Raw genomic sequence first — 54,421 nt, 5'->3', positions numbered from 1 at the left:
CTGTGACTCCGTCTACTTCGCGGACGTACGCGGCTCCATGGCCGACCTCGTCCAAGCCGTCGGCCGGGCGCTGCGCATGCAGCCGGGTGAGGGGAAGGTCGCCTCGCTCGTGGTGCCGGTGCTGCTCGGGCCGGGTGAGACGACGGACAACATGCTCACCTCACGGGCGTACGGCGGGTTGGCGAAGCTCTTGGAGGCGCTCAGGGCGCACGACGCCCGTGTGGTGGAGGCCCTCGCGCAGCAGCAGGCGCCAAGCCGCGTCAGAGGCGTACAGAGCCGCAGCGGGCCCGAGGAAGACGAAGCAGCTGCCAGCGACCGAAGCAACCGTGGTCTGTCAGTACCGGCCAGAGAGCTGCTGAAATTCAGCACCCCCCGCGACCCCGCCCAACTGGCCGCCTTCATCAACCTCCGTGTCCTCAACCCCGAACACCAACACTGGCGACGCGGCGTCGAAGCCGCCACCCTGTACCACCGGATCCACGGGGACCTGAAGGTGCCGTTCACGTACCGCGTGCCCGAGAGCGGGGACCAGGAGGCGGAAGCCGAGGGGTGGCCGGCCTCGCTCGCCGGGTTTCCACTTGGGCAGTGGATCGCCGACGCTCGGAGGTTCTACGCCCGGGGTGACATGGACGCGGACCGCATCGCACAGCTGGAGAAGTTGGGCATGGTGTGGTCGCACTTCGACGTCGCCTGGGAAGAAGGCCTCGCCGCGGCGCGCGGGTGGGCTGAGGACAACGGGCACCTGTTGGCCCCGCTGGACGCCACCTACAAGGGTGCGAAGGTGGGGATCTTTCTGAAGAATGCGCGGGCCGCCGCTCGCCGGGCCGCCGAAATCGAGCAGCGACGTGCCGAAGGGCTGCCCGTGAAGTCGGCGGCCGGGGCGCTTCCGGAGGAACGGCGCGAGCAGCTCGAGGACATCGACCCGTCGTGGTGCCCGGCCTGGCCCGTGGAGTGGCAGCGCGCCTTCCATCTAGTCCGCCTGCACCTGGAGGCCGGCGGCACGCTGCCGATGGGGCCGGGTGAGGTCGTGCACCAGAGCGAGGACCTCGGGCGGTGGGTGCGCTCGGTCCGCCTCGGCTGGGACAAGCTCACAGGCGTCCAGCAGTGGATGTGCGAACACATCCTCGGCATCCAACCCGCGGCCGAGAACGAGAAACCCAAACCGCGGACCAGTCAGGCCAGCAAATGGGCCCTCAACTACACCGCCGCCAAGCAGTACTACCGACGCGAAGGACACCTGCGCGTACCCAGGAAGCACATCGAACGGATCGTCGTCGCCGAGAGGGACGGCCAGGACCAGGAGGAGCGGGAGCTGAAGCTGGGGGCATGGATCAGCAACCAGCGCAGCCGGGCCGCCACCCTGTCACCGGAACGGGTGGAGCAGCTCAGCGCCATCGGCATGCGCTGGGCATAACAGCGATAGCTCAGTTGGAGCGATGTCGGGCGTGCCGGTGCCACCCCAGCTCAGAAAGGAGGCTCATCGCTGTATCCGCCGTTGGCTCCCCCTGAACCCCACCCCCCAGTTGTGGCGGGCGGCGGTGACAGCTGCGGAGCCGACCCCCATCCCCCGGCCGGGGCGGACGGCGGTGACGCCTGCGGAACCGGCGCCAGCTGAGGGTGGCCCGCCTCGTCATCAGGTTCAACACCCTCAACGGCGTCGTTCCACAGATCGCGTAGGTATTCGCGAAGCGTGCGGGTGTCGTCTTCCTCGTCGTAGTCGTTGGAGTCGGAGAATCTTCTCCACATCGGGTCCTGGTCTGCCATACGGCAGAGAACCTCGTGTACCGCTTTGACCTTGGGCCAGGTGCTGGTGGTCTCGCCTTTGAGCAACCTCCGGACCGTCTCACGGCTGACAGTCACGGGGGCGGAACCATGCAATTGAGCAACAGCTGCCGCGATGCTGGCTGGCGAGGGACGCCCTGCCGCGCGGAAGTAGGTGTGCAGCTCGCCCACGAAGTTCCTTCTGGACCCATGCGGGAGCTCATCCAAGCTCGGCATTCGCAACACCTTGGGCACGTCCACAACTCCAGCTCATCAAAGCCCATTTGAACTCAAAGAGCCTAGCTTAACCCCGGCATGACACCCATTGAGAACAGCAAAGAACAAGCCTCGCCCCACAAGGACCCGAGAAGACCTTGGAAGACACGCCTTCTGCCAGGTTCGCCACACAAAAACACAGAAGAACTTAGTTGACCAAAGCCATGTTTCCGCTGGTCAGAGCGCTATTCAGGGTGCTTTTGTTGCTGTCAGCCGCCCCACGAGACGCGTTGGTGTCTCAACAGGCGGACAAACGGCACGGCTGTCGCCGGAAACGGCGACGGCCCCCTGGTGGGCAGGGAGCCGTCTGCAGAAGACCGAACGTCCCCGACGAAGGAGAAGCTCATGTCCAAGCCCGAGCGTACGGGCAACAGCCCGGCCCCGGAACCCCTCCCATCGAGGACCCGGTGGGCCAAGCGCGCCCGGCGGCTCCGCAACGAGGCCGGCCTGCATCTGATCCGAGGGGCCGCAACCACGGTCGGCGGCGCCGTCGTCGCATACGGCGGCCTCTGGATCCAGTCGCGCTGACAGCGGACAGCGGGGCCGGGCAGGGTGATCCTGTCCAGCCTCGCTGTCGTCGGGTCAGCCGAAGTCGAGCGCCTCTTGTGCGAAGTCGGCCGGTACCGGGCGGGGCTGGGACGGTGGTGCCCCGTCCTGGCATGCGGCCTGCCAGCGCTCGGTCAGCTCGTCCTTCCACCCCTTGGGCGGGGGCCACGGGACGCCTCAGGCGGCGAGCTGGTCGGGCTTCCAACCGTCGGCGGGCGTGCGGGCGGCTTGGATTTCTTTGGGCGAGGGCAGGTCGGGCATGTCTAGCAGCCTCCCATGAGTAGCAAGCCGAGGCGGGGTGGGGCAGGCTCTTGGCCAGCTTGCTCTTATCGAGCGCCTTCCGGGCCGGCCAGGTACTGCTGGACACGGCGGCGGGCCGTCTGCACTGGGTTTCCGCCGCCTTCGCCTTGCAAGATCCAAGTCCGGGAGAGGTAGTAGTCGGGATGGCGGATGGTGGTGAGCGTCCTGCCATCTGGCTGAAGGTGGTGCTCGGTGAAGCCATCCAGGGCACCGGCTGCGACGGGTGTGCGGGTCCACGGATTGTGCAGTACGTGGAAGCCCTCGCTGAAAGTCTCGTGGTCTTCTGGCCCGTAGTCACCGATGACATAGCCGAAGGGCACGGCCACGGACGCGTTCGGGTCAGGGTCGTACGCAAGGCCGACGCGGGCCATGGCCACGTCTTCCGGCCCGTAGCCGCGTTCGGTTCCCATGCGGGAGAACTTCGACACGGTGGCGCTGTTGGTGAAGATCACGGCGGCCAGGTTCTCGGCTTCGGGCTGGGCGAACAGGCCGCTCGGGATGGTCTTGTGCTTATGCCGGTGTTCTGTGACGACTTGGGAGTTCAGCACAAGCGAGCCGTGGTTGTCGCGGGTGGCGATGTCCCGGATCCCGTAGAGGTAGGTCGCCAGGGAGTTGACGGTGTGGATCAGGGCGCTGGGGTTGTGGAAGGACTGCACGGCGATCACGAAGGGGACGCCGTCGACGTGCGGCTTCTCCCAATAGGCATGGCCCTGCGCATCGCGGTGTTCGAGCTTGCGGCGCAGGGCTTTGCCGATCTGCATGGTGAACTCCGCCTGTGCTTCCTCCATGTCGTCGGGGATGAGCCGGCGTACTGCAGCGGCGATGTCTTCGTCGTCGGCTGTCTCACCCTGGGGCGGGTTGGTGGTCGTCGCTTCGATGGCCACAGGAGTGTCGCCGGTCGTCAGGAAGTCCGGCGCGGGGCTGGTGCGGTCCAGTTCCTTGCCCTGTTCGCGCAGGGCGGCGAAGAGGGCAAGCTCGAAGACGCGAGCGGAGAAACCTGCGGTCTGGAACTCGCGGACGAAGCTGTGGTCGACGTCGGGAAAGTCGGCAAACGTCTCGTCCATGAGGCGGCGCGCGGCAGTGTATGCGTGGGCCCCGCTGAAGTCGCGGAACTCGCGGCTGACCTTTTCCGGCGTCATCTTCCGGGCGAGGTCAAACAGGCTTCGGGTCATCATCGGCCTCCAACGCGCCGGTCAGGCAGGAGTGGGGGTAGCGGGTGCCGTCGGTATCGGCCGTCTGGGGGGGAGCCGCCGGAATGGTGGCAATGGACCAGCCAAGCGGAGCCGGGCTGGAGCCTCGTGCGTCCTGAGGCACTACGGCAGGTCTTCCAGCCGGGCGAGCAGGCCGGCGGCGGTGGCGACGGCCGCGACGGCGTCGGCGCGGGTCCAGGTGAAGTTCTCGGTGGTACCCGAGTCGTCGTGCGGTGCACCGCTGAACAGCGCGTAGGCGCTCTGGGTGAGCATCGCCCAGCGCTCCTCCTGGTCCCGCTCCCCGGCCTTCTTCTGCACCGCCTGGTCGTGGACCCTCCGGGTGTTGCAGGCCTCGCGTACGGGGTCGAGGGCCGCTCGGGCGAGGGCAACGGCGTGCTCGTACCGTCCGTCGCGGATCGCGGTCTTCGCCTCGCGGATCCGTCGCGCGCCGGTGGCCCGGGCCTCCACAGTGGTGACCGGGATGAGGACGTCGACGAAGGCGCCGTTATCGAGCTGGGTGAGGGCGTTGCTCCACGTCGCGTGCGGGACGCGGATGATTTCCTGGTCGTCGGCGACGCGCCAGTGCTTCGTCTCTGCCAATGCGGTCAGGGCGAGTTCGGCGCGCAGGGCCAGGTCGTTGCCCGCCCGCGTCTTTTCCAGTCCGCGCAGCTGCTGGTCGGTCACGCTCGTCTCGAGCGTGAGGTTCGTGGCGAAGGACTTCAGCCCGACCGGCCGCGGTGTGTGAAGGACGCCGATCCAGCTCGCGGGCCTGGTGTCTCGTGCGTCCAGAGGGCGCCGGAGACAAGGAACGGCGCGTCCACGGTGAAGTTGCCGTGGGCAGTCACCTCAAAGGTCAGGGCGAGACGGTGTACGTCCCAGCCTTGGAAGAAGTTGACGTGCTGCTGCGCCCGGATGTTGACGGTGTAGTCGTTCGATCCGAATCGGAAGTTGGCCATCGTTCCCTTGCCTGAATGAGCTCCTGCCTGATGGTGGCAGGTCAACCGACCCGGCGGCAGTGGACTTCTCGGGGAGCCGGCGAGTCACCGCACGGTGGTGGGCTGACCCGGGCGAGAACGGCACGGGACGGTGCTGTGCGCAGGAGGTGCCGCGTCCCGAGAACAGCGCGGGGCCTGGCAGAAAAGTGTCTGCCAGGCCCCGCCCAGTCTGCCGACGGGGCATGGGGCTGGGTCTACGCACCGTCGCTCGGTCGTTCGCCGCCGACTTCCACGCCCAGGTAGCTCTCGCGCAGGTACTCGTGGACCGCTTCCTCCGGGACCCGGAAAGCTCGGCCGACACGGATGGCAGGAAGGTGGCCGCTGTGGACCAGCCGGTAAACCGTCATCTTGGAGACGCGCATGACGGAAGCGACTTCCGCGACGGTCAGGAACGCAACCTCGGTCAGGGGGCGCTGCCTGGCCGGCCTGCTCGGTGGCGGGGGCGCCGGGGTGTCCTCCCATGGGGCAGGAGTGTCATCGGCGGGCTCGCCCAGCATGTGGAGAAGCTGCTCCTTGCGCCGTGCCAGGCTCTCCCGGTCGACTTCTACGACTCCCGCCGTCTGGTCCATCAGGTGACCGAACAGGGTGTCGGTGTCGATGGAGCGGCTCCGCTCGTTGTCCGTCATGCCTGCTCCTCCTTTTGTTCGCGTGGCGGGAGTGCCTCGGCTTCTCCGGTGCCCACGGGCTTAACAGCCTCACGCAGCAGGGCACGAGCCTTGGATATGTGCTTGCGGACTCCGGATGGCTGCAGGTCCAGTAGGTAGGCGATCCGGGCCGCGGAGTACTGCTCGATGAAGAACAACACGGCGATCTGCCGACGTCGTTCTGGAAGGCTGCGGATCACCTCCAAGCAGCGTTCGAGGTCAGCACGTGCAAAGACCACATCCACGAGATCGGGTCCCCGACCGGCGTACTTTTCTCGCTCCTCCGTGTCGAGTCGCTCCAGTTTGCGGGACCGGCGGATGCCGTCGACCCACTTGTGGTGAACGACGCTGCGCAGCCAGTTGCGGCGCTCGTCATCGGTGCGGTCGACGAGTGAGTTCCACTGGACCGCGGCCGCGAGGAACGCCGTCTGCACGAGGTCCTCGGCTGCGGACTGGTCCTCTCCGGTCCGGACCATGGCGTAGCGCACCAGCCACTCGGCTTCCAGCTCCCACAACGCTGCGATCTGCCGCCTCGTCTCCGGGGGGAGTCGCATCCCTCCTTGACTCACACCGGTCCCCCTTCGTGCTCTGTGGCTTCTCCCACCTGCACCCGCATAGCAGGCCCCCTCGTCCTCGTTCCCGCACCACCACCGTCCCGGCGGGCGCGTTGCGCACCAGGGCGATCAGGGTTGCTCTCCGCTGCCATTCCGCCACCAGAGCTGACATGCCCACATGGACGGCAACGAGACAGATCCCCAACCAGACCCTGGGCTGCGATAGGACCATCCACAGCCCGCCTGTCCAGCGCCCCAGAAGAGTGTTCACGTCATGGAGTCGAACGAGGGGCCCAAAGCGCTGCCTGTCCGCATCAAGATTTTTTCGGAGAGCCCCGCGGCATCAACCGGACGCTGAGGTCACCGGCTCCCTTACTGGCAGGCGTTCCACTCCTTAGGCCCGACCAGAGAGATGCGGAGGCCCGGACAGACGTCCGGGCCTTTGGCATGCCCCGCAACTTTCTCTCCGGTCGTTGCTGTCCGTTCGTCGGCTTCAGGCACCAGGGAGTGAAGGAGCCGATGCCGAGAGGACAAGACGCAAGCACCTGAGACCCGTCACCGTTCCGCTCGCCCCACCAGAACTCACCTCAGGAGTCCTCCTGATGACTACTCGACAGACGGCCGGGGGAACGCACGCCCGATCGCGGCTAGCCTGGAGACGCCACCCTGGGCCAGGGCCGAAGCCCCACAGGGACGCTCTCAGGCAGAGAGCCGCAGCAGGACCGCCGACCGCGAGGCGTGCACCACCCCCACGCGGACGACACCACGACAGGTGTCCGCTGTCCTCAATCCCTCTGCTCAAGGGAGCAGCAGCATGACCCGGGACAACGTGCCCGCGCCCGTCCAGCCGCCCGACCCGTCGCCCGCACAGCAGCAGCCCGCTGGTGCGGGACTGACCGCCGCGATAGTCCAGGGCGCCGCTCGGTCCTTCACGGCTCGCCTGGTGGACAAGTTCCTGACCAACCCGCCCGACTGGCTCAGAGCCCTATGGCACGCGCTACCGAAGCTCTGGGAGTAGCCACCGCAGCCGGGCAGGACCGCCCTGCCCGGCTGCTGCCGCCCCTGGCTCGGTGACCAGTGCTACGCGGGTGTCGACGACTAGCGGCTCAGCGCCTCCTCATGAGCGGGGGTGGGTCGTGCTCGGTTTCGTGGTCGGTGCGGTCCCGGGCCACGGAGCCCATTCGTCGCTGTATGAGGTCAGAGCATCGGCAGGCGGGGGCGTGCCGACGGGAGCGGTGCGTATCTGTGCCGGGTACTCCCATTCCGTCGACCGCAAGATGACCTCCGTTTCGAAGACCTCGGCTCGGAGGGCGAGCTCTCCCCTTTCCTGGAGGAAGCGCAGGAAGGTGAGCAACTCGATCGCGGCAACCATCATCCAGGCCACGAGGGGCACTGCCGCGCGGAAGCGTCCCGAGAGACCGAACGGATCGGCTTCCTGGAGCCGCTCAGCGTCGTGGTGGACCACATCGCCGTAGATCCACGCCATCGCCAGTTCCTGGTCCGACATGTCGGCGGTGTCCCCGGTGGCGAGGTCGCCGACCATGAGGCGGTACCCGAGCACCCCTTCGTGTGTTCTGGTCTTCCACTCGGCCTTCGCCGCCTTCGCCCACGCCACGTCGCTGGGCACGGATCTGCAGAAGTACGTGACCGCTTTCAGGGACTTCAGGTAACCGCAGGCATCGGTCTCCAGCAGCAGGGGCCGGACTCTGGCGGCTGCCGACTCGACTACTTCCTCAGGGGGGAACTCTTGGCGCATGCGGGCTTCGCCGCCCTCCGAGATGCGCAGCTTGAGGGGGGCGCTGGCCAGGGAGACCAGCGCGTCCCAATCAGCCGCGAGTGAGTGGCCTTCGATCCGACGAGCGCGGAGCACGAACTGCTCAAGATTGGCACGGTACCGGGCTATGACTTCTTCGCTCGGCTGCCCCATCCCCATATCTCCCCCTGCCTGTCCTGTGTCTCGGCTGGGGTTACGTCCCAGCAGTGGGCCAAGCATCACCTGTCAGCGCCAGGACAACCAATGTCATTTCGTAGCCTCTAGTAGCACCCGATAGCGGGGTCACGCCGTCAACAGGGATTTATGGGCCATCGCCGCGCTTTCGCGGCTCCCGCTGCACCAGAATGCGCCTCCGCAGGGCCTCACCGCCCTGCCCAGCCGCTCATCACAGCACGGGCCGAGCAGCACCCGCCGCTACGGGTCCGGCTCGCTGTCAGCGGACGCCACCGGCCCCACCGGTGCGGCCAATACGACAGCGTTGACGTACTGCCCGGCGCGCACCATGGCGGGACGGGTGGATTCCTCGCCGCGGGAAAGCCAGCCGCGGCGGCCCGGAAGAACGTCCCACGAACACAGACGCCAGCCGTCGATCTTGCTCCAGAACGCCGACAGAGCACGGACAACACTGACCGCACGCACTGATGGAGAGGGGGCTGAAGCCGTTAGATCCAATGGGCCAACCGAGCCGATTCAGGGGTGCACGGAGGCGGTGTGACGAGAACCACAGGAGGCCCGGCCCAGTTTTATTGACGGAATACCCCTTCCCCAGGCCTAGAGGTGAAGCTGTTCGCTACGACCGAGGAGCCCACCCGTGACCGCCGCATCACCCGCCAGGGACACCCTTCCTTTCCCCCTTGCGATGAACTCCCAGGGTGTCGACCCGCTGTTCGCAACTCTGTACACGTACGCCGTCCGCTATCCGGTACAACCCCCACCGACGAACAACGCGTACGGGCCAGTGGTGCACGCCGACGGCAGCGTCGCCCTGATGTCCGCCACGCACTTCCTCCGGCGTGGCGGCTACGCCAACTGGGGCCCCAACGATGTGATGTGGGCGCTTCAGGCGCGCGGTGCCGCCGCCGGCCGCCTGAGCACACCCCACCACATCGACTGGTTCGCCTCCCGAGTCCTGTGCCTGCGAACCGGCAAACGGTGGCACGAGGCGGTTTCGACCGCGCTCATGAGCGACTGGACGGCACCGCTGGAGAACAACGGCCGCATCACGCTCGACGCCATCCAGGCGCTGCGGGCTGAGGCCAGGACCATCCACAAACAACTGGTGCCACTGTGGCAGCGGGGACCGCGGTCGAGCGGTTCACGCATGTTGCTGCTGGACACCCCGCTGGGCGCCGACCTGACCCTGTACGACCTGGTCAGGGGATATCCGAACGTCCAGGACCTGGCTCTTGGGGCGTGTCCTGACGATCCGCGCATCGTCAGGGTTCTGGCCCAACTGCGGCCGGAGGAAAAGCGGGTCGCCTTGATGTGGGCCCACTCCTCGGTCAGCTCCTGGGCCGAGGCGGCATTCCTGGCCGGAGCCTCCGACCCGCTCGCCTTCGGTAGGCACGTGTACCGCAAGCTCAAGCGGCTCGGCGCCCGGCACACTGCCCGCGCCCAGGCGGCGCGGCAGTCGGCACCAGGCCAGCAGCGAACGATCCGCAGACGTACCGCCCTCTGATTCCTCCCGGCATACGGAACGTCCGCGCACCACCGCGGCTGAACAGCCCTCGCCACCAGTGCTGTGCCCCATCCGGACAGCCCATGGCTCCGTGGCCCTCGCGCGCGGCAGCGTCAGCTCGCCTCGAGCGGCGCTGCCAGCCGCCCATCACGGCGGAATTGCACAGCCGACTTTCAAAGAACTTTCGTGCGAGCGCTGGAATCTCAGACGACCTGTGCATATGGCAGGTGACCGCGATACAACCAGCGTCGCCGAAGGCTGGTGAGCAGTACATCGGAGAGAGCTATGCCGAAGAAGCCTGCCGGGCCTCGCCCCCGCAACACCGAGCTACTGAACGTGCTCCCGCCCGAGATCCGCAACCAGGTCGAGCGGGTCGAGGCTCTGCGCGCCAAGAACTTCACAGGGGCCAGATACGAGCTCCTCGCCGACGAGCTGTTCCGGTACGCGTACGTGCCACTGATGGCGAAGATGGGCAGCGGCGAGATCGCCGCTCTGGCCAGCGACTCCGCCACACCCCTGGCAATGTCCCCCGAGGAGCTCCAGACGCTCCGCAGCAGCCAGGCGGACCGTGACGAACTCGCGGTGCGCACCATCGCGGCCGCGCTACAAACCTTCACACGCCGCGCCCTAGGCGAACGGAGATGGCGGCCGGAGGAGAACCGGGGGCGTGACGGCCAGCCAGCCTCCCTGGAAACGTACTTCTTCGGCCAGTGCCTACTCGTCTTCCCCCGCGAGATGCGGCGGTGGCGAGCCGAGCGCGCGGACCGCTTCGCCCGCACCGCCAACCGGCTCTCGCCGCACTACGTCCGCCACCGCCTCGGATACGAGACCGGCTCGGCTCCCGACGGGGAGGTCGCCGCGCTGTGCGACGGCGTGCTGACGCTGCTGGAGTCCGCGCCAGCGCGCGAACGCGCAGTCGTCACGCTGACCCTCGACGGTCACAGCGCCGGCGAGATAGCTGATCTGCTCCACATGACCGTCCCGGCCGTGGAGAGCGTTCTGTATCGCTTCCGCCGCAAGGCCCGCGGTTGGCGCCGCCGCGGCGGCCTTCGCCTGCCGAGTGAGATGCGCGCTCACGCCCTGCAGAACAAGAGGATGGCCGCCGGTGACCACTGAGCCTCATCCGTCCGGCGGCCCCGCCGGACTGGCCCGCTCCCTAACCGTGATCGGTGGTGGCGGGGCGGGCACGCTGACCGCGGCACTCACGGATGCTCCCTGGTGGGCCGTGGTAGCGCTGGGCTTCGCCACGCTGACCCCGCCCGCCGTGGCCCTGGTACTGACGGAGCTGATCCCGCAGGAATCCGAGCACCGGCTCGCCCTGTGGCGCACCTGGTGCCGACGCCAGTGAGCGCGCTCCGAGCGCGGACAAGCTTGGTTCGTGCAGGTAGCCGACAGTGACGGCGGTGGGGATATTGGCCATGAACTTGCTACGTCTGTCAGTTGCAGGACGCAGGCGAAAGCTTCGCGCTGAAGGTCGCCGAAGTACTGGAGGAACTGCAGCCGGCCACCGCGTCACGGTGGTATCGCTGCGTCTTGGACGCTGCGATCCCCTTAAGCCGGGCCCCGAACTTAGCTTGTTCTTTAACTCTTCAACCATTGTAGGGCGATAAGAGTCTTCTTGCGGCGGACGGTTTTGCCCACGTCGTAGCGGGGTGCCCGGTGTCTGTTCTTCGTGCCGGGTGGCCGTCCGGGGCCGGGCCGGTAGGGTTTCGGCGCTCTGGCGGGGCAGGGCATGTGCTGGCGGAGGTTCCGAAAGGTCCGGCGGACCCGGGCGGGGGTGATCCGATTCGGTGCGGCTGGCTTCTCCCACGGGTGCCGCAAATCCTGGGTCAGTGGGCGGGCGAGCCGGAGCTGGGTGTAGGCGGCGATGATCAACCAGGTCCACCGGTCGGCGGCTTCCGGTTCTCGCAGCTGGGGCTTCGTCCAGCCGAGGGTCTGCTTGAACAGGCGGAACGTGTGCTCCAGGTCGAACCGGCGGAGGAAGGCCTGCCAGGCCCGGTCGACGTCCGCGTCGGTGGCACCGGTCTTGGAGGACCACAACCACACCGCTGGAGCCGCCCGGCCTTTCGACAGGTGCTCGACCTCCAGGCGGACCAACGTGCCTTCGATCAGTGGGAGTTCGCCTTCGTGGTCGAGCCAGGCGGCCCGGTGGGTCAGCCGCGGGTGCACGCGGTCCCATGCCTGGGTGACGGCCTTGCCGTAGTTCGCCGTGGCGGTGCGTGTGGTGACCGCTGGTTCGGGCCAGGTCTCCGGCCTGGCGAAGCGGAACTCCGGACCGTGCTTCGGTGGCCGGCCGCCCTTGGGGTCGTAGATCCGGGGCGGCTTCGGTAGCCGCATCACGCGGTCGCCGCGGACCCGCCCGACCAGCTCAACGGGCAGGTCTTGCAGGACCCAGGCCAGGCGGGTGACGTCGTATCCGGCGTCCGTGACGATGACGATGTCCGGCTCGCCGGGTTGCCACTGGCCTGCGGCGATGAGCCGTTCGACGACATCGCGGAGCTGGGCGGCCGTGACCGCAGTGGCGTCATCGGCCGGGCCGAGGCGGACCGCGTCCAGGACCTGAGTCCAGGAGGTGGCGCCCATCTCCAGCACCGCGACGAAGGAGTACGGCCAGCCGGGGATGAACTGCGAGGCGGTCTTCGCCCGGCCGTAGACATGGCAGAACAGCCGCTCGGGAGAGCAGGGCGCGTCCGAACGCAGCCATGGAGAGACGTCCACGGCCAGGACCAGCCGCCCGTCCGGAAACCGGGGCAGCGGAAGCCCGGCCAGCAGCGAGCGCAGTCGGCCGGTGTCGATCCCGCCCTGATTGAGGCCGTCGTACATCGCGCCGTGCCCACGGCGGTGCTCGGGCAGCAGCGTCAGCTCCACCGCCGAGTGCACGGCACCCGGCGCACACAACACCGCGTCCACCAGCTCGAACAGCTCATCGCCCCGGACGGTCAGACACTCGTACAACTCGGCCCGGAAGCGTGACGCTTCCGCGAACGCTTCTCCTGGAACAGCTTCAGGCAGCAGACTCACCCTCACGGCCTTCGTTCTGATTAGTGCACCTTGGTCGGAGCACATGATCAGGCGAAGGCCGCCTCAGCGTCCGGAGAATACCCAGGTGAGCGACCCAGTTCGAGATGCCGTTCGGCGCCGGAGCTACGGATCGAGCTGAGCAGCCATGCGGAGTCCTCACGGGGACTGGCGCTGCGAGCGCCGCGACGCGCGGAAAGTGACACCAAGGACTCCGCCTGCACCACCGCCGAGCACCAAGCCCATCGCCATGCTGTCGAAAACAGCCAGCCCGAGCACGAGCCCAACTGGAATGCCGATCAGCATGCCTGCAACAAGCCCTGTGCTGATGGACGGTACTCGGGCTTCCTCGTTGTTCGTCACACGATCATGGTGCCGAAGCAGCCCTCCGGGGACGAGCTTCAATACGGCCAACCTTCAAGGTCGGCCGTACCTTAAGAACAAGCTCAGGGCGAGGGGGCGCTGTGCCGGATCGCATTCTCATGATGTTGGCTGCGTTCTCGAACCGGCGCTGGTCGGCCTTGCTGGGGAAGATCAGCAGGAGTCCGACCAGGAACAAGAACGCCTCCCCGCCTCAAGGCGCGATTAGTTTCGCGAACCAGCCGGCAGGGGCGGCGGGGCGGGCAGGGCCGTCCCGCTAGTCTCTGACCATGGCTGATCCACATCCCGCCGTCTACGAGGCGTACTTCACCCGCACGCCCTTCCAACTCCTCGCCGGCGTGGGCTGGAAGCGCCTGGTCGCGTTCTGCGTCGACAGCACGGGCATTCTGCTCGGCGGTGCGCCAGCCCGCTATAAAGCTCAGACGGCGTTCGTGCCGTGGGAGGACATCACATCGGTAGTCGTGTGGCAGCAGCGCATGGCTGGTCCCTCAATGGACTACGTCGGCGTCCACCGCCGGGCGGGAGCCCCGGAACTGCCGGGGGCGAACCGCAAGATGACTCCCGCACAGGCAGCTCGCACCGTGCCCCACGTCGAGTACGAGCTTCTCCGCGCGAGCCGGCCCATCAACTTCTGGCGTCTCGACCCCCACCGCCTCCAAGCCGCAGTCGATTCCTTTGCTCCCCACGTTCCAGTCTTGGTGTATCAACAACCACACCTCCGTTGAAACGCGGGAGGTTAAAGAAAAAGCTCAGTGCTTCTTCAACGGCCGTCGCACGGGTCATCGCCCACAGGCATCGGCTTGGTGTCGGCCGCCAGGCAGGAGGAGTACACCCGCGGCGGAGGGGGCTGTGGATCCCTCTCGGCGCTCACGGCGATGAACGCCACCGCACCGGCACAGATCAGCCCCGCCATCGCGACGAGCCCTGTACGGCGGCTCACCGGTCGCCGCTGAAGTGGTCGAGAACTTCATCGCTGCAGTCGTCCGCGCCGACCCGGGATCGAGTGAAGGCCAGCACGCCGTCCTCGTTGCCTTCCCTCTTGGCCTTGGCCAACTGCGCCTCGATGTCCGCGATGTACTCGGCGCACTCGGCACTGACGGGCTTCTCGGGCTGCGGGTCAGGCGCCGGAAAGGCGTTCAGTGCGGCGGTGGCAGCGATACCGGCCACGCACAGCACCGCCCACACGGCAACCCACAGGCGGCGGCTCATCCGTAACGGCTTGGGCATTTAGGCATCCTACGAGCGTCGCAGCGGGCTGTCGCCGAAACGATCAATAGGCCCGCGCGACCTGTACGTCACAGCGAAGATCACCCACCGGCGTCTGGCGCGCCGGGGGCGTCGACCACCCCCGCACCAGCCGGGGGCCTGCCGGACCCGGTGGCCGGTCAATCAGGGGCAGGCGGTGTTGAAAAGGGGGTCGAGCGGATCGCCCTCGTACCCGACGACGAGGCAAGCCGCTGCTACCGGTCCCCGGGAGCGCTCCACGAGCCGGGCCAGGACCGTCGCCTCGGATGGCAGTTCATCCAGGTCGATACCGAGCGCCCGGGCCGCACGGTCCCGTCGCCGTGCGAAGTCGGGCAGGTCCTCCCGATACTCGTCGGCGACCACCTGGAGTTCTTCGGGCGTCCGGCCTGGAGCGTCTCGCCACCACGGCGCCACGAGACACAGCTGCACCAACTCCGGCAGTCCGAGCGCGAGCAGGCCGGCCTCGCCGTCAAGGCCCACGTACACCACGGGGCGTTCCTCACCGCCCTCGCTCAGCCCTCTGCGGCGGTGTCGGTCAGATCGACGGCCCCGGCGGGCGGATCGGCCAGCGCCGCATAGTTGATCTTTGTGCCGAGGTGGTTGGAGTGCGCGTTGTCGACCAGGTGGAGGTAGTCGATGCCGGTGGTCACCTTCGGCTCCTCGGCCGGGACTTCGGGCCGGGCCTTGGGATGGGAGTGCCGTTCGATCTGGAACGGCGTCGCGGTGCCCGCGTCCTGGCCGTCCAGACGCACGCGCAGGAAGGTCAGGTCGAAGGGGTCGAAGACCAGTTCGACCTTGTGGCCGACCAGCTCGGGCTCGACCTGGTAGCGGTTGCCGTGCAGCGAGACGGTCGCGGTCTTGGCGACGCGGCGGTGCTCGGACCAGCGGAACGCTTCGGCGAGATCCGCGGGCTGCGGGACCGGGAACGGGGCGCCGGCCATCCACCGCTGAAGCGGTTCCTGTTTCGTCTCGGAGTGCACCCGGCGGTGGTAGATGTTCTCCACCCAGGCGATGAACAGGCGGTTCATCTCCGCGAGGTCCTTGATCTCGCGGCCGACCTCGCCCTTGTCGGAGGCGATCTCGACCGTGAACTCCCCGTTCACCGTCCTGAAGAACCGTTCGATTTTGCCCCGGCCCTCCGGGCGCCCCGGGGCGGAGTGCATGCAGTCCCTCGCGCAGCGCGGCGCTCAGCTCGCCGGACGGGCCACGCTCGTCGACTGCGGCCCCCTCCCCGCCCGACACGGCAAACGCGAACCGTTCCGCGACGTCATCACCGACATCGAAAACGCCCTCGACCTCCACCACCACAAACCCGGCACCCTCCCGGCCCACGCCCCCTACCTCCACCAACGCACCGCAGGCCGCATCGGATCCCTCACCCGCCTCATCCGCCAAGCAGCCATCAACGCCATCCACGACGGCACCGAACGCATCACCAAAACCACCCTCGACGCCGTAAAGCTCGACCACATCGCCGAACAACACAACCGCCCCACCCGCAACCGCTAACCACAACCCCCCGAACAGGCAAACAGCCCTGACCGGCAAAAACACCAAACGAGCCATTACACGCCACAACTACCTACAACCCACCCCGCCACACTCCACAGACCACAGATAAACCCAGTTCACACACCCAGCCCACCCCAGCCGAACCACCCACTCGACTTCTCAGCGAACCCACAACACCCCAAGCCATCAACAACCCAGCACACCAACAAGCCCCCCTCCGAGCGTTAGCGCTGACCCGGTGTGCGCGCGCTGCTGCACGGTCAACCCGCGCGCCCGCGCTTCTTCGGCACCGCCCAAGGAGCCCGTCCGCTGGCCCTGCACCAGCGCCATCGTCCTCGGTCTCTTCCCGCGCACCCCCCTCGCGGCATGACCCCTGCCACCACCCACCCGAGGCCCACGGGTGAGTTCGCTGTTCTCGGCCCGCAGGTGCTTGATCCGTGCGAGGGCGGTCTCCAGCCGTCGCTGGACGGATGCGATCGACGCGGGCTGTGAGCCGGTCCGCTGGCTGGCGGGCTGTCGGCCCTGCAGTTGCCGGATGGCGGCTACGAGGTCGGGCTGGGTCGACCGGGAGATCCCCGGAAAACGGCCCGAACGCGCGTGGCGCGCCTCTATGTTCGCAGCGACACGACGGCTCGTCGTGCCCGCCCGTGCGAAACCAGGAGGCCCTTGCCATGCGCACCCCGCTCCGCACCGCCCTGACTGGCGCGCTCGCCGCCGCCACGGTCGTCGTCGGAAGTACGATCGCGGGGGCGACCCCGCCTGGGCCCGGGGTGAGCGCCCGGCTGATCGCCCAGAGGACCGTCGGTGACACGGACTACATACTCAGGGAGATCACCATCCCGGCCGGTCAGGCGACCGGCTGGCACTACCACGACGGCCCGGTGTACGGCGTGGTGAAGCAGGGCACGCTCAGCCACTTCGACTCGGACTGCGGCTCCGACGGGGTCTACACGCCGGGCAGCGCCATCCAGGAGGCGTCCGGGCCGGGCAACGTCCACATAGGGCGCAACCTGGGCGACACGCCGCTCGTCCTGGAGGTGCTGTACGTGCTGCCGCACGGCGCGCCGTTCTCCGAGGACGCGCCGAACCCGGGCTGCCCCTTCCAGTGACCGGGGTGGTCACAGGGCCGGGGCAGGGGCTGTTCGGCCCAGATCGTCTTGCCGTTGGTCGTCTGCCGGCTGCCCCAGCGCTGGGTGAGCTGGGCGACGAGCAGGAGGCCTCGGCCGCCCTCGTCGAAGGCGTGGGCACGGCGCAGGTGGGTGAGGTGGAACTGCCGTCGGACACCTCGCAGATGAGGGAGCGGGCCCGCAGCGGGACGGCGAGCATCGAGTCGACGCCCCGGCGGTAGGGGCAGCCGGCGGGGGCCCGGGCCTTGCGTTCCTCGACCCACCGCATGAAGTCGGGGTCACCCGCCTGGCTGAGGACCGCGCGCCCCGTCCGCAGGGCCCGGGGGGCGGGGAGAACGACGGGTAGACGTCCGTCGCGCCCAGGTGCACGGCCGCCTCCGGGGTTCCCTCGGTGACGGAGCCCTGGGCTACGCGGCGCATGAGGATCTCGCCCGCCTTCAGTCTGCCCTTCGCGCCTCCGACGCGCGCCGTCACGCTGCGGCAACCTCCAGCGTGGCGGCCGCGGCACGGGCGACCGCAGGATCGGCGCGGATGACAGCTGTGATCCCTTTCCGGTTCATGGGATGTCACGCGACGATGCCCTCGCGACCGCGCATCGCGCTGGTCGCCCGGACTGGGGGGCATGAACGCACCGCTTAGCTCAGACGAAGTCCCTGCAGGTCACCGGTCAGGATCCTCCGTATGGCCGGTAGTGACTTGCTGCCGGGTTGCCCCGATCGCAAAGCGGTTTGGAAGCTGTACCTCGATGGTCCAGGGACCAGCTCGGCTTTGCTTGGCTGCCTCTATTCCATGAATGGAGCGCTCAACACCTCGCCTTCTGCCGAGTTCCTATCATTGTTCTTCGCTTCTGCCACGTGAGTTCTCGGAGGAAGAGTTAGGAGTCGGCGGTGGGAATGGAAGGAGAAGCTGATCCGCACACGCGCGTATGGGGAGGTGGTACTAGCGACCTTGGCAGCCGTGGCGGGGATAGCAACGGCGATAAAACCGGACTGGTTTGAGGAAGTATTCGATGTCAGTCCAGATGTGGGTTCCGGAGCCTTCGAATGGGCGATTACCATTTGCCTCTTGCTGGCACCGCATCGTTGTCCTCCCCGCCGACGGGGGGGTGTTCCGGTCTCGGGCGTGCTCGATGTCGGGCTCGGGCGTCCTCCCCGCCGACGCGGGGGTGCTCCGCCCTCGGACGCATGGACGGACCCGCGTTCGTCGTCCTCCCCGCCTACGCGGGGGTGTTCCGACCGCGGCGACCAGCCGGTCCCGGGGCCGGGAGTCCTCCCCGCCGACGCGGGGGTGTTCCGGGAGTCTCACAGTCCGTCATTCGGCAGCTCGTGTCCTCCCCGCCGACGCGGGGGTGTTCCGTAGGTCACGAGGTCTGTTCCTTCGTGGTGTCGGTCCTCCCCGTCGACGCGGGGGTGTTCCGACCTTGACGCCGCCGGAGTAGCCGTGCCGCTCGTCCTCCCCGCCGACGCGGAGGTGTTCCGCCCGCAGGGCCGTGCGCGGCGCGTATGGTCAGGTCCTCCCCGCCGACACGGGGGTGTTCCGGACTCGTGGAGGCGCGCTACCGCCAGGACTGGTCCTCCCCACCGACGCGGGGGTGTTCCGACCCAGTCGCGACCCATGTAGTCGTGAAAGTCGTCCTCCCCGCCGACGCAGGGGTGTTCCGTAACACTCACGGTGAGGCCGGGTTGCGGAAGGTCCTCCCTGCCGACGCGGGGGTGCTCCGCCGATCTCCTTCTCGGCGGCGCCGATGTTCGCGTCCTCCCCGCCGACGCGGGGGTGCTCCGGCCGCCGCTCTGGCGAAGTTCAAGACGGACCCGTCCTTCCCGCCCACGCGGAGGTGTTCCGCTGTGCTGGTGAGCACCGGTGTGCCAGGGGTGGTCCTCCCCGCCGACGCGGGGGTGCTCCGATCTCGCGTAAGGCCGCGTCGATCACCCGTTGGTCCTCCCCGTCGACGCGGGGGTGCTCCGAACCGGTGAGGTCGTTCGTGTCTCTCTCGTTCATCCTCCCTGCCGACGCGGGGGTGTTTCGCCCCGGATGTTGACCCACGGGTCCTTGGCGACATCCTCCCCCCCGACGCGGGGGTGTTCCGGACTTCGGGATCACCGTCGTCGTGCTCTGCCAGTCCTCCCCGCCGACGCGGGGGTGTTCCGTGGACGACGCTGGAACGCAAGGAGGCTCAGCTGTCCTCCCCGCCGACGCGGGGGTGTTCCGACGACGATGGTCAGGATGGTGGCGAGGATTCGGTTCGGTCCTCCCCACCGACGTGGGGGTCTTCCGCCGCGCAGCACGTCGGGCCGTCTTCCCTCCGACGCGGGGTGCGACGGCCAGGCCGTTGTAGAACTCGATGCGCGTGTCCTCCCCGCAGATGCGCGGGGGTGATCCGGACAACGCCCAGCGGCGCAACAAGCACGAGCAGTCCTCCCCGCCGACGCGGGGGTATTCCGGCGCCCCACTTCAACTCCGTGCGGAGCTGGTCGTCCTCCCCGTCGGCGCGGGGTGTTCCGTCGACGACGTACTCGGGTCCGGCGCCAGGCCCGCCCTCCCTGCCGACGCGGGGGTGTTCCGTCCGGCATCCCGCTGGGCAGGGTCACCGCCTCGTCCTCCCCGCCGACGCGGGGGTGCTCCGACTACCAAGGCCGGTTCCCGGTGGGGCTCAACGGTCCTCCCCGCCGACGCGGGGGTGCTCCGCTCCCTTGGCCCAGTCGTCGCACAGCCGCTCGGTCCTCCCGGCCGACGCGGGGGTCGCCTCAGCCACGGCCGGGTGATCATCCCTCAGCGGCCGTGACGACCAGCCGCATCCTCGGGGTTCCATGACCATGAAACAGGCGCTCCCTCTCGTTGCCGCTCTGGCCGTTCTCACCGGGGCCGTGGCAGCGCCACAGGCTTCTGCCGAGCCCCCTCCCCGCAAGCCGACGCTCGTGACCGCCAAGCCGTGCACCACCACGTGGGAGGTGACGGGGCGGAAGGTAGCCGTGAGGAGGCCGGCGTGGAACGACGGCCCGGTCGCGACGACCGCCAGCCCGGTACACCACTACCTGCACTGCGGAGACCGGGTGACGTGATCTTCGGTTGGGGCGGCACAGTCGCCCCAACCGAAGGCGTGCATGATCGCTGGTCAGGAGTAGTCGCCGCGTTCAGCCCGGCGCAGGATGTCGCGTTCCTGGCCGGTCTGCGTGTCGAGTGAGTCCTCGTGGTCGATGACGATGGTGTCGTCAGCCTGTTGGGCTCGCGACTGGGCCCCGTAGGCGTCTGTCGCCTGCACCAGGAGAGCGTCCTGGTGTGCGGCGGGCCAGCTCTGGATCAGGTACGACTCCACGACTTCGTCCACCGTCGTCTGGTCGACGGCCCTGTCCCGGCCGCGTGCTTGGACACGCAGCCGGTACGAGCCGGGACCGTCGGAGGCCAGCGAAGGCAGATCCGCGGGGTCATCCGTGAAGGACGTCACCAGCAGTTCACGGGAGGGAGAGTGGCATGAGATCTCAGCGATCTCTTCCCAGCCCGGGGCGGGGTCGGGCCACTTCGAGTGCGGCTCGACCGTGACGTAGACCTCTCCGGTGTGGATCCCGGTGGTCACCTCGATGCCTCCGCCGTCGGCGGACACCAGGCCGGTATGGCTGGCGTCCAGGTCGTCGGCCACTGGCCCTTGCGGGTCTGTGATCTGGAAGAGGTGGTACTCAACATCCACCAGGGCCGTGCCTGGAGGTGCTGGCTCGCTCACGGTGGCCTCGTCTGGTCGCATCTGGCTGGGGCTACCTGATCCATGCCAGGAACCGGTCCTCTTCCAGGACGCGGCTGTAGGTGTAGAAGCCCTTGAGGGCCATGCCCGCATCGGTGTTCTGCCCGGCATTGACCATGCGGCGCCTGAAATCACCGACGCTGTGCTTACTCCTGGAGGTGTCGCTCGCCAGTTGCCGGCACGGTCGCGTTCGGCACCGGCCGCCAGTTCGTCCTGGGCGCGGGAGTCGGTGTTTGGGGCACACGGGCCGCCGGTATCGGAGAGCCGCTACACGCGCGTGCCCACTCCCCCACTTCGACCGGTCCCGCTGCTCATCGACCAGGTTCTCGCGGTCGCGGGTCCGGGCGAAGGCCCACCGCGACCGCGACAACACCAGCGCCTCGCAGGCGGACAGGCAGGCCGTGTCACGTGTCGGGCGCACCTTCGCCGTCGCCCGCTCTAGACGGAGCCCGGGGGCTCACTGTCAACAGTCGGTTGGGTCTCCCCGAGATACTCGGGGGCCTGCATTTGCGTCGTCAGAGCCTGGACTACCCGGTGCGGAGGCACGAATTCCGCGAGAACCTGCGTGGGAACAGCCTCCGCGTCCCGCGCAATCGCGAGAAACACATGCTCGGTACCCACATGCTCATGCCCCAGCGATCGCGCCAACGCTTCGGCGTCCCTCAACACCTCCTGCATGCGGGGTGTGAAGTGAGGAATCTCTTCGTTCATAACGCTCCTCAAGCAGGGGACAGCGAGTGGTACTGCCAGTCTGCAGTACCACTCGCCAGACGCGAGGTCAGCAGTCAGCAGGCTGACGCGGCGCGACTGCGGATCGCTTGTTGTTGACCGCGGCCGTGAGGCACCCTTGAGTCTTCTTCCAACCCCAGCCCCACTTGCCGTTTCTGTCCCTGTGGCGTCCGCACAGCCAACGGTCACCGATGGCATCTGTCTCGTAGAGGCCGTCCCTGCTCGGCCCACAGCTTGGCAACGCTCGGCGAGGGTCACAGGTGTAGAAGACCAGCCGGCCGCCGTTCCAGCAGATGGCATTCGCTGGCGGCGAGTAGGCACCCGCCGAGGCCGTGGTGTACTCCGATGGTTGCGCCACCGCTCCTGCGGCAGTCACCCCGGGGACAGCGAGCGCTGCGGACGAAACCACCAGGGCCAGCTTCAGCTTTCCCCGCTTACGGACAACGGACTTGCTCACGTGCACTCTCCCTTGGTCATGGGGTGATGTGCCTTGGCTAAAGCGCTGCCAACCCTGCCATGGGCATGAGCATGCCGTCTCTTATGCGCGTGGTCGGGTACATCTTCTCAGCCAGACACGGTCTAGACGCGCGCTGTCGTTGAGCAGCACGACTCCATCTGCCGGACCCCCGGGGCGACTTCTCTCCCCCAGGGGGCCGTGGTGTGGCGGGATCAGGTCAGGCCGGAGGCGCGATCCGCGCGGCGACCCGCATCTGATCTGTTTCGTCAATTTCATGAACTTCCGTCTTGCCCCGGGAGAACGAAACGTCGGTGCTCTGGTGAAGACAGTGAACGCCTTCATCGTCGCTGGCGTCGCCAACCGGTTCGTCGCCATCGCCGATAACGACACAGCTGGTCACGACGGGCTCGCCAAACTATGCGGCGCGGCCGTCGACCGGTGGCCCCGCAAGCTGACGGCGGCCGTGAGCCAGGCGCTGCTCGGCGCGATCGCGTTCACGACGGCCGTCCTCGTGGCGCTGGACCGGCTCGACATGACCTCCCTGATGGTGCTGGCCGCCGTCACCGGCGTCGTCGCGACCGTCGACAACCCCGCGTGCGCGCTGCTGGGCAACGATCTCGTCCCGGCGGAGGACGTGCCCTCGGCCATCGGGGTCGGGGCGCTGGTGCACCAGGCGGGGCGGCTCGTGGGAGCGGCTCTCGCCGGTGTGGCGGTCGGGTTCCTCGGCACGTCCGTGGCGTACTTCGCGAACGGGGTGTCGTTCCTGTTCGTGGCCTCGGTGATTCCGTTCCTGCGCCCGGCGGCCGGAGCGGTGCGGCAGGTCGCCGTGGACCGGAAGCAGAGGGGCGCCGACATGACCGTGCGTGAGGGGCTCCGGTTCTTCGCGCGGCGGCCGCGCCTGATGGCGCTGGCCGGTGTGACCGGGATCAGCGCGGTGTTCGGCCGCAGCTACCAGCTCACCCTGGCCGTGTTCGTCACCGGGCCGCTCGCGGGCGGGGCCGGCTCGTTCGGCACGGTCTCGACCGTGCTCGCCGTCGGCGGCATCCTCGGCGCCGTCCTCGCCGCCCGGCTGCGGCGGCCGTCCGTGCGGCTCGTGGGGGGCTCGCGGCGGCCGGGGCACTGCTCCAGGTGGTGGCGGGGCTGTCACCGTCCGTTGCGGTGCTGATCGTGCTCGTGCTGCCGATGGCCGTGGTGGAGTCCGTCTCCGACACCGCCGGTACGGCCGTCCTGCAGACCGACCCGCCCGCGCATCTGCGGGGACGAGTGCTGGGCGTGTGGGGCAGCATCGGCACGGTGTGGAGCCTGGGCGGCCCGCCCGTCCTCGGTCTCCTCATGGAGCTGGCACGGAGCCCGCGGCGCCCTCGTCACCGGCGGCCTGCTCATCGCCGGCGCGATCGGTGCGGGCTGCCTGCTCCGGCAGCGCCGGGCCACGACGCCGGTGATGCTCCGCACGGAGGAGGGCGACGTGGCGGGGCAGCCCGTCCTGAGCACGGCCGCCTGAGCGGCGGCCGGGGCGGCGTGGACCGTCCCGGCGCCCAGTCCGGTCAGGTGACCCAGCAGCCGGCCGCCGCCGCTGAGGACGTCGGCGAGCCGGCCACCCCAGTCGCGATCCCGTCCAGGCCGTGCCGGCAGAACCGGTCGAGTGCCTCTTCCCGAGACTGGCAGTGCAGGCGCGCGTCATCGAGCGCGGGGTGTGCGGGATGTTCGCTCATGCTGTTCGGGCGGGCCGTCACCCGGGCCGACGGTGACGGCCCGCACCCCCTTCGGTCATCTCAGCCGGCGCCCGTAGCGGCGGGCTCGGCGTCGAGGACCTCGCAGTAGGTGGCCGCGGCGGCCTGGCTCCAGCTGAACCGGCTCAGCACTCTGCGACGACCGGCCGCTCCGCAGGCCTCGCGGGCCGCGGGGTCGGCGAGCAGGCCGGCGACGGCGTGGGCCAGAGCCTCCGCCGGCCGACCATTCACTCGGACGGTCCCGCGGCCCGCGAGGCGGACTGACCACCAAGATCCAAGCGAGGAAGTTCTTGCTCAGCACGTCAGGCAGGGCAGCGCGGCAGGCTCCGGGAGATCGTCGGGCAGTGTGCCGTGGAGCTTGGAGGAGGCGTGGGCGGCCAGGAACAGGGCGGCGAGCCGTGCCGCAGGCGGGGTCTTCTTGACCGGCTTGGCGGCCGGCGTGCGGGTGGTCCAGCCAGATACCCGGGAGCGCACCTTGATGAGGCCGGGAGCCTCAGAGGTCGTTCTCATTCCGAACCTCGTATATGGCTTTTTCCGTTCCGCACCGGGCTGGGGACCAAGTTCCTCGCGTCCTCCCCGCCGACGCGGGGGTATTCCGTCGGATGGGTCGCCGTGCAGCACAGGCCGTGGTCTCCGCACCGATGCGGAACCGCTCCATGAGGTGACTTCCAGCAGCCCGTGCAATCGTCGCAGCGTCTGGCATGTGGTTGTGGTGGCTATTTCGTCCGCAGCATGAGGGCGTGTCGAGTGTTGTCCCCGTAGATGCCGGTCTCGTCTCCATGGATGCCATATGCATTCTGAAATCGGGCCACTGCCTGCCGGACCTCCGTGTCGTAACGGCCGTTGATGGCGCCTCCGTCATAGATGTGAGGGATCTGGAGCAGACGTACCTGCAACTCGTAAACACCGTGTCCAGTGTCGCCTGGGCGCAGCAGCCCGGTGCCCGGGATCTCGGGAAGCGAGGCGTTGCCGGGATTCGGCCGGTTCGGTTGCCCGGTCGGTGGGGACGGGGCTGCAGGTGCCGGATTCTCAGGCCATGGCCGGTCCGGCTGCTCCAAGGACGCAGGCGGCGTCGCCGGTGCGGAGTCGCCGTTGCTGAGCAGCGAAGAGGCAAGGACCAATCCGCTCACGGCGCCCAGGCCGAAGACTCCGGCGAGCCGGCTGTGTCGCCGGTCGGTGAGACGGCGATGTCGTTGGATTCCCCTGGGCTCAGGGGGGCGGGCCGGTTCTGGGCGCAGCGGCGTCTGGGAGGGCGGGGCAACGAAGCGGTTCGGCTGCGCGGCCCGCGATGGGTAGGGGGAGTCCTCAGTGGAGTCGGTCCATCGGCGCGCACGATCCTGCAGAGCGGCTGGGGGCGGCGGGAAAGCTGCCGGCGGTTCGGCCTGCGCCGGGCCCCCGCCGCGCGCAGTGGGCGGCTGTCCCGCCTCCCGTGGCGCGTCGGCCTCCTGCCGCACCCCGCGTGACCACAGCGGCTCGACGGCGGCGTTCCCGGCGGCCGGCCGGTCCCAAGCGGGTTGAGGCGGGTCGGCAGACGGTGGGAGGCCTTCCGGACGGACCGGAACCAGCTCGGGCCGGGATCTGAGGCCCTGCGTCCCCGGCTGCGGTGGTGGCGGGGACGGGACGGGGTGGGTGGGGCTGCCGTACCCGGCTGTTGCGCTGGGCCGGTCAGAGGACGGTAACGGGCTTCCGGACCCTTGGTGCTCCTCCATCGCGTAGAGATCGGCGCGAGCGGCATCCAGGGCGTTCAGAACTGCCTGAAATGAATCTTGGATCTCTTGCGCGGGCTCGCGCCCCCGGTTGAGGGCCGGTGGCGGTTCGGCCTCGTCGAATCCCATCGCTAGTCCTCCTCGACCAACCAAGTCCGGGGCGGGGCGCCACCACGGCCCGCGTAGCGCTCCGTGGAATGCGTGCCGACCACTCCAGTGATCTGCTGAACTGGCCGGTCAACGCGGGAGATCGGGTCGATATCGTCTGTCGGAGCCGGACCGCAGACGTGTGTCTACGGTTTCCTTGTCAAGCGATACGCACTCGGCGTGGCGTTGACTCAATCCATTGGCGGGCGATAGCCGCATCTCTCGGCTTCGAGGCGTCTGAGCCGCCAGGACCTGGGCCGGCTTGACGAAAGAGAGGAAGTCGTCGGCCATGACCGCAGATGGTGACCGCTCGCGCACGGCATCCCTGCCGCACCGACCGTTTGACGCGCCTTGTCCGGGCGGTCGGGCGGGCCCAACGGTGTCCTGCTCCTGCCTTGTTTGGAGATCAAAGACCGCGGATCATGTCTGCGCCCTTCTCCGCGATCATGATCGTCGGGGCGTTGGTGTTGCCCCGCACCACGGTGGGCATCACCGAGGCGTCCACCACCCGCAGGCCGCTCACGCCGTGCACCCTGAGCCGGGAGTCCACGACGGGGCCGATGGAGCAACTGCTCGTCGGGTGGTAAAGAGTCTGCAACTCGCGCCGGGCGAAGTCGAGCAGGCCGGCGTCGTCCGTGGAGCGCGGCACGCGGAAGTCGGCACGCCGGTGCTTGGCCAGGCTGGGCTGAGCGGCGATGTCGAGCAACATCCGCAGTGCCCGGATCATCGTGGCGCGATCCTCCTCGGTGGCCAGGTAGTTGTGCAAAACGCGCGGTTTGGCGCTGGGCAGGGCCGACCGCAGGGAGACCTTGCCCCGGCTCGTGGGGGCGAGGACGACCGCGCCGAACATGAAAGCGTGGTCGGCCACGGGGCTGATGCCCTCCTCGTGGAACATCACCGGGGTGGCGTGCACCTGGATGTCGGGAGCGTCCAATCCCTCACGGGTGCGGTGAAATCCGCCGGCCTCGCCGACGTTCGAGGTGAGGGGACCGCGGCCCTCGGTCTCCAGCAGGCGGACGTTCTCCGGCGTCTCGGCGGTGAACAACGACTCGGTCTCGGTGAGATAGCACAGACCGACATGCGGATGGTCCTGCAGGTTTTCCCCCACCGGGAGGTCGACGCGGGGCGTGATGCCGTAGGAAGCGAGTTCGCTGCCCGGGCCGATGCCGGAGAGCATGAGCAGCTGCGGGGAGTTGTAGGCGCCGGCCGACAGCACGACCTCCCGTTCGGCACGTAGGCACAGCAGTTCGCCGTCCCGTTCCACCTCGACACCGGTCGCACGGTCGCCGTCCAGGAGTACGCGGGTGCACGGGACGCCGGTCAGCACCTCGAGATTGGGCCGGGACAAGGCCGGCCGCAGATAGGCGTCGGCCGTGCTGCAACGCAGCCCGCCTCGCTGGGTGAGGTGGTAGTAGCCGACGCCGTCCTGCTCTGGGCCGTTGAAGTCGCTCGTGTAGTGGTAGCCCGCCTCCTGTGCTGCCGTGACATAGGCGTCCGCCAACGGATGCCGGGAACGGCCCTCGCTGACCGTGAGAGGCCCGCCGGTGGAGTGCCAGGGCGACGGGGCGCCCCCGAAGTCTTCGGCGCGAAGGAAGTAGGGCAGGACATCCTGCCAGCTCCACCCGTCGGCGCCGCCGGCCGCCCAGGCGTCGTAGTCACGGCGATTGCCACGTATGTAGATCATCGCGTTCATGGACGAGCAGCCGCCGAGCATCCGGCCGCGGGGCAGATAGCGACGGCGGCCGTCCAGTCCCGGTTCGCACTCGGTGAGGTAACTCCAGTCGTACTTGGTCTGGTAGAGCTTGCTGAACGCTGCCGGGATGCGGATTTCAGGGGCGTCGTCCACGGGTCCCGCCTCGATGAGCAGAACGCGCGTGGTCTCGTCCTCGCTGAGCCGGTGCGCCAGCACGCACCCCGCCGATCCGGCACCCACGATGATGTAGTCGTACACCTGTCCCCCTCGCCCGACACGGCTACTCGCCCCCTTCACCTAAGCCGCATCCGAGGGCGGATCACACCGCGCTACCGGCCAATTGCCCGAGCAGGTTCGCCTCCGGCCGAGAACCGACCCCGCACTTCCCGTCACAGCGGCGCACGGTGTTGCGGAGGCCGCTACGCGTCAGGGGGGTCAACGACCATCGTGCAGGGAGCTGACGGCCTGTACCAGGGCGTGGGGGTCCTCCCAGTTCAACATGTGTCCGGCGTCCGGCACGGTGATCAGTCGTGCGCCCGGTATGCCGGCGGCAAGGCGGCGGGCGTGGCTGGGCGGTGTGCTGCGATCGGCCGAGCCGACCATGACGACGGTGGGGACCGCGATCTCGGCCAGGCGTGGATAGCGGTCTTCGCGGGCGAACGCCCGCACGATCGGTACGAGCGAGGCATGGGCCTGCTGCAAGAAGACCTCGAGGAACACCTCGATCATCGCGGGAGAGGGGCGTTTGCCGCACTGGGCGGCTCCGAAGAGGATTCCGCCCGTGCGGGTGCGGGCCAGCCGCTGGAGGATGCCCATCTCCAGCAGCGGGATCTGCAGCCGGTTGTGCGGTGCTCCGTCGTAGATGCGGCCCGCCCAGGTCGCGAACAGCACCAGGCCGCGCAGCCTCCGGGCGACGGGGGGATGGTCGAGCACGGCACGAAGCGCGAGGAACCCTCCCATGGAATGCCCGACGAGCACTGCGTCGCGTACGTCGAAGTGCTCCAGGACCGCCACGTAGTCCTGCGCCATGGGGCCGGAGCCGATGCCGTCCGCACCCAGCGTCGACCCTCCGTGGCCGCGCTGATCGAAGACGATGACACGGTGACCGCCGACCACCAGGGTGGCCTGCACCAGATTCCACTCCAGGAGCGAGGCACCGTATCCGTGGGCCAGTACCACCGTTGGGCCTTCACCCGCGACGATGGTGCGCAGCACCGTCCCGTCGGGGCGGGGGAGGAACGCTTCCTGGCCCTCGGGTTCGCGGCGGAGCCGTTCGTAGGGGACGGGGTCGGGCTGGCGTTCGATCCAACTAACCGCCGCCCGCGCCGCGATGGCAGCGACGGCTCCCGCGGCGGCACCCCAGAGCAGCCGCACCTTCATCGCGATCCTCCGAATCCGCCCCCGTGTGGTGTCAGGCCGGGTCGAAGCGAACTGACGGCGCCCAGTATGCATCTCAACTGACCTCGCTGTGCCGATGGTTGGGGCGGATTGGCTCAGATGCGCAGCCTCTGGAACCGGATGTGCTGGCGGGTGATGACACCGTGGCAGCGGATCGAGACCATCCTGTCCGCGTACGACGAAGCAGACCGCCCGGGGCCGGAAACATTCAGCCTGCACATCGACGACGGCGGGCAGCACCTGCAGCACCGCGGATGCCCGGCCGGCCACTTCCCCCAGCCCTTACCGGCCTCGTCCCCGTCAACGACCCGGGACTTGTGAAAGGCGTCCGGGTGAAACCGAGCGGCCGCGACCCCGTACGCACCGCGCCAGGGAACGCCTGCATGTGGTATTCGGAGCTGGCCCGCCCGCAGTCGGCGAGGACCCCTCCCGGTGTACGGCAGGGGTCCACTTCGGCCTTTTCTCTGTCGGTGCGTAGACACGGATCGGGCTGAATGGAACGCTCCCTACAGAGGCGCGCCGAGCGGCGGCACCGTGCACGGGGCGGTCACGCAGCGCGAAGACGGAGCTCACCGCATCCCGGGCCCAGGCCACCAGCGCGTCGCGGTAGTGACGCACCTCGGCCACGGCCGCCGCACTGGCGTCCTGCCGCACCTTACCCAGCCCCAACAGCAGCTTCACACCTCGCGGGTGGCGCTGGAAGGCGTCCCCAAGCTCCACGAGAAAGATGTCCAGACGCTGCGCGACGTCGCCGCCCGACACCTCGGCCGGGGGCAGAGCCGCCAGAAGGGCGGTCCTGGCGCGCTCCAGCACCGCGACATAGATCCCCTCCTTGCTGCCGAAGTGTCAGTAGATCGAGCTGACCGGCAGACCGCACGCGGCGGAGAGCATCGAGATGGACGTGGCGGCGTAGCCGTGGCGCGACATCAGGTCGGTGGCGGTGTCCAGTATCGCGTCACGGGACCGCGCGCCGCGGTCCTGGGCCGGTGCCTCCGTCATGCGGTGACTCTAGAGGAAGCGCAGGAAGCACAGGAAGTACCGGTCGATCCGGCGTGCGCTGGGGAAAGCCGCGCCGGAGATGTCCACCGAGCGTGGTCGCACGCGCCGGCGTCGTGTGTCACGGCGCTGCGAGGAAGCCGAGGGCGGCCGCCCGCTCCACTCCGCAGACTTGTGCCTCTGACGCACAACCGGTGCGCGCCTTTGCCCCGCCTTGGACTCGCCGGTTTCGGAGCACCGTTGGGTGTTGTCAACGGTCGGGCCTGGGGGGCCCGGCATACCCTTGCCCGTACGCCAGGGCCCGCACCAGCTGTGGTCGTCCGAAAGCGCCCTGCTGGCCCCTACCGTGTGCGGCTCAACCGGGGAGGCGAAGGACCGAGCGGCGTGCGGGTGAGCGGCGCGAGCCGGTCCCCGTACCGGTGTGCCCGGCTAACGAGCGGTCGGGGCGCTTGCACGTGGCGGGGGTGTGGGTCAGCAGCGCCCAGGCGTGTGTGCCCTGCTGGGTGTGGTGCACTCCGGAGCGCTGGGTCAGTGCGTCGACCAGCCAGAAGCCCCGGCCGCACTCGGCCAGGCCGTTCTCTTCGGGACCCGTGCGGTTTCGCCATACACCGGCGTCGATGACCTCGATCCACAGGTGTGACTCGCAGCAGGCGAGTCGCAGGGTGACGTGGTGCGCGCCGCTGTGCTGGACGCTGTTGGTGACGTACTCCGACACCACGACGCTCGCTGTCTCGGCCGTTTCGTCCCCGAGGCGCCATGCCGTCAGCCGGTCCCGGGCGAATGCCCTGGCCGTTGCTACCGCACGTTTCTCGGCAGGGAGCGTGCAGCTCGCCGATGCCGAGGGGCTGGCGGGCCGGGGGACCGGGTGAGGCGCCGTCGGTGCTGCCGCGTGCCGTTGCGGTACTGGGTGAAGGGCGGGCTTCACTGCTCAACTCTCTTCCTGTGAGGACGAGATGATCGGACTCTCTCAGACGACGATGAGGACTTCCAGCGTGCGTGGACCGTGCACTCCCTCCACCCGGTCGAGTTCGATGTCACTGGTGGCCGACGGCCCGGAGACGAAGGTCAGTGGACGCACCGGTTCCAGGGCGGCGAACGCCTCGGGCACGGTGGCCACGACCTGTCCGGCGCGTACGACGCACACATGGACGTCAGGCACCAGCGTCAGGGCGCGCCGGCCCTGGCCGGGGCCGCCGTCCAGGACAAGGGTTCCGGTCGTGGCGATGGCGGCGGCCACGGTCGTCACCACCGCACCGGCCCGGTCGAGTTCGGCGACCGGAAGACGGGGCTCGTCGGTCAGTACCCGGTCGGGGTCCAGCGCGCAGAGCCACTCGGGCGGGAAGCCGCGGGGTATCACGACGGAACCGGCGCCGAGGCCGGCCACCAACCGCCCCAGGCGGGGGGCGACGTCCTGCGTCGATACGAGGTGCACCGACGCCCCGTACTCGGCGAGTCGTTCGGCGAGCAGTTCCCCGGCCGCCGTCGACCCGGCCGACGGTGAGCCGCCGCGGGAGTACAGGCGGGGCACCGGGACGTCCTGTGGACGCTCGCTCGCGGGCACGTCGTCCAGGGCGCGCCTGATCCGGTCCAGTACTTCGGTTCGCGCGTTCATCTCTGCCTCCTCCCGGCGTACGGTCATCGGTGCGTCCTTTTCCACCAGGCGCTGAAGGTCTGCGCGGGCGGGAGGGGGGCGTCGCGGGTGTCGGTCCAGCGGGACAGCGGGCCGGGCAGCCGGCCCACTCGACCGCGCCGGGCCACCAGGCGTGCGGCCAGGGCTCCCGCTCGCTGCGCGGCCGTCAGACGCGAGGGACGGGAGAGCACCCAGCGTGCGGCGGCCATCGCCAGACGCTCCGGTTTCGGCACGAGCCGCCCGCGCCCCTCCTCGGCGATCCGGGCCCGCAGGTGCAGCAGCACCTCGGGGATGTTGATCTTGACGGGGCAGACCTCGTAGCACGCCCCGCACAGCGACGACGCGTACGGCAGGGCGCGGTCCACGTCCGAGGTGGTGCCCCGCAGTTGGGGACTGAGGACGGCGCCGATCGGGCCGGGGTAGACCGATCCGTAGGCGTGTCCGCCCACCCTCTCGTACACGGGGCACACATTGAGGCAGGCGGAGCAGCGGATGCAGTTGAGTGCTTGTCGGCCGACCGGGTCGGCGAGCGCATCGGTGCGGCCTGCGTCGACCAGCACCAGATGGAAGGCGCGGGGCCCGTCGTCGGCGGTCGTGCCGGTCCAGGTGGAGGTGTAGGGGTTCATCCGCTCCCCCGTCGAGGAGCGCGGCAGCAGCTGCAGGAAGACCTCGAGGTCCTGCCAGGTGGGTACGACCTTCTCGATCCCGGCCACCGAGATGAGCGTCTCGGGCAGCGTCAGGCACATCCGGCCGTTGCCCTCGGACTCCACCACGACCGCCGTCCCGGTCTCGGCAACAAGGAAGTTGACACCCGAGACGGCGACCTTGGCCCGCAGGAACTTCTCCCGCAGATGACGCCTCGCGGCCTCGGCCAGCCGCCGCGGATCGTCATCCAGGTCGGCCGGTGCCGCGGTGCCGTACGCGCCCATCGACCGCAAAAAGATCTCCCGGATCTCCGCCCGGTTGCGGTGGATGGCCGGGACCAGGATGTGGGAGGGCTGGTCATGGCCCAGTTGCACGATCAACTCGGCCAGATCGGTCTCGTACGCGTCGATGCCGGCGTCGGCCAGCGCCTCGTTGAGCCCGATCTCCTGGGTGACCATCGACTTGACCTTGACGACCTCCCGTTCACCGGTGTCCTGCACCAGGCCGACGACGATGCGGCGTGCCTCCTCGGCGTCGCGCGCCCAGTGCACCTTGCCGCCCGCCGCGGTCACCTTCTCCTCCACCTGCAGCAGATACCGGTCCAGATGGCGCAGGGTGCGTTCCTTGACCGCGCGGCCCGCCTCCCGCAACTGCTCCCAGTCGTCCTGCTCTGCGACGGCCGCCGCGCGCCGGGAGCGGATGGTGCCGGTGGCCCGGGCCAGATTGCCGCGCAGCTGGGAGTCGCGCAGGGCGCTCGCCGCCGCCGCCGGGAAGGCCGGCATGCCCAGGAACGTCGCGTCGCTCACGGGGTCTTCGTCCTTTCGGTGCCGCGCCAGGAGGTGGGAGAGGGTTCCGCCGTGCCATGTACCGGTGCCTTCTCCGTGGACGCGAGGATCTCGGCGAGGTGCATGACGTTCACTCCGGTGCGCAGGCGGGACAGTGCGCCGCCGATGTGCATGAGGCAGGAGTTGTCACCGGCGCACAGCACGTCGGCTCCGGTGGCCAGGACGTGCCGCACTTTGTCCGTGCACATGGCCACCGATGTGTCGGCGTTCTTCAGGGCGAAGGTGCCGCCGAACCCACAGCACTGGTCGGCCGCGCCGAGTTCCACCAGGTCGATGCCGCGGACGGCCCGCAGCAGGGTGAGGGGCCGGTCATCGACGCCGAGCATGCGCAGGGAGTGGCACGTGGGGTGGTAGGTGACCCTGTGCGGGAAGTACGCCCCGACGTCGGTGACAGCAAGTACATCGACGAGGAACTCGGAGAGTTCGTACACACGCGGCGCGGCACGGACCGCGGTGGACAGCCGGTCGTCGCCGGACACCTCAGCGACCCGCCCGTGGTGTTCGCGCACCATGGCGGCGCACGAGCCGGACGGCGTGACGACGGCGTCGTAACCGGCGAAGGCCTCGGCGAAACGCCGGACGAGCGGCACGCAGTCGCGCTGGTAACCGGTGTTGAAGTGCATCTGGCCGCAGCAGGTCTGCTCCGGCGGGAAGTCCACTCGGTGGCCCAGCCGCTCCAGCAACGTCACCACTGCCCGGCCGGTGGCAGGGAAGAGCGTGTCGTTGAGGCAGGTGATGAACAGTGCGATCCGCATGGTTCCGTGAGTGGAGGGCGAGGCGGGCGACGGCTTCTGTGCGGGTTTGAGGCTCATGGCAGCATCCAGGCCAGGACGTTGGACTGGAGGTACACCAGCACGCACAGGGCAAGCATCAGCATCAGGCTCCACTTGATCGCCGCCCGGAAGAGCTGGGACTCGCGGCCGATGAGGCCCACCGCGGTGGCGGCGATGGTCAGGTTCTGCGGGCTGATCATCTTGCCGACGACACCACCAGAGGTGTTGGCCGCCACCAGCAGCGTCGGATCAAGTCCTGCCTTGTTCGCGGCGGTCTGCTGGAGCGTGGCGAACAGGGCGTTGGCAGAAGTGTCCGATCCGGTCACAGCGGTGCCCAGCCAGCCCAGGACGGGCGAGAGGAACGCGAACGCCGTACCGGCTCCGGCGATCCAGGTGCCGATGGTGATGGTCTGTCCGGACAGGTTCATCACATAGGCGAGTGCGAGGACAGCGGCGACGGTCAGCAGCGCCCAGCGCAGCTTGTGCAGGGTGGCGGTGAATTCCCGGGCGGCGACTGCCGGGGCCACCCGGTAGACGGCGGCGATCACGACGCCCGACAGCAACAGCAGGGTGCCGGGCGAGGACAGCCAGGGGAAGGTGTAGACCGTGGCGGACGACGCCTGGCCGGCGGCGGTGAGGACGTCGCCGTCCAGTCCGGGCCAGCCGAACTTCACGTCGGAGGCGGCAAGGAACTCCTTGAGGGGGGCCACCAGCTTGGCGAGCGAGAAGACCCCGATGATGATCAGGTAGGGCAGGAAGGCCATCAGGATCCTGGGGCCCTCGATCCGCTGGGCGCCCGACACCGGGAGCGTTCCGGTCACCGCACTGCCGTCCTGGCCGTTGCGCGTTGCGGACTGCGCCACGGGCCGGTCGCCGTCCCCGGGCTTGGACGGCTGCCCTGCCGAACCGTCTCCTTGCTCCGTCTCCGCCGCCTTCTGGAGATCGGCCCTGGCCTCCTCACCGCCCTGCGGCCGCCAGAGACGGAGGAAGACGACGACAGCGGCCAGGGCGGCCAGCGAGGCGATGATGTCGGTCAGTTCCACCGAGAGGTAGGTGGCGCTGACGAACTGGGCCAGCCCGAACACCGCACCGCAGACCAGCGCGACCGGCCAGGTCTGGCGCACTCCGCGGCGGCCGTCGACCAGGGCGACAAGAAGAAGCGGCACGAAGAAGGCGACCAGCGGTGTCTGGTGGCCGACATATGCGCCGATCTCCGTGTACGGGATCTTCGTCAGGTTGCCGGCCGTGATGATGGGGGTGGCGATGGCGCCGAACGCGACGGGAGCGGTGTTGGCGACCAGCACGGTGACGGCGGCTCTGACTGGGGCGAAGCCGAGTCCCATCAGCATCACGCCGGTGATCGCCACCGGCGCGCCGAACCCGGCCAGCGCCTCGAGCAGCCCGCCGAAGCAGAAGGCGATGATGATGGCCTGCACGCGCGGATCGGCGCTGATCAGGCCGAAGGCCCGGCGCAGGTCCGCGAAGCGGCCGCTGACGACGGTGAGCTGGTAGACCCAGATGGCAGTGACAACGATCCACATGATCGGGAACAGCCCGAAGGTGGCTCCTTCACTCGCCGAGAGCAGGGCGAGGTCGGCCGGCATACCGTAAGCGGTCACGGCCAGCGTCACCGCGACGGCCAGTGCGGCAAGTCCGGCCCAGTGAGCCTTCATCCTCAGGCCGCCGAGCAGGACGAAGAGCGTGAGCAGCGGCAGGACGGCGACGAGCGACGAGAGCGCGAGGCTGTCGGCCACGGGAGAGAGATCTGGCTGGTACATGAACCCTCACATTGGGGTCTTGGTCAGACCATTACTTGGTTCCTCACGGTAGGCAGCGGGCACCGAGTTGTCCAGAGTTCCGAACGGCCGAATTGCAGCTTGGTCGGACCAAGGGGCGGGTTACTCAAGCTATGATCAACACACAGGGAGTTACCCAGCGCGAGAAAGGGCTTTCCATGGCTGACATGACGGCGGCCTGGGAGCCAGTGCCCCGCTCGCGCACCTTCGAACTCGTACTGGCCCGGATCGAGGAGCAGATCATCGCGGGCAGACTGCGGGTCGGTGACCGGTTGCCGCCCGAGCGGGAGCTCGTCGACATGCTGGGTGTCAGCAGGGCCGCAGTGCGGGAAGCACTGCGCGTCCTGGAGGCCCAGGGAGTACTGCGCTCACGCGTGGGCACCGGACCGTCCTCCGGCACCGTGATCGCGGCCATGCCGGACGCCGGTCTCACCCAGTTGCTGCGGCTGCATATCGCGCTGGCGAACTTCCCGATGGATGACGTCGTCGAGGCCCGCGCCACACTGGAGCGGGCCAGTGCCCGCCTGGCTGCGGAACTCGTCACCGAGGACGGTCTCGAGCGCATCCGCGACCCCCTGCTCCGGATGGACGACGCAAGCCTGCCCCGAGAGCAGTTCAACGACTGCGACACCGACTTCCACGTGGCCATCGCCGAGGCCGGACGCAACCGGCTGATGGCTGACATGACCATCGCGGTCCGCAACGCGGTGCGGCACACCCTGCTCACGGCGTTCAACAAGCTCGACGACTGGGAGAAGGTCGCCTCCCGATTGCGGGCCGAGCACCACGCGATCTACGAAGCCATCGCGGCCGGAGACACGCAAGCGGCCGGCGATCTCGTGGAAGCTCACGTGCGCGGCTTTCACCAGGACATCGTCAAGAAGATCACCGACGGCACAAACCCCCCGGCACCATAAGACCGTGTGCACCATGGGTGAGGCGGGCCAGCATGCGTCACCGGAGCACCTCGCTGCTCCGGCCTGCCTCGACCACGGCGCGCAGGGGGAACGCGACCAGCAGCGCGACCGCGACGAGGAGCCCGCTGGCCCACAGCGGCCCGAGGTTCCCGACCGCGGTGCTGAGGGTGGTTGCGGCGATGAGCGGTCCGGCGGCGGCGCCGACGTTGAGTGCCGCGGTCGCGTAGGAGCCGGCCATGGCGGGGGCCCCGGCCGCCTCGTAGAGGATCCGCGTGATCAGTGTGCTGCCCAGCGCGAACGACAGCGCACCCTGGACGAACACGAGGACGAGCAGCGCGACCGGCCGGTCGGCCAGCATGGCCAGGGCCGGCCAGCCGATAAGCAGCAGCGGGCCACCGACGGCGAGAACCAGGCCGGGACGCTGGTCGGACAGCCGTCCCGCGACGGTGACGCCGATGAAGGAGCCGGCGCCGAAGAGCACCAGGACGACGGAGACCCACAGTTCGCCCAGCCCGGCGGTGCCGGTCACGACCGGGGCGAGGAACGTGAAACTGGCGAAGGTCGCCGCGTTCACCAGCGCGCCGAGCAGCATGACCAGGAGCAACCGCGGACTCTTGAGCTGTGCGAGCTCTGCTCGCAGGGTCGGCCCCTCAGCCGCGTCCTTCTGTCCACGGCGAGCTGGGATGCCGGTGAGAATGCCGATGGCTGCGGGCAGGCAGAGCGCGGCGACGGCCCAGAATGTGGCCCGCCAGCCGAGCAGGGTGCCGAACACCGATCCTGCGGGTACGCCCGCGATTGTGGCCACCGTGGTGCCCGACAGCAGCACGGCGAGCGCGCGCCCCTTCCGGTCGGCAGGGACCAACGTGGCGGCAGTTGTCAGAGCGACGGCGAGGAACCCGGCGTTCGCGAGTGCCGCGATCACCCGGGTCGCGAACAGGACCGGGAAGCTCGAGGTGGCAGCGCCCACGGCGTGGGCTGCCAGGAACACGAGGACGAACGCGAGCAGGCTCGCTCGTCCGGGCCAGTTGCGGGCAAGTGCTGCCATGAGCGGGGCACCGACGATCATTCCGATCGCGTATGCCGAGGTGAGCGTGCCGGCTGTCCCGACGGTGACGCCGAGGCCTGAGGCGATGTCCGGCAGGAGGCCGGCGAGCATGAATTCCGAGGTACCCATGGCGAAGAGTGCCAGGGCAAGCAGGTACAGCGGGAAAGGCATCGAGTGGGCTCCGAGGTGAGGAGAGGCACGAGAAGGTCATCTCGTCACCGCGGTCAGCACCCAAGGGCGCACGTCGTCCGACCGCAGAACGCGGCGCGACGACAGGACTGTGAGCTCAATGGTTCAGGGGGCTGACGGCGTGACCGAAAGCCCCCCTGTCTGACTCTGGACTCGACATGGCCCGCACGTTACCCGACCGAAGCCCGCCGAGGCACCCCGGTTTCACCGGCATTGACCGGTGCCACCAACGTCATGTCCCGCAACACCTAGGCACTCTGTGGCAGGCAGGGTCCGGGGCTGAGGTGTCAGTCCGTGAGGCTGCCGAGGGGAGGATCGTTGCCGTGGGGGCGATGTCCGCGGTCGAATATCGGTATGCCTCCTGCGTCTTCACGCCGTCCGCGGTTACGCCGATCCGCCCGGTCCACCATCCGGCCGGGCCGGTTACGAACGACGGGTCATGGCCCGCAGAGCAGGGCGGAAGGCCTGGACTGGGCTCGGCGTATCGAACTGCTGTCCGTCCTGGTGGCGTCTGCAGTGGCGGTAGCCGGCCTGTGGTACTCCAATGTCCAGACGCAGCAGGCAAACGACCAGGCGCGCCAAGAGCGGGCGTTGACGAAGGAAGGGCAGATCACCGACCGGTACACCGCGGCGGTCAGCAACCTCGGTGCGGACAAGATGGACGTGCGTCTGGGCGGCATCTACGCCCTGGAACGCACCATGCAGGACTCCACCCGTGACCACCCGACCATCGCCAACGTCCTCGCCACCTACATCCGCACCCACGCCGCGAAGCCGCCGGCGCAGGGCCAGGACGTCCCGGCAGACGTCAACGCCGCCCTCACCGTCCTCACCACCCGCGACACCACTCACGACAAAGGCTTCCGCCTTGACCTCCGCTCCGTCTGGCTCCCTGAAGCCGAGATCGGGCGACCGCTCAACGAGACCCCTGCCGCCATGGCCCGGGCGGACCTGCGCGATACGCGCTTGCGGGGCGCGAAGCTGGATTCCGCGGATCTACGAGACGCGAACCTGGGCAACGCCGACCTGCGAGGCGCGGACCTGACCTTCACGACGCTGTCCCGCGCGCTCCTGGTCAACGCGGACCTACGAGACGCGCAACTGTTCGCCGCTGACCTGCAATACGCGTTCCTGACCGACGCTGACCTCTCTGGTGCGCATCTGCGCTCTGCAAAGCTGCTCGGCGCGAGTCTGCCCCGCGCGGACCTGAGTGGTTCGGAGCTGGCAGACGTCAACCTGCGCAGTTCGAACCTGGAGGGCGCGGACCTGAGCGGTTCGGATCTGGAAGACGTGGACTTCACCAGCCGGTCTACGGAGGTGTCCGGCGCGAACCTGGAGGGCGCGAACCTCACCGGCGCGAATTTGGAAGGTGCGAACCTGAAAACCGTGAACAAGGAAATGGCCGGCGTGATTCTGGACGACGCGAACCTAAAGGGTGCGAATCTGACCGATGCGAACCTGTCCGGCGCAGACCTGTCCAGCGTGAAAAACCTGACGCGGAAGCAGCTCGATTCTGCCCGTACTGACGGAGATACGAGGCTGCCTGCTGGACTCTCCTAGCTCCGTACTTCGCGGGTGGCAGCGACAGGTGGATTCCGGCCGCAATGCGCAGTTGTCTGGCCCTGCGGCTATCGGCGGCCGTTTCGTTTGCACTCGCTGTTGCGCAGTGCGCGACGTTTCTTTCCCGGCAGGGTGGCTGCCAACTCGCCCACCAGGCAGACATCGTGGCAATCGCCGTCTTGGCTGCCCCGGCACCACCACACCGGTGGGCCGGCCGCGTCCGTTTCGCTCTGGTACCAGTCGTCAGTGGTCCCTGCGGGACGAGGGTGCATTCCGATCTTGTGTTCCGAGCAGATCGGCCAGACCTGCCAGAGCAACTCCATGAGGGTCGACTGCGCCGCATCCGCGACCACAGTCAGGACCGTCGTCGCATCGTCCGGCTCTGGCGGGTCGCCCTTTTTCAGGTCGCACGCATTCACCGAATTGCCGTGCCAGCGGCCGTCGGGCATCGCCACGTAGACCTGACCCCTGTCGACTCCGCTCGGGGGCAAGGGCTGCCGAGGCGGGTCAACCATCAGTATCAGCGCGTCCTGATCCGGCAGGGTCGCCGTCAGGTCGCGATTGACCACAGCGAGTGCGGCCTCCAGCTTCGGCCATTGACCGGGCTCGGCCGGTCTGGGCTCCGGGAGATGCTGCCGGTCATGATCAGGACCGATGCTGAAATGCGAGAAATGGTTCACCGGGGCATCGTCCCAGCCATGCCGTCTTTCACCGGTGGCGGAGGGTGGAAGTGGGCAACCGACGGCAGCGGCCGGTTGTCGGACGGGAGGTGGGACAGCTTCCAGTCGGACAGGAAGGTGACCGTGCCGCCGGTCTCGTCCTGCGGCCTCACCGAGCGCTCTCCAGCTCCGTCCCTCACGTGCGGGGACGTCTTCCGTCGGGCCGACGGGACCGGCCTGACCGTGTGATCACGGACCTCAGTATGGCTGTCGCCTCAAAGGCGACGGCGTCCACTACGCCATGCTCGGCATCGCCCGCCTGCACAGCCTCACCCCCACCGGGTGACCGAGTGCGACTCCAGCGCCTTGCAAGACATCGGGCCAACTTGCCCCCGACGACCGCGCGCCCCAAGCGGCGACCACCGCGGCCAGAGCGGCCGAAAGCACCACGAGACCTGTCGCCAGCAAGCGGAGGACTCTTGCGTTATCCATCTTCAGCATCCCGCCGAGTACAGCGCGCTGCTTCAGGAGCTGACCCAGCAGGAGCAGCAGCCGGCCTGAAGGGGAAACGCAAAGCGGCTCGTACCCCTGCGACATTCGCTGGGAGTGCGAGCCGCTCTTTCCTCGCTTGGAGTGAGGATCGGGCATGGTCCTACGGCTTCAGCGTGTAGCCGCTGCCGTGGTTCGGCGAGTTCAAGGTGTCCTGCGCGACGAGCCGGACCCGCCACTGTCTACCTGGCCGGACTCCACGTCGCCGCCATCTTCATCTGGTCGGCAAGGTGATCCGGAAGAAACCGCCTAGCCGAGGGGTACGACGATTCCGCTGCCGTGCTTGTCCGTCTCCGCCTCGTCCAGCAGCAGGGAGGCCAGCGTGGCCCGGGAGATCCGGGGCGGGAGCAGGGGACGCCTCAGTTCCGCCAAAGGCACGATGCGGCCGGCGGAACTGAGGGGGCCGTCGGTGACGTCCGGGGCGTGGAAGACCGTGGCGCCGGCGGCGAGCGCGATCTGGTCGGCCTCGGCCTTCTCGGCCAGTTCCGAACCGACGAACATCCGCATCACCCCCGCGTAGATCAGCCCGCCCGACCGGCTTGACACGCCCGAGCCCAGTGCGCCGAGCCACACCGTGCGGACGCCGGCGGCCGCGAGCACCCTGGCTCCGGCGACCAGTGCGCCCGGACCGTCGCCCTTGGCGATGCCGATGGCGGAGATGGTCACGTCGACGTCGGCCAGGTCGGGGAAGCTCCGCGGGTCGGTGACATCCGCCTTGCGGACCTCGACCTGCCGCGGCGCGGGCACGGCGAACGCGGCCGGCGTCCGGACCAGTGCCACGACGTCGTGCCCCCGCTCCAGCGCTTGACCCACGAGCGTGCCGCCGGTCCGCCCCGACGCTCCCAGTATGGCGATGCGCATGATGATCCATCCCTTGACTGAACAACTGTTGGCGACATGACTAAACAACTGTTGGTTAGTGATGTCAAGGCCAGACCCGGTTGTACGGTGAAACCCTGCTGCTCAATCGTTCAGCCTGGTCAGAAGGGAGCCAAGGTGTCGCCGCAGGAGCAGTCCGCTCCCCGTCGCCGTAATCCGCGCGGGCAGGGACAGGTACTCAAGGCCCAACTCGTGGACGCCGCGGCAAAGTTGCTGTCCACCCTCGAGGAGCCGGAGAAGCTGACCCTGCGGCAGGTCGCACGCGAGGTCGGGGTGGCACCGGCCAGCATCTACAGCCACTTCCCCGACCTGAGCGCGCTGGTCCAGCACGTGCTGCGACTGCGCTACGCGGAGTTGGCGAGCCTGATGGACGAAGCCGCGCAGTCCGCCCCGAACCCGCTGGCCGACCTCGCCGCCCGGTGCGCCGCCTACGTACGCTGGGGAGTCGGCCAGCCCGGCCACTACCGCACCCTTTTCGGCGGGCGCATGCCGGACGACCTGATCACGGGGTCAGCGCACGGCGCCGGAGCCGAACCACTCGAGGCCGTCACGGCCTCCCTGGCAGCGGCCGCCGAGGGCGGGCGCAGGCTGTCCTCGGCGGAGCAGCAATGGCAGGCGGGCCTCCTGCTCTGGACCGGGCTGCACGGCCTGGTCAGCCTCTACAACGACCATGGAGACCTTCCCTGGCCGCCCCTGGACGACCTGATCGCCGATCTGCTCAGCCTGCACACAGCCCGCCCGGCGGCCGAGATCGTGCCCCTCCTGCCTCCCGCAGAGGAATGACCCTGGTGTGTCGAGGCCGGCTGGCGGCCCACCTGCTGGGCGACGCGTAAAGGGTGTCCACTTCACGGGGACAAGGCTCGACCCGGACTTCATGGTTCCGGGCCTCACCGCGTCTATGGCAGATACCTCAGGTGATCAGGCCGGCGCTGGTCAGCCAGATGTGTTCGCATGTAGCCGACGCCTCTTGGAGCTTCTCGCGGGATTCCTGTGAAGCGTGGTAGAAGGTCCGCTCGATCATCCAGCACAGGGCGCGTGCCATCGCCGAGGCCTGGTCCGGTGCAGCGCCGGCCTGGATGCCGGCGTGTTCCAGGACGGCGGTGATGGCCGCGATGAACAGGTCAGCCGTGTGCATCCACAGTTCACCGATCTCCGGCACGGTCAACGACAGGTCGATCGCCGTGCGCAAGACCGGGCCGTGTTCGTTCCACAGCTCGACCGTGCGCTGCATGGCTGCTGCGATGGCCTGGCGTGGCTCGTCGGTCTGCGCGGTGACCCGGGACCGTTCCCACAGGTGCTCGACGGTCCGGGCCACGAGTGCCGTGACCACTTCTTGCTTGGAGCCGAAGTAGAAGTACAGGGCCCCGCGTGTGATGCCGGCGCCCTGGGCGATGTCGCCGACGGTCATGGCGTCGTAGCCCTTGTGCGTCAGCAGGGCTTCGCAGGTGTCGAGGATGGCCCGCTCCCGGACGTCCCCCTTGCGCTCGGTGGTGCGACGGCCGCGCGCGGAATGGTGGCCGGGCATCAGAGCTGAGCGCCTTCGGCGAAGTCGGTCGTACGCGAGAGTGTCTCCCACGCGCGGATGTCCTCGTCCACGGCCGTGCGCGCGGCGGTGACCAGCCGCAGCGCGTCCGAGCCCAGGACGAGGTGGGCCGGCGGCTGCTCGACCGTCGTGATGTGCACGACCGCCTCCCCCGCCTTGGCCGGATTGCCCAGCTGGTTCCCGCTGGCCTTCTGCCGTGCTTCGCGGATGGGGGTGAACAGCTCGTCGTAGTCCTCGATGGACCGTGCCGTGCGGGTCATGGACCGTCCGGCCCAGTCGGTGCGGAAGGAGCCGGGCTCGATCGCCGTCACGTGGACTCCGAACTGTGCGACTTCCTTGCCCAGCGCCTCCAGGATTCCCTCCAGGGCGAACTTGCTGCCGCAGTAGGCGGACATGCCGGGCACGGCCATGAGCCCGCCCATGGAGGTGACGGCCATCAGGTGTCCGCGGCGGCGCCGGCGCATGTGGGGCAGCGCCGCCTGCAGGGTGGCCACCGCCCCGAACACGTTCACCTCGAACTGCCGTCGCACCTCGGCCAGCGGGGTTTCCTCGAAGGTTCCCTCCAGGCCGTAGCCGGCGTTGGCGACGACGACGTCCAGAGGGCCGACGCTCCGCTCGACCTCCGCGACCACGCCGGAGACGGCGTCACCGTCCGTCACGTCCAGGAGACGGCCGTGAGCGTGCCCGAGCCTGAGCTCTTCGAAGGCCCGCAGGTCCTTCTCGGAGCGGACGGTGCCGATGACGGTATGCCCGGCGGCCAGGGCGGCTTGGGCGAAAGCGCGCCCCAGGCCCGTGCTGACGCCGGTGATGAGCCAGTTCTGCTTCTCCATCGTTCCTCCAGAGAGGTCTCGCGAGGAGCCGGGTCGCCCTCTTCAGCAAAAGCCTACACCGTGTCGATTTTTATCGTCACTGCGTCGATTCTGGCAGCGCTCACGGAATGGAACCCCCAGGCCATCCGCGTGCCGCACACCGCCCGGATCGGCGCCGTCAAGGCCCAGCAGCCAGGCCTACAACCAGAACCGCACCCCGGTCATCACCGGGACACCCAGCAGGGCCTGAGAGAAGGTGCGGGGCCTGACCACCGGCAGGCCGCCACTCGACTGTCGTCACACGATCGTTTGACGACAGGCTGGCCGCGCGCCCAATGAACCCGTGTAATCCGGGGGTTCGCGGCGGCTCGAATCCAATCAGGTCCGATCTGACTGCTGACAGGGTTTGACGACAGATAGGGACCAATCCTCCATACGGAAGGGGCCTACGAGTGGCGAACCTGGTCTGCAAGCGGGTCTCGACCGACCAGCAGTCGACCGCCCCGCCAGGACCTCCTCCTGGACGAGGCCGGGATCGGTGACCCGGTCGCCTTCGAGGAGGATGCGGGCACCTCCAGCCACCTCCACCCGCTCCAGCGGCCGAAGTTCGGCAAGCTGCTCACCTACGCCCGGCCGGGTGGCACAGTGCACATCTCCGAGATGTTCCGCCTCGTACGCGGCACCGGCCACATCCTCGACGTGTCCTCGGACTTCCGCACCCGCACTCCGCGGCGGCATCTGGACTCCACCATCGCCGCAGCCTCCAGCCCCAGCCCCAGCCCGGGAAGCAAGCATGAAACGCAAGGTCGGATACGTGTGGCGGCTGCGCGAGATCATGGCTCAGCACCAGATCTTCACGGCCACCGAACTGGTGCCGCTGCTGCGCGAACGGGGCATCGACCTGTCCGCCTCCCGGGTCCACCGCCTGGTTGCCCGGCACCCCGGAACGCCTGTCGTCGAAGATCACGGCCGCGCTCTGCGACATCCTGTCCTGCGCCCCGGCCGACCTGGTGACCACCACCGCCGAGAACGCCGGGGTCCGCAAGACCGCTACCGACGACCTGCCCGCCCCGCCCGCCAACGCCGAGAAGGCAGGGCCGCCGTGCATCGCCCCCGTAACGAAATGATGCGCTTCCTTGTGCGGGCGGCGTCCACGCCCGTGAAGTGGGCTGATGCACTTTCCGACAGCAGACGGTCCGTTCTTCCGCCACCTGCGCATGTGGCACGCCGTGGCGGCCTTTCTCGTGGTGGTGGCCGTGGTGGCGTTCCTCGTCCTTCTCCCGTCCGACGGCGCGCGCTCGGTGCCCAACAGCCCCTGCCGACCAGCCGATTCGGCACACGAGGACCCGCCCGCGGCCCCCGACCTCGACGGAGACGGCTTCGTCGATCTGGTGCACGAGTTCTCCGACACGGCGGAGAACTTCGACGTGACCGTCGTGCCCGGCTCCGAGCACGGTCCGGACCACGACCGCACGAGCGTTCTCACCCACGACGACCTCGGTCTGCCGGACGACGTCCAGACGGGCGACGACCCGTGGCAGCCGACGGTCGCCGACCTGGATGAGGACGGCCACGCCGACCTCATCGTCAGCGGCGCCGCCCAAGTCCTGTGGGGAGGCCCCAAGGGCCCGCAGGCCAGCGGACCGCACGGGCGCGTCCAACTGCCGGGCAGCGGATACGACACCGCGCCGATCGCCGGCGACTTCGACGGGGACGGCCACACCGACCTCGCGGCCATCAGGTACTCCAACGAGGATCAGGAACTGGTCGTCCTCAAGGGACCGTTCAAGCGCTCCGGCGCACCCACCCGGTCCGCGGAGATCCCCAGCCCGGTCCACGAGGGCGCCTCACCCGTGCTGGTCGCCGGGGACGCGAACGACGACCGCGCCACCGATCTCGCGCTCTACGACTCCCCGTGGGATCCGCCCCTGCTGTTCACCGGCGGCGCCCGTACCGCCGGAGGCCTGAGCCAGGAGCCCGAGCGGCTGCCGCAGGGCGAGAACGTCGTCTTCGGTGACTTCGACGGCGACGGGCGGCAGGACATCGCCATCGGCCGGAGCTTCGTCGACAGCTACGACGAGATCGACACACCCCACCGGCGCGGCCAGGTCAGGGTCCGCTACGGGAAAGAGCCGGGGAAGTGGGTCACCATGGAGGGCGGCGACTTCAAGGAGGGCTTCGGCACCCGGCTCGCCGCCGGAGACATCAACGGCGATGGCTGCGACGACCTGGCCGTACAGCTCACCATGAAGAAGGAGACGGGGGACGCGCGGATCGAGGTGCTGCGGGGCGGCTCCCAGCACGGCCTCGGGTCGAAGCCCTGGCGCGCCACCAAGCGCTCCGTGCCGGGTGACGACGGCCCCGTCGACGGCACGCTCTTCGCCGTCCACGACTTCGACGACGACGGCCGCGCAGAACTGGCCCTTCTCGGCGGGAACAAATGGTGGATCACCGACGGCACGGACCGCGACGAGGCATCCTTCCCGGTCACCACCAGCAACGACCAAGGTTCGTAGGCACATGCTCGTTGCCCCCGGCCCCGGAGTTCCGCGCCCGCAACAGGTGACCGGGAGGGGAGCGCCCTCCGGGGGGCCTGCACTTGTACGGGAGGGTCAGGGGCCTGGTCCCTCCTCCCCCGTCGCCTTGTCGGGCGTCCAGGGCGAGGCTGGTGACGTGACGGATGCGGCTGTCGCCGCGGCGGTGTCCCATACGACAGGCGACCAGTACCTCCAGTTCCCCTCTACTCGGCGTTCGCGGCTGTATCTGCCCGCAACGGTGAGCACGGCGGCGAAGGTTGCCGCAGCCCGTGTGATGGCGGTGGGTAGCTCGAGCCGTTTTCTGCGTGTGCGGATCGGTGTGGTCAGGCCGGGTCCTCCGGTTCCAACTGCTCCCGGCAGGCCGGGCACAGATTGCCGGGTGAGCCTTCGGCATCCGCTTCGATGAACGGCAGGCGGGCGCAGCCGGCGCAGAGCTGTTGGGACTCTGAGAAATCGCCAGTCCGTCTCTTCGCTCCACTTGGTTGCGGGATCAACCAGGTAGTGGAAGATCCGGCACGGATCGAGCCCTCTCGCTGACGCGCTACTTGGGTGGATCGGTGTCGTAGTCGTGCCGGGCCTGCTCGACCTTGTCCAGGTTGTCGGCAGCCCATTCGGCGAGGTGGGCGAAGAGTGGGGCCAGACTGCGACCCAGCTCGCTGATCTCGTACTCGACCCGAGGTGGGACCTCCGGGTGGTACGTACGCACAACCATGCCGTCACGTTCCAGCTGCCGCAGCCGCTGGGTCAGTACCTTCGGTGTGATCGTGCCGATCCGTCGTTCCAGCTCGACGAACCGTTGCCGGCCATGCCTGTTGAGAGTCCAAAGGATCGGCGTCGTCCACCGGCTGAACACGATCTCCACGACCGCACTGGTCGGACAGGCGAGCTCCGGGTCGGTCTCCGCGGCTGCCACCCAGTCAGCATTGTCGGCCATGTACACCCCCTTGAGATAGTCACTTTCCTCTAGGTACCTACTATATCGACGATGTTAGCGTCCCCGTGTCGCCCGGAGAGCAGCTCTCCACGACGGTCCCACCCGCTCGGGTGGCGACAACCATGCTGAATTGATAGGGGAGTTGTTCATGATCGTAGTGACGGGGGCAACCGGCAACGTCGGCCGATCGCTCGTGCAGGCCCTCGCGGCAACTGGTGTGCAGGTGACCGCGACATCCCGGGGGATCTCGGACGCGGACGTGCCGGAGAACGTCGAGTACCGGCGGGCGGACCTGGTCGATCCTAAGAGCCTTCGGCCCGTATTCGACGGAGCCGACGCGCTGTTCCTGCAGAACGGCGGCCCCAGCGCGCACCTGCTGAGCCCACAGGACATCCTCGATGTCGCCAAAGCCGGCGGCGTCGGCTGGGTCATCCTGCTGTCGTCCCAAGGAGTTGCGACCCGCCCCCGGTCGGCCTCCCACGGAGGTACGGCACGCATCATCGAGGACGCCGTCCAGCAATCAGGCATGGCCTGGACGATCCTGCGGCCCGGTGGCTTCAACTCCAACGCGTACGCCTGGGCCGAGTCGGTCCGCGCCCGAAGGACCGTCGCCGCGCCGTTCGCCGACATCGGCCTGCCGACCATCGACCCGGACGACATCGCCGAGGTTGCCGCCGCAGTCCTGCGCGAGGACGGCCACGACGGACAGATCTACGAGCTGACCGGGCCCGCACTCAACACGCCCCGTCAGCGGGCCGAGGCGATTGCCGACGCACTCGGCGAACCCGTCCGGTTCATCGAGCAGACCCGCGACGAGGCCCGTGCGCAGATGCTGCAGTTCATGCCCGAGCCCGTGGTCGAGACCACGCTGACCATCCTCGGCGAGCCCACCCTCGCCGAACAGCGCATCAGCCCCGACGTCGAGCAGGTCCTCGGCCGCACGCCCCGCACCTTCGCCGACTGGGCTCAGCGTCACATCGCCGCCTTCCGATAAGACCGATGTCTCCGGCCACGGCAACCCTGGTCGAGCTTTCACGTCCCACTGTCGACTGCACTCGGGCAGTTCGCTCACCTTGGAGTGGGGATCCAAGGTGAGCAGGTCCGGAGAACTGCTGAGCAGGGGTGGGGAAGTTCAAAGAGCCTCAACAGAGCACGAGTTCGTGCGCGGCGTGCCGGGCACCGCAGCAGAACTGGATGGCCTGCCGCGGAGCGGGTCATCTCTGCCAGCAGGGCTGAGCCTGCCTCCCACCTGGTAGCTGAACCGCAGCTCACGGGAGAGCGACATGCAAGGTTCCCTTTCAGGGTGGGGCGTGACGCGGCGGCCACGATCGGCCCGTCAGCTGGGCAGGTCAAGGGGTCAGCATGCTGCCAGCCGAATCGGAATCCCTGGAAAGCCACCTGCCGCCGCACGTCGCGAAGATCGCGCGGAAGGCCGCCGAAGTGCTGGAGGAACCACGGCCGGCCACCGCATGCCACCTGGCCCGCGCGTCGTTGAGCACCACGACTCCATATGCCGGGCCCCGGGGACTTCTCCCCCGGGGCTAGCAAGCGCAGTGGGCGGCGTCGACCGGTGCCGTCAACGGGTCGACCGCCCGCCGCTCAACCCCGTCCGCCCCCTCGACGGGTAGCCCTTCGCGAATCCAGTACTCGATCCCGCCGATCATCTCCTTGACGCGATAGCCGAGCTGGGCAAGGGCGAGCGCAGCACGGGTCGCGCCGTCACAGCCGGGCCCCCAGCAGTACGTGATGACTGGAACGGCCGGATCCAACAGGCTCGCGGCGCGCTCCGGGATCTCGGCGGTGGGCAGGTGCACCGCTCCCGGCACACGCCCTTGCGTCCACGCGGCATCTCCCCGCGAGTCGACGAGCACGAAGCCCGGGTCGCCGGACTCCAGCGAGGCATGGACATCGGACACATCTGCCTGGAAGGCGAGGCGTGCGATGAAGAAGGCGGTCGCCTCGGCGGGTGCCGCCGGCGGCACCCGAAGGGCGGCGCTGATCTGGGTCTTGGTCATGCCCTGGACGCTATGCTCCCCGCCCCTTCCTCCGGAACTCACGATCCACGGCCCTACTCGCCGTTCGCCGTGGACTCCGTGGTAATTATCGGCTATGGCCGCTGATCCCCTTGACGCTACCGATATGCGCATCCTGGAAGCCCTCCAACGCAACGGGCGTGCCAGCTATGCCGAGTTGGCCCGTAGCGTCTCCATGTCGCCGAGCGCCGTTACTGAACGAGTCCGACGGCTGGAGGAGTGCGGGGTCGTCTCCGGCTACTCCGCCGTCGTGAGCCCCGAGGCCCTGGGGCTCGACATCCTTGCTTTCGTCCGCCTCCGCTACCCCACTGGCAACTACAAGCCGTTCCACGACCTGCTCGACACCACACCCGAGATCGTGGAGGCCCACCATGTAACGGGCGAGGACTGCTTCGTCCTCAAGGTTGTGGCTCGCTCGATGCGCGACCTGGAACGCACCACGGGCCGCATCGCTGCTCTGGGCTCCGTCACCACGAGCGTCGTCTACTCCAGCCCGCTTCCAAGCCGCTCAATAACGACGGTCGTCTCCCAGGAACCGTCCAGCGGGTCCGGCGACTGACCCATCAGACAGGCCCTAGGACCGGTGCTGGGCGGAGCATCGATGGCTGGGTGAACCTCCAGATCGTGCGGGTCGCACTGATCGATAAGCCGCCCCAGCCCGTCGGCGCCCGCCTGCTTCGGGCCGACTGCCGCAGTACGCAGGTCCAACAGCTCCTTAGCGTCCCGACGGAGAACGCGTGCGAGAGCGGCCACCGTATGTGCCGAAGACACCGGCTTTAGAGAACTGAACGCCTCGCTGACCACCGTGCGTCCCAACCCCGCAACGCCGGCCAGCTGAGTCTTCGTCAGACCCGCCTGCACCAGACCAGCCTCAAGCCGCGCCCGTTCTACCGACGCGTCCCCCTGTTCTGCACGCTCCCCGCCCCTCGAACCACGCACAACCCGCCGCCCCTACCGGTGTTGTTCGGCCATGTCCATCTTCGTTCACCGGCACCATGGTGAACGACCTGCCGACGACAGTGGCTCATCCAGCACCGCAGCGCTGACATGTGGAAGGAAGCATCGTGAGCGACCGAACTGCCGTCATCCTGATCGTCTGCGCCCTCGCCGGTATCATCGCCGCCCTGACCGGTGCTGCCGCCGGCTACCTTGCCCGCCGCGATAACGCAAGCCACCCGACCTCACTCACCCGCGCAGCCGTCCCCTCGCGGCCACGCTCACACCGATCAACGCGATGGCCACCAGTCTGGTCGCCCTGGCCAGCCACTGAGCTACGACCCCGACCGACAAACCGCGCCCCGGCTACCAGCGGCCCGGCCACCGAGGAGGCGCTGGACAGTGGCGAGCGGGATGGCAGCGAGCAGGCCGACGCTGTGTACGCCGTATGCCGTGGAGGGCTTCCACCGGGAGGGTGGCCGGCCACGCGGTGGTCTGGTCGGGGTCAATGGCCAGCACACCGCCCGGCGCCTCGATCTGTTCGGAGGCGGTGGCGGCGACCGTGATGGACGTACCGATCCCGACACGGACGTCGATGCCGAGGCGGGAGAGGGACGTCGCGGGCACAGATGGACCCCGTGGCGCGCGCGGGAGCTGGTGAGACCGTCGACGTGGGCGGTGTGCGGGGGCGATCTCCTGCCGTTTACCAAACCTGGTGACCCAGTCGTCTGCGGGGCGGCATACCTCGGAATCACTGTTACCCCGGCTGCTCGTGCGCCAGAAACCACACTCCCTTTCGTGCATCCGTTCGCATTGCAATTCTTATCTGCAAGCTCGGGTTCTTTTAATTGTGGTGCCGCGCAGGGGTTCGCTTCTTTCACTCAAGCATCCAAGAGAACCACTTGCAGCTGAGACGCTCGAGGGACTTGGCCTCTCGAGGGCGCGGGACTATATTGAACCCGGCCCGCACCTAGGAGAGGAATCGAAGTCGCGCGTCGGCGACCTGGAGCGACGGAAGACCGGCATTTCAGCTTTCCGTTACCAGTGGCACCGTCGATGGAATTCGTCATTTTCGACCCACCAACGCGTGCGCATTGTCGGCGCGCGCAGAGTATCTGATGGCGGCCAATGCAGAACAGTCGGGTTCTCGTATGCAAGGCCGGTTGAAGCTGTCCTAGGGGAGGCAATCCTTGCCAGAGCTCTATTCGTTTTCTGCCGTCCGCTCGCCACGTCGCGCCGAGCCCGATTCGGATGCCACGATGCCAACAGTGTGGGACGAAGGCCCGGCCGAGGACAGTCGTCACTGGGGCGGAGGCTCTTTCCTGGAACAGCTCATCGAGGCCGCCGCCATCGGGGACGCCAACGAGCGTGCCACCACCGCCCAGTCATTGGCAGAGTCGTACCTCAGCAATGATGAACAAGCGGTCAACGAGAATGCCCTCGCCCACGGATTGGATCCCTACGGAGCATTCTCGGAGAGTGGCGCCCCGCTCCCCGCGCAGCCGGTGCTCGCTCTGATTGGCCGCCTCGACCGCTGGCTCGTTACGTGTGATCATCGGCCCGAGGCTGATCACCTCGACGCCTGGCTTGCCCGCGAGACACGCGCAGCGATCCGTGTTGACGTTCCGCCCGACGCTCCCGATTCCGAGGTGCTTGCCTGGGCGCTCGAAGACCGACAGCGTTTCGCTTACTCCTTCTCTGCGGCATGGATGCGCATAGTGGACTCCATAGCGGCCGCTCTCCTCATCCCCACCCGAGGCGAGCTGGCCCAGCGTCTGACACGGCTCATGCTCGTGCTCGGCCTGGTAGAACGCCGCTCAGCCCTTCAACAGCCACTGAGCCCTGAGAAGACCTTCCGCCTCCTCGCCCGCCGTGTACTACTGATGCCGGACCCGCCCTTTCCCAGGGTGTTGCCGGAGCCGCAAGTGAAGCTTGTCCGCCGCGCCTGCGTGAGCGACCTGTTCGTCATCCGTCAGGAGTGGCGGTGCTACGTCGCCGGCGAGATCGCCGACATTCGAAATGTACTAGCACACGAGTCACACCTGCAGCGCCTCACACGCGTCGACGAACGGGAGAACACGGAGCTCAGCGCCGCGGATGTCACCTCGGTCACCGAGACGTCCTCGGAGACATCCGAGGAGTCGTCGTTTCGCGAGGAGACCCGCCGCCAGATGGATCTCGCGCTCCGCGCCGACGGTCAGGTGGACGCCTCAGGACAATACGGCCCGACCAAGCTCGACGTCTCCGCCGGTTTCTCTGCAGACTTCAGCCTCGAAGAGGCGACGACCCGCGCCACCGACGTGACCAAACGTGCCGTCGCCCGCGCCGCGACGCGCATCGAGTCTCGGACACGCACCGAGCGTGTTCAGCGTTCGCTCACCCGGGTCACTGATGTTGCCCGCCACGAGATCGACAACACCGGCGATGAGCACGTTCGTGGCATCTACCGCTGGGTCAACCGCGTCGACCGATTTCAGATTTGGCGCTATCCCGACCGGTTGCAGCTCGAGTTCGAGATACCCGAGCCCGGCCGCTTCCTGCTTACTCAGCTCAGTCGTCCTCAGGACGATCAGGGCACCGTACCCCAGCCGCCCGACCGGTTCGAGTTGCCGCTCGAAGGCATCACTCCCGATAACTACCTACAGCTGGCAGCCAAGTTCGGCGCGACAGGCCTGCCGGAGCCTATGGAGGCCAGCATCGGCGTCTCCCAGTCGTTCACCATCCGCTCCCCCGAGCCCCTACCCAGCAACTCGACCACTCTGTGGAACGCGAACTCGATCGGCGAGCGCCAAGAGCTGGCGATTCCCGCCGGCTATGCCGCCACGCAGGTCATCGTCAAGATCGACGCCACCCCGATCCACGGATGGTGGCGACGCGAGTATTCCAGCAGCGTGGGGTGGGAAGACCTCGAGCGCTTCCACACCATCACCGGTTCAGTCGCCGTCGGCGACCAGCTCTTCTTCGTGCAGCAGCCCGGCCCTGACGCGGCGAACACGAATACGATCCAGTCCACGGGGACTTCAAGTTCTCACCCGCAGTATCTCGATGCCCACCTGCACCACACCACGCCTGTATCCGCGCTGACGCCGCCCGTCTCCGTGAAACTGCCCATCGCCGCCACACTCACCGGAGCGGCATCGGGAACGGTGACGGTGGAGGCCACTTGCGCCGTGACAGAGCAGGCGCGAGCCGCCTGGCGTCAGGACGTCTATGACGGTCTACGGACCGCGTACGATCTCTGGGTGCGCGAGTGGCGCGCCGAGCAGGCGAGGTCGGGCAAGGCGATCGGTGCTCTGGCCGAACGCTCGCCCGTGCGGCACGACGAGATGATCCGCGCCGAGCTGCGACGGCACGTAGTGTCCTGGCTGCTCGGTGAATCACCGTTCCAAGGACGCCCCGCGGTGCGCGTCCAGCCATCGTCGGCCGACACCACGGACGACATCACACCCGATATCGACATCGCCGCCGCGCTGGCGACCGCTCCCGAGATCCAGTTCCTTGAGCAGTGCCTGGAGTGGTCGAACCTTTCGTGGGTCTGCTACCCGTACTACTGGGCTGACCGTGACCGATGGGCGCGGCTCTCTGACCTGGAAACCGTCGACCCACAACTGGGGCAGTTTCTGCGATCAGGTTCCGCCCGAGTAGTGGTGCCTGTGCGCCCTGGCTTCTCAGCAGCCGTCAAGCACTGGCTGTTGTACCGCCAACCGTGGCTGGGCGCCTCGTGCGCCCCCGTACCTGACAACCCCCTGTACGTGTCGATCGCCCAGGAGATCCGCGACCAGTTGATGCCGCCAGCCGACGGCATCCCGGGCGAGAGCTGGGAGGTCGCCCTTCCGACGTCGCTGCAGTGGCTCGATTCGGGCAGCGACCTGCCCGCCAATGCCATGGCCCGCCTCGGTGCCGCTCCTCACGAGCCGACCGTCAAGATCTGCCCCGACGGTGGCTGACCCAGCGGGGCATTCACTGCCCACCCCCGCAGTCGCGTCCGACACGTCGGCCGGTCAACCTCCCCCGGCCGGACCGCCAGCGAGGCCCCTCGGCCTCATGGCAGTCGACCAGACAATCGTCCACGCTGCCGCGCAGATCCTTACTCGCCTGGACGCCGAGCGCGACGCGATCTCCAGCGAGTGGGCGGGCCGCCAGGACATGGAACGGTCGGTTTCCGCCCTAGCGCGGTCCTTCTTCGGCCTCGGCACAATGGACAGCCAGGTATTCGACGGCTTCGACCAACTGGTCCGTCAGCCTACCGAGCGGCATCAGAAGTTTCTGCGCCTGGCGCTCGACACAGCGCGCCAAGCGCTCTCGGCCTATGGCGCAGCACCCGACAACCCGCAGTTGCGCCGCCGCCTGGCCGATGTCCTCTACGCCTGCGTCGTGGCCACCGACGCAGTGCGCTGGGATACAAACGTCGCAACGGCCCTCTATGCGTTGTTCTGGGCCGGCATCCCGTCGACGCAGCTGCGTCAACTGTCGCTGCAGGTGATCGAGACGGTTACCGATCCGGTCTTGCGCAATGCTCTGGGCGTGCTGGAGGGCCGCCGGAGCGAGTTGC

Annotated in this window: 48 protein-coding genes and 3 pseudogenes (1 of these 51 only partly in view); 19 read left to right on the top strand and 32 right to left on the bottom strand. The window is 68.4% G+C overall.

Going from position 1 to position 54,421, the window contains the following annotated elements:
• Positions 1-1,414 (top strand): helicase associated domain-containing protein (locus SSQG_RS38025; protein ID WP_039935863.1); only part of this gene is annotated, 1,414 nt, incomplete at its 5' end.
• 968 nt (positions 1,415-2,382) lie between these two features.
• Positions 2,383-2,565 (top strand): hypothetical protein, encoded by a 183-nt coding sequence (locus SSQG_RS38020; RefSeq protein WP_039934527.1) that lies wholly within the window; start codon positions 2,383-2,385, stop codon positions 2,563-2,565.
• A gap of 344 nt (positions 2,566-2,909) precedes the next feature.
• Here the strand turns inward: SSQG_RS38020 and SSQG_RS38015 are convergent, their stop codons facing one another.
• The 5 genes from SSQG_RS38015 to SSQG_RS37995 all read right to left on the bottom strand — a co-directional run bounded on the left by SSQG_RS38015 (position 2,910) and on the right by SSQG_RS37995 (position 6,266).
• On the bottom strand, positions 2,910-4,058 hold the full coding sequence (locus tag SSQG_RS38015) for a hypothetical protein (protein ID WP_003995343.1): 1,149 nt from the start codon (positions 4,056-4,058) through the stop codon (positions 2,910-2,912).
• 138 nt (positions 4,059-4,196) lie between these two features.
• Positions 4,197-4,757 (bottom strand): hypothetical protein, encoded by a 561-nt coding sequence (locus SSQG_RS38010; protein ID WP_003995342.1) that lies wholly within the window; start codon positions 4,755-4,757, stop codon positions 4,197-4,199.
• Positions 4,758-4,792: 35 nt separating this feature from the next.
• On the bottom strand, positions 4,793-5,029 hold the full coding sequence (locus tag SSQG_RS38005) for a hypothetical protein (RefSeq protein WP_003995341.1): 237 nt from the start codon (positions 5,027-5,029) through the stop codon (positions 4,793-4,795).
• A gap of 233 nt (positions 5,030-5,262) precedes the next feature.
• A complete protein-coding gene (locus SSQG_RS38000) occupies positions 5,263-5,475 on the bottom strand; it encodes a helix-turn-helix domain-containing protein (protein WP_003995340.1) in 213 nt (70 codons plus the stop codon).
• A 215-nt stretch (positions 5,476-5,690) separates the two neighbouring features.
• Positions 5,691-6,266 carry an RNA polymerase sigma factor gene (locus tag SSQG_RS37995; RefSeq protein ID WP_003995339.1) on the bottom strand — a complete coding sequence of 192 codons (576 nt, stop codon included), beginning with the start codon at positions 6,264-6,266 and terminating at the stop codon, positions 5,691-5,693.
• Between the two features lie 814 nt (positions 6,267-7,080).
• Between SSQG_RS37995 and SSQG_RS37990 the strand changes: the two genes are divergently transcribed.
• Positions 7,081-7,284, top strand: coding sequence for a hypothetical protein (locus SSQG_RS37990; protein WP_003995338.1), 204 nt, complete (start codon positions 7,081-7,083; stop codon positions 7,282-7,284).
• Between the two features lie 99 nt (positions 7,285-7,383).
• Here SSQG_RS37990 and SSQG_RS37985 read toward each other — a convergent pair whose 3' ends face one another.
• Positions 7,384-8,193, bottom strand: coding sequence for a hypothetical protein (locus tag SSQG_RS37985; protein WP_244299434.1), 810 nt, complete (start codon positions 8,191-8,193; stop codon positions 7,384-7,386).
• A 658-nt stretch (positions 8,194-8,851) separates the two neighbouring features.
• Between SSQG_RS37985 and SSQG_RS37980 the strand changes: the two genes are divergently transcribed.
• From SSQG_RS37980 to SSQG_RS37970, 3 genes are all read left to right on the top strand, one after another.
• Positions 8,852-9,718 carry a hypothetical protein gene (locus SSQG_RS37980; protein ID WP_003995335.1) on the top strand — a complete coding sequence of 289 codons (867 nt, stop codon included), beginning with the start codon at positions 8,852-8,854 and terminating at the stop codon, positions 9,716-9,718.
• 285 nt (positions 9,719-10,003) lie between these two features.
• On the top strand, positions 10,004-10,834 hold the full coding sequence (locus SSQG_RS37975; RefSeq protein ID WP_039934522.1) for a sigma factor-like helix-turn-helix DNA-binding protein: 831 nt from the start codon (positions 10,004-10,006) through the stop codon (positions 10,832-10,834).
• Complete coding sequence (locus SSQG_RS37970; protein ID WP_244299433.1) at positions 10,824-11,066, top strand: hypothetical protein; 243 nt, start codon at positions 10,824-10,826, stop codon at positions 11,064-11,066. Before SSQG_RS37975 ends, SSQG_RS37970 begins: the two co-directional genes overlap by 11 nt.
• 233 nt (positions 11,067-11,299) lie before the next feature.
• On the opposite strand, the gene SSQG_RS37965 is transcribed toward SSQG_RS37970, so the two are convergent.
• Positions 11,300-12,784 carry an NF041680 family putative transposase gene (locus tag SSQG_RS37965; protein WP_003987568.1) on the bottom strand — a complete coding sequence of 495 codons (1,485 nt, stop codon included), beginning with the start codon at positions 12,782-12,784 and terminating at the stop codon, positions 11,300-11,302.
• 111 nt (positions 12,785-12,895) lie between these two features.
• Positions 12,896-13,099 (bottom strand): hypothetical protein, encoded by a 204-nt coding sequence (locus tag SSQG_RS41640; protein WP_158680940.1) that lies wholly within the window; start codon positions 13,097-13,099, stop codon positions 12,896-12,898.
• 287 nt (positions 13,100-13,386) lie between these two features.
• On the opposite strand from SSQG_RS41640, the gene SSQG_RS37960 reads away from it, so the two are divergent.
• Positions 13,387-13,842, top strand: coding sequence for a hypothetical protein (locus SSQG_RS37960; RefSeq protein ID WP_003987569.1), 456 nt, complete (start codon positions 13,387-13,389; stop codon positions 13,840-13,842).
• 211 nt (positions 13,843-14,053) lie between these two features.
• On the opposite strand, the gene SSQG_RS37950 is transcribed toward SSQG_RS37960, so the two are convergent.
• From SSQG_RS37950 to SSQG_RS40240, 3 genes and pseudogenes are all read right to left on the bottom strand, one after another.
• Positions 14,054-14,344 (bottom strand): hypothetical protein, encoded by a 291-nt coding sequence (locus SSQG_RS37950; RefSeq protein ID WP_003987571.1) that lies wholly within the window; start codon positions 14,342-14,344, stop codon positions 14,054-14,056.
• A gap of 162 nt (positions 14,345-14,506) precedes the next feature.
• Entirely contained in the window at positions 14,507-14,851 is a 345-nt protein-coding gene (locus SSQG_RS40245) for a hypothetical protein (RefSeq protein WP_244299431.1), read from the bottom strand.
• A gap of 23 nt (positions 14,852-14,874) precedes the next feature.
• Positions 14,875-15,525 (bottom strand): annotated as a pseudogene (locus SSQG_RS40240) (Mu transposase C-terminal domain-containing protein); the annotation flags it as partial.
• On the opposite strand from SSQG_RS40240, the gene SSQG_RS37935 reads away from it, so the two are divergent.
• Entirely contained in the window at positions 15,524-15,871 is a 348-nt protein-coding gene (locus tag SSQG_RS37935) for a hypothetical protein (RefSeq protein ID WP_425315011.1), read from the top strand. The pseudogene SSQG_RS40240 and the gene SSQG_RS37935 sit on opposite strands and share 2 nt — an antisense overlap.
• A 674-nt stretch (positions 15,872-16,545) precedes the next feature.
• Positions 16,546-16,983 (top strand): hypothetical protein, encoded by a 438-nt coding sequence (locus tag SSQG_RS37930; RefSeq protein WP_003995328.1) that lies wholly within the window; start codon positions 16,546-16,548, stop codon positions 16,981-16,983.
• Positions 16,984-17,003: 20 nt separating this feature from the next.
• On the opposite strand, the pseudogene SSQG_RS43815 reads toward SSQG_RS37930, so the two are convergent.
• From SSQG_RS43815 to SSQG_RS44205, 3 genes and pseudogenes are all read right to left on the bottom strand, one after another.
• Positions 17,004-17,185 (bottom strand): annotated as a pseudogene (locus SSQG_RS43815) (ATP-binding protein); the annotation flags it as partial.
• A 2,928-nt stretch (positions 17,186-20,113) separates the two neighbouring features.
• Positions 20,114-20,716, bottom strand: coding sequence for a hypothetical protein (locus tag SSQG_RS37920; protein WP_244299430.1), 603 nt, complete (start codon positions 20,714-20,716; stop codon positions 20,114-20,116).
• A gap of 456 nt (positions 20,717-21,172) precedes the next feature.
• Entirely contained in the window at positions 21,173-21,412 is a 240-nt protein-coding gene (locus SSQG_RS44205; protein WP_425315028.1) for a Clp protease N-terminal domain-containing protein, read from the bottom strand.
• 923 nt (positions 21,413-22,335) lie between these two features.
• On the opposite strand from SSQG_RS44205, the pseudogene SSQG_RS37910 reads away from it, so the two are divergent.
• Positions 22,336-23,421, top strand: a pseudogene (locus SSQG_RS37910) (MFS transporter); the annotation flags it as partial.
• Positions 23,422-23,692: 271 nt separating this feature from the next.
• On the opposite strand, the gene SSQG_RS37905 reads toward SSQG_RS37910, so the two are convergent.
• The 11 genes from SSQG_RS37905 to SSQG_RS37855 all read right to left on the bottom strand — a co-directional run bounded on the left by SSQG_RS37905 (position 23,693) and on the right by SSQG_RS37855 (position 35,261).
• Positions 23,693-23,881 carry a glycosyltransferase family protein gene (locus SSQG_RS37905; RefSeq protein ID WP_003995320.1) on the bottom strand — a complete coding sequence of 63 codons (189 nt, stop codon included), beginning with the start codon at positions 23,879-23,881 and terminating at the stop codon, positions 23,693-23,695.
• 63 nt (positions 23,882-23,944) lie between these two features.
• Positions 23,945-24,160, bottom strand: a complete 216-nt coding sequence (locus SSQG_RS37900; RefSeq protein ID WP_003995319.1) for a hypothetical protein — start codon at positions 24,158-24,160, stop codon at positions 23,945-23,947.
• Between the two features lie 206 nt (positions 24,161-24,366).
• Positions 24,367-25,359 carry a peptidoglycan-binding domain-containing protein gene (locus SSQG_RS40215; RefSeq protein ID WP_078507078.1) on the bottom strand — a complete coding sequence of 331 codons (993 nt, stop codon included), beginning with the start codon at positions 25,357-25,359 and terminating at the stop codon, positions 24,367-24,369.
• A gap of 550 nt (positions 25,360-25,909) precedes the next feature.
• Positions 25,910-27,454 (bottom strand): GMC family oxidoreductase, encoded by a 1,545-nt coding sequence (locus tag SSQG_RS37895; RefSeq protein WP_039934512.1) that lies wholly within the window; start codon positions 27,452-27,454, stop codon positions 25,910-25,912.
• Positions 27,455-27,631: 177 nt separating this feature from the next.
• The gene (locus SSQG_RS37890) at positions 27,632-28,576 is read right to left on the bottom strand and encodes an alpha/beta fold hydrolase (RefSeq protein ID WP_003995316.1); all 945 of its coding nucleotides are present in this window, start codon (positions 28,574-28,576) and stop codon (positions 27,632-27,634) included.
• A gap of 864 nt (positions 28,577-29,440) precedes the next feature.
• Positions 29,441-29,593 carry a TetR/AcrR family transcriptional regulator gene (locus SSQG_RS43345; RefSeq protein WP_244299428.1) on the bottom strand — a complete coding sequence of 51 codons (153 nt, stop codon included), beginning with the start codon at positions 29,591-29,593 and terminating at the stop codon, positions 29,441-29,443.
• Between the two features lie 352 nt (positions 29,594-29,945).
• A complete protein-coding gene (locus SSQG_RS40210; RefSeq protein ID WP_078506998.1) occupies positions 29,946-30,515 on the bottom strand; it encodes an ATP-binding protein in 570 nt (189 codons plus the stop codon).
• A 42-nt stretch (positions 30,516-30,557) separates the two neighbouring features.
• Positions 30,558-31,202: a LutC/YkgG family protein gene (locus SSQG_RS37870; protein ID WP_003995311.1), complete on the bottom strand. Its 645-nt coding sequence runs from the start codon at positions 31,200-31,202 to the stop codon at positions 30,558-30,560.
• Positions 31,203-31,225: 23 nt separating this feature from the next.
• Positions 31,226-32,647, bottom strand: coding sequence for a LutB/LldF family L-lactate oxidation iron-sulfur protein (locus SSQG_RS37865; protein WP_039935852.1), 1,422 nt, complete (start codon positions 32,645-32,647; stop codon positions 31,226-31,228).
• 20 nt (positions 32,648-32,667) lie between these two features.
• Positions 32,668-33,465 (bottom strand): (Fe-S)-binding protein, encoded by a 798-nt coding sequence (locus tag SSQG_RS37860; protein WP_003995309.1) that lies wholly within the window; start codon positions 33,463-33,465, stop codon positions 32,668-32,670.
• A gap of 53 nt (positions 33,466-33,518) precedes the next feature.
• Entirely contained in the window at positions 33,519-35,261 is a 1,743-nt protein-coding gene (locus SSQG_RS37855; RefSeq protein ID WP_003995308.1) for an L-lactate permease, read from the bottom strand.
• A gap of 176 nt (positions 35,262-35,437) precedes the next feature.
• Here SSQG_RS37855 and SSQG_RS37850 point away from each other — a divergent pair, with 176 nt between their 5' ends.
• The gene (locus SSQG_RS37850) at positions 35,438-36,196 is read left to right on the top strand and encodes a FadR/GntR family transcriptional regulator (protein WP_039934509.1); all 759 of its coding nucleotides are present in this window, start codon (positions 35,438-35,440) and stop codon (positions 36,194-36,196) included.
• Between the two features lie 37 nt (positions 36,197-36,233).
• Here the strand turns inward: SSQG_RS37850 and SSQG_RS37845 are convergent, their stop codons facing one another.
• Positions 36,234-37,412 (bottom strand): Cmx/CmrA family chloramphenicol efflux MFS transporter, encoded by a 1,179-nt coding sequence (locus tag SSQG_RS37845; protein WP_003995306.1) that lies wholly within the window; start codon positions 37,410-37,412, stop codon positions 36,234-36,236.
• Positions 37,413-37,946: 534 nt separating this feature from the next.
• Here SSQG_RS37845 and SSQG_RS37840 point away from each other — a divergent pair.
• Positions 37,947-38,990, top strand: a complete 1,044-nt coding sequence (locus SSQG_RS37840) for a pentapeptide repeat-containing protein (RefSeq protein ID WP_003995305.1) — start codon at positions 37,947-37,949, stop codon at positions 38,988-38,990.
• A gap of 68 nt (positions 38,991-39,058) precedes the next feature.
• On the opposite strand, the gene SSQG_RS37835 is transcribed toward SSQG_RS37840, so the two are convergent.
• Both SSQG_RS37835 and SSQG_RS37825 read right to left on the bottom strand, forming a co-directional pair.
• On the bottom strand, positions 39,059-39,670 hold the full coding sequence (locus SSQG_RS37835; RefSeq protein WP_003995304.1) for a hypothetical protein: 612 nt from the start codon (positions 39,668-39,670) through the stop codon (positions 39,059-39,061).
• A gap of 777 nt (positions 39,671-40,447) precedes the next feature.
• Positions 40,448-41,059, bottom strand: a complete 612-nt coding sequence (locus tag SSQG_RS37825; RefSeq protein ID WP_039934505.1) for an NAD(P)-dependent oxidoreductase — start codon at positions 41,057-41,059, stop codon at positions 40,448-40,450.
• A gap of 135 nt (positions 41,060-41,194) precedes the next feature.
• On the opposite strand from SSQG_RS37825, the gene SSQG_RS37820 reads away from it, so the two are divergent.
• Positions 41,195-41,860 carry a TetR/AcrR family transcriptional regulator gene (locus SSQG_RS37820; protein ID WP_244299426.1) on the top strand — a complete coding sequence of 222 codons (666 nt, stop codon included), beginning with the start codon at positions 41,195-41,197 and terminating at the stop codon, positions 41,858-41,860.
• Positions 41,861-41,987: 127 nt separating this feature from the next.
• On the opposite strand, the gene SSQG_RS37815 is transcribed toward SSQG_RS37820, so the two are convergent.
• The gene (locus SSQG_RS37815; protein WP_003995300.1) at positions 41,988-42,602 is read right to left on the bottom strand and encodes a TetR/AcrR family transcriptional regulator; all 615 of its coding nucleotides are present in this window, start codon (positions 42,600-42,602) and stop codon (positions 41,988-41,990) included.
• Entirely contained in the window at positions 42,602-43,450 is an 849-nt protein-coding gene (locus SSQG_RS37810; RefSeq protein WP_003995299.1) for an oxidoreductase, read from the bottom strand. Before SSQG_RS37810 ends, SSQG_RS37815 begins: the two co-directional genes overlap by 1 nt.
• Before the next feature lie 908 nt (positions 43,451-44,358).
• On the opposite strand from SSQG_RS37810, the gene SSQG_RS43335 reads away from it, so the two are divergent.
• Both SSQG_RS43335 and SSQG_RS37800 read left to right on the top strand, forming a co-directional pair.
• Positions 44,359-44,556, top strand: a complete 198-nt coding sequence (locus tag SSQG_RS43335; protein ID WP_003995297.1) for a helix-turn-helix domain-containing protein — start codon at positions 44,359-44,361, stop codon at positions 44,554-44,556.
• A gap of 45 nt (positions 44,557-44,601) precedes the next feature.
• Positions 44,602-45,945, top strand: coding sequence for an FG-GAP repeat domain-containing protein (locus SSQG_RS37800; RefSeq protein WP_003995296.1), 1,344 nt, complete (start codon positions 44,602-44,604; stop codon positions 45,943-45,945).
• Positions 45,946-46,507: 562 nt separating this feature from the next.
• Here SSQG_RS37800 and SSQG_RS37795 read toward each other — a convergent pair.
• Positions 46,508-46,900, bottom strand: a complete 393-nt coding sequence (locus SSQG_RS37795) for a winged helix-turn-helix transcriptional regulator (RefSeq protein WP_039935841.1) — start codon at positions 46,898-46,900, stop codon at positions 46,508-46,510.
• A 148-nt stretch (positions 46,901-47,048) separates the two neighbouring features.
• On the opposite strand from SSQG_RS37795, the gene SSQG_RS37790 reads away from it, so the two are divergent.
• The gene (locus SSQG_RS37790; RefSeq protein ID WP_003995294.1) at positions 47,049-47,894 is read left to right on the top strand and encodes an NAD(P)H-binding protein; all 846 of its coding nucleotides are present in this window, start codon (positions 47,049-47,051) and stop codon (positions 47,892-47,894) included.
• A 547-nt stretch (positions 47,895-48,441) separates the two neighbouring features.
• Here the strand turns inward: SSQG_RS37790 and SSQG_RS37785 are convergent.
• Positions 48,442-48,915, bottom strand: a complete 474-nt coding sequence (locus SSQG_RS37785) for a rhodanese-like domain-containing protein (RefSeq protein ID WP_039934504.1) — start codon at positions 48,913-48,915, stop codon at positions 48,442-48,444.
• A gap of 94 nt (positions 48,916-49,009) precedes the next feature.
• On the opposite strand from SSQG_RS37785, the gene SSQG_RS37780 reads away from it, so the two are divergent.
• The 3 genes from SSQG_RS37780 to SSQG_RS37770 all read left to right on the top strand — a co-directional run.
• Positions 49,010-49,492 carry an Lrp/AsnC family transcriptional regulator gene (locus tag SSQG_RS37780; RefSeq protein ID WP_003995292.1) on the top strand — a complete coding sequence of 161 codons (483 nt, stop codon included), beginning with the start codon at positions 49,010-49,012 and terminating at the stop codon, positions 49,490-49,492.
• 1,567 nt (positions 49,493-51,059) lie between these two features.
• Positions 51,060-53,816: a hypothetical protein gene (locus SSQG_RS37775; protein WP_003995289.1), complete on the top strand. Its 2,757-nt coding sequence runs from the start codon at positions 51,060-51,062 to the stop codon at positions 53,814-53,816.
• Positions 53,817-53,913: 97 nt separating this feature from the next.
• Positions 53,914-54,421: the beginning of a hypothetical protein gene (locus SSQG_RS37770; RefSeq protein WP_039934501.1), read on the top strand. Its footprint extends 1,031 nt past the window's final position; the window shows 508 of its 1,539 coding nt (coding positions 1-508); its start codon is at positions 53,914-53,916; its stop codon lies off the right edge, out of view.

The sequence above is a fragment of the Streptomyces viridochromogenes DSM 40736 genome (assembly GCF_000158955.1).
In the GTDB taxonomy this organism is placed as follows: Bacteria; Actinomycetota; Actinomycetes; order Streptomycetales; family Streptomycetaceae; genus Streptomyces; species Streptomyces venetus.
Note: the sequence above shows the minus strand (reverse complement) of the source record. Positions and strands in the feature narration are given on the sequence as shown.

Excerpts from the sequence above, each read along its gene's own strand:
- SSQG_RS37785 (WP_039934504.1), bottom strand. The coding sequence starts at position 48,915 with ATGACCAAGACCCAGATCAGCGCCGCCCTTCGGGTGCCGCCGGCGGCA.
- SSQG_RS37870 (WP_003995311.1), bottom strand. The coding sequence starts at position 31,202 with ATGAACGCGCGAACCGAAGTACTGGACCGGATCAGGCGCGCCCTGGAC.
- SSQG_RS37960 (WP_003987569.1), top strand. The coding sequence starts at position 13,387 with ATGGCTGATCCACATCCCGCCGTCTACGAGGCGTACTTCACCCGCACG.
- SSQG_RS37855 (WP_003995308.1), bottom strand. The coding sequence starts at position 35,261 with ATGTACCAGCCAGATCTCTCTCCCGTGGCCGACAGCCTCGCGCTCTCG.
- SSQG_RS38015 (WP_003995343.1), bottom strand. The coding sequence starts at position 4,058 with ATGATGACCCGAAGCCTGTTTGACCTCGCCCGGAAGATGACGCCGGAA.
- SSQG_RS37850 (WP_039934509.1), top strand. The coding sequence starts at position 35,438 with ATGGCTGACATGACGGCGGCCTGGGAGCCAGTGCCCCGCTCGCGCACC.
- SSQG_RS37935 (WP_425315011.1), top strand. The coding sequence starts at position 15,524 with ATGCAGTCCCTCGCGCAGCGCGGCGCTCAGCTCGCCGGACGGGCCACG.
- SSQG_RS40215 (WP_078507078.1), bottom strand. The coding sequence starts at position 25,359 with ATGGAGGAGCACCAAGGGTCCGGAAGCCCGTTACCGTCCTCTGACCGG.
- SSQG_RS37865 (WP_039935852.1), bottom strand. The coding sequence starts at position 32,647 with ATGCCGGCCTTCCCGGCGGCGGCGGCGAGCGCCCTGCGCGACTCCCAG.
- SSQG_RS37985 (WP_244299434.1), bottom strand. The coding sequence starts at position 8,193 with ATGGGGCAGCCGAGCGAAGAAGTCATAGCCCGGTACCGTGCCAATCTT.
- SSQG_RS37930 (WP_003995328.1), top strand. The coding sequence starts at position 16,546 with ATGCGCACCCCGCTCCGCACCGCCCTGACTGGCGCGCTCGCCGCCGCC.
- SSQG_RS37990 (WP_003995338.1), top strand. The coding sequence starts at position 7,081 with ATGACCCGGGACAACGTGCCCGCGCCCGTCCAGCCGCCCGACCCGTCG.
- SSQG_RS37995 (WP_003995339.1), bottom strand. The coding sequence starts at position 6,266 with ATGCGACTCCCCCCGGAGACGAGGCGGCAGATCGCAGCGTTGTGGGAG.
- SSQG_RS37825 (WP_039934505.1), bottom strand. The coding sequence starts at position 41,059 with ATGCGCATCGCCATACTGGGAGCGTCGGGGCGGACCGGCGGCACGCTC.
- SSQG_RS38005 (WP_003995341.1), bottom strand. The coding sequence starts at position 5,029 with ATGGCCAACTTCCGATTCGGATCGAACGACTACACCGTCAACATCCGG.
- SSQG_RS43345 (WP_244299428.1), bottom strand. The coding sequence starts at position 29,593 with ATGACGGAGGCACCGGCCCAGGACCGCGGCGCGCGGTCCCGTGACGCG.
- SSQG_RS37900 (WP_003995319.1), bottom strand. The coding sequence starts at position 24,160 with ATGAGAACGACCTCTGAGGCTCCCGGCCTCATCAAGGTGCGCTCCCGG.
- SSQG_RS37965 (WP_003987568.1), bottom strand. The coding sequence starts at position 12,784 with ATGTGCTCCGACCAAGGTGCACTAATCAGAACGAAGGCCGTGAGGGTG.
- SSQG_RS37790 (WP_003995294.1), top strand. The coding sequence starts at position 47,049 with ATGATCGTAGTGACGGGGGCAACCGGCAACGTCGGCCGATCGCTCGTG.
- SSQG_RS37860 (WP_003995309.1), bottom strand. The coding sequence starts at position 33,465 with ATGCGGATCGCACTGTTCATCACCTGCCTCAACGACACGCTCTTCCCT.
- SSQG_RS37810 (WP_003995299.1), bottom strand. The coding sequence starts at position 43,450 with ATGGAGAAGCAGAACTGGCTCATCACCGGCGTCAGCACGGGCCTGGGG.
- SSQG_RS37950 (WP_003987571.1), bottom strand. The coding sequence starts at position 14,344 with ATGCCCAAGCCGTTACGGATGAGCCGCCGCCTGTGGGTTGCCGTGTGG.
- SSQG_RS38020 (WP_039934527.1), top strand. The coding sequence starts at position 2,383 with ATGTCCAAGCCCGAGCGTACGGGCAACAGCCCGGCCCCGGAACCCCTC.
- SSQG_RS37845 (WP_003995306.1), bottom strand. The coding sequence starts at position 37,412 with ATGCCTTTCCCGCTGTACCTGCTTGCCCTGGCACTCTTCGCCATGGGT.
- SSQG_RS37795 (WP_039935841.1), bottom strand. The coding sequence starts at position 46,900 with ATGGCCGACAATGCTGACTGGGTGGCAGCCGCGGAGACCGACCCGGAG.
- SSQG_RS44205 (WP_425315028.1), bottom strand. The coding sequence starts at position 21,412 with ATGCAGGAGGTGTTGAGGGACGCCGAAGCGTTGGCGCGATCGCTGGGG.
- SSQG_RS37800 (WP_003995296.1), top strand. The coding sequence starts at position 44,602 with ATGCACTTTCCGACAGCAGACGGTCCGTTCTTCCGCCACCTGCGCATG.
- SSQG_RS37780 (WP_003995292.1), top strand. The coding sequence starts at position 49,010 with ATGGCCGCTGATCCCCTTGACGCTACCGATATGCGCATCCTGGAAGCC.
- SSQG_RS37815 (WP_003995300.1), bottom strand. The coding sequence starts at position 42,602 with ATGCCCGGCCACCATTCCGCGCGCGGCCGTCGCACCACCGAGCGCAAG.
- SSQG_RS37975 (WP_039934522.1), top strand. The coding sequence starts at position 10,004 with ATGCCGAAGAAGCCTGCCGGGCCTCGCCCCCGCAACACCGAGCTACTG.
- SSQG_RS37890 (WP_003995316.1), bottom strand. The coding sequence starts at position 28,576 with ATGAAGGTGCGGCTGCTCTGGGGTGCCGCCGCGGGAGCCGTCGCTGCC.